Below are 57,671 nucleotides of genomic sequence, written 5' to 3' on the forward strand. Positions count from 1 at the left end.
CTTCGTCGCACGGCAATCGACTCCGGCGAGGGGATGTCGGCCTTGGTCGCAGAGGCGTGGAATGCCCGCCCTCTTCGCCATAGCCGGACCCTGTTCGCGGCAATCGGCCGCCAGGAGATTCCATCATGGCACTCACCCGTTACCGTCACAGCTTGGTTGCCTTCGGCCTGCTCGGCGCCCTGATTATCGCCGAGCAGGCGCGCGCGGCCGCCTTCGAGCTGCCGACGAGCGTGGGCGGGACAGCTGCGCCTGCCGCCGCTGCGCCCACGACCCGGCAGCCGCTTGAAGTTCTACCCTCGGGGCATCCGGTCGTACAGGTGAGTATCGATGGCGCGGAACCTAAGCGCTTCGTCATCGACACCGCCGCAAGCAGCACGACGATCATGCCGAAGCTGCGGGCAGAGATGCCCGGCCTTGTCGCCAAGCTTTCGGACACTCCGCTCAATGGAGCCGCAGGAAGAAGCGATGTCGAAACGACAGTCGTCAGGCAGGTTGCAGTCGCCGGGCACGTGTTCAACTCTCCCGAGCTCATGCTTCTACCCCCCGGGCCGACCGACCATCTCGGCGTCGACGGGATATTGGGCGCGGATATCATCGCCGACTTTACGGTCGAGCTGGATATGCCCGGTGGCCTTTGGCGGATGACGCCGAAACTTGAAGCCGGGATGCTCGAGGGACTTTCCGCGTCGGTGCCCTTCGTCCTCGACGATATGCGCGCACCGCGCCTGACGATCCGTCTCAACGGCGTCGAAGTCCCCGCCATTCTCGACACCGGCGCGCGCGGGACGATCATCAATTGGGCGGCGGCGAAGGCGATCGGGCTCACCCCCGACAGCCCCGGTCTCGCCAAGGCGTCGGACATCAAGGGCGCGACCAACCATGCCATGCCGAGCGTCGAAGCGCCGATCGACGCGCTCATGATCGGCGATGCGATGGTTGCGGGCCGCAAGGTGCGCGTCGCCGACCTTTCGATCTTCAAGGTGCTGGGGTTCGCCCCCGAACAGCCCGCGGTGATCCTCGGGATCGATATGTTCGCCGACCGGCGCTTCGTCATCGATCACCCGGGACTGCGGCTCCACGTCTCGCCGCCGATTTTGCCGGCACCCTAACACCCCTGACGATCGGGAGAAGGCCATCATGAAAAAGACACTGACTCGCGGAGCCGCGCTCGGCGCGCTCGCCATCGCCGCGACCGCCGCCTTCGCGCAGCAGGCGCCCAAACCGAAGATCGAGGCCGTCTATTGGCTGTCGGCCGAAACCGTTTCGGGCATGGCGACTGGCCAGCCCGCGGGCGTCGAGAAGAATCTCTCGCTCCAACTCGGCTCTACGCGGAGCAGCACAGCTCCCAGCGCGGAGCATCTGCCGCCGCAGGGGCTGCGCGCCGGCGAGCGCCTGCCGCTCGTCTCGCCGGGCAAGGGTGTGCCCAAAACCGACGCCAACCCCGATTACCGGCCCGGAACGCCGGACAAGCCCAAAGGACGTATCGAGCTATACTGGGGCTGCGGCGAGGTCGCTCCCTCGGGACAGCCGGTGGTCATCGACCTTGCGACGATGAAGCCCAGCGCCGCGTCGCCCTTCGGCGCGATTCCCAATGTGAAGGCAATGGTGCCGCCGTCGGCGGGGCGCCACGCGACCTATGGCGAATGGCCGGGCGGCAAGAATGGCACGCGTGTGCCAAGTGGTGCCTCGCTCGTCGGCGATCATGTCGTGCAGGGCAATTATTCGCCTGAATTGCGCTTCTCCGTTGCCAGTGGAAGCGATTTCCTCGCACCTCTTGCGCCGAAAAGCGCCGAGTTGGCTTCGGGCGCGGTCAGTGTGAGCTGGCCCGCGCTCGCCAATGCCCGCGGCTACATCATGACTGTGACGGGCGCGCGCGAGGACGGCACGATCGTGATGTGGACGTCGAGCGCGGTGCGCATGCCGGGCATGGCGCTGCCCGACTATCTCGAACAATCCGACATCGCGCGGCTCGTCCAGCAACGCATCCTCCTCGCGCCCGCGACGAGTGAATGCATTGTCCCTTCGGCAGTGGGCAAAGCGTCGGAATCGGCGATGCTGATGATGACCGCCTACGGACCCGAGGCCAATTACGGATCGCCGCGCGAAGCGCCGCTGGGCTGGGGCGTCAAGCTGCGCACCAAGGCGACGCATATGGGCATGCTCGGTGTCGACTTCGCGTCGCTGATGGGGGGCGGCGACACCGATAGCGCCGTACCCGCGGCCGACGCCAAACCTAAAAAGAAGCGCGGTCTGCTGCGCGGCGTCATCGGCGGCGCGCTGGGCCTGCCCGGCTGAGCCTCGAAACATCAAGAAAGTTCGATCGATGAAATTTTCCTTCCTGAAACTCGTCCTTCTCGGCCTGCTTGCTGTGGCACCCACCGCTCCCGCAGCGCATGCCGCGGCGGGCGACAGCCGGGCACCGAAGAAATTGATGGAGCGTTGGGCGGCAGCAACGCCGTATCCCGGGGCTGGTCTGCCCGGCTGGTATTCGAAAACGCCCGACGTCCACGTCCATCAGCCCCGTAATCTCGCGAAGATCCCGATCGCCGAGATCGACCTGCTGCGCCGGCGCGCGATGGTCGCCTTCAATGCGCTGATGCAGCAACCCTCGCTCCGCGATGTGCGCGGCACCAGCCTGCACGCCGACATCAACATCTCCGTCGTGCCAACGCTCGATGGCGTGCGGCTGGTCGGCGCGACCTTCACGATCCGGGCCAAAAGCGTGATCGATGGCGACCCCGATACGATCCAACGCGACGGACGTTATCTAACCCCCTCGGAAGAGGGCGCGGTCCTTAGCGTCTTCCTCAATCCCTATGACATGATGGCGCGCCGCCAGGTGCAGGCCGAGGGCGTCCAGCACAGAAGTTTTCAGGTGCGTACCGGGTCCGCCTTCGGTGTGTATGTCGCCGACCGCCTCCCCGATTATGACCCCAATTCGGAATATGCCTGGGGTCCACGGCCGCTCGCGCTGCAACTGCAGCACGACCGAAGCTGGTATCAGCCGGGCGCCGCGGGCGTCCATCCGCTGCTCGTACACATGTCGAGCTATTCGCACGAAAATGACGACCTGCGCAGCGACCGGCTGAGCCCCGAGCGCCCCGCCGCGCGTCTCGCCGCGGCGATGTTCATGACCGATTGGGAAGATGTGCAACGCCGCATGAAGGAGATAAATTGATGAGCCGCTTGATCCTCACGACGCTCGGGCTCGCGCTTGCCGCCGCACCGGCCACGTCCTTGGCCCAGCGCACCGACGACAATGCGACGACCAGCGCCGAGGATGCTTTCGGTACCTCGATCGGCGGCGAGCAGATCGGCATCTATAACCCGAACTATGTCCGGGGCTTTTCGGCCGCGGAGGCGGGGAACATCCGTCTCGACGGGCTGTACATTGACCAGCAAGCGGCCTTTTCCGATCGGCTGATCGGAGGCTTGCAGATGCGCGTCGGCCTGTCGGCGCAAGGATATCCCTTTCCCGCGCCCACCGGCATCGCCGAATATGAGCTGCGCAAACCCGGTGCGAAACGGCTGCTCAGCGTCAGCGGGCGCCTTGGGCCGTTCGGATCGAAGGTTCTCGAACTCGACGCGCAAGTGCCGGTCACCGACCGGCTGTCGATCGGCGCGGGCTATGGACTGGTGTCCGACCGCAATCACACCGGCGGTGCGGCCGAATTTCGCACGGCTGCGCTGATTGCACGGTGGGAACCGGTCGACGGCGTCGAAATCATGCCTTTTTGGAGCCGCGTCGGGATCGCCGACGAGGAACTCCCGCCATTGCTGCTGACCGCTGGAGACTTTCTGCCGCCGCGGCTCGAGCGCGTGAAGCGAATCGGACAGAAATGGGCGGCCAACGACGGCGAAACGATCACCGCGGGTCTGGCCACCACGTTGAAAAGCGGAGGCTGGACGCTGAAGGCCGGCGCATTTCGTTCGATCCTCGATCTTGACCGCTCGCACACCCAGCTGTTTCTTAATGTTCGACCTGACGGGACCGCCGATGAGGTTGTCATCGCGGAACCCGGGCGCCGTTCGGCCTCGACGAGCGGCGAGGTGCGGCTGTCGCGCCGCTTCGCCGACGGGCCGCGGCTCCACACGCTCCACTTTTCGATCAAGGGTCGCGACCGGGCACGCGTCTATGGCGGCAGCAGTGAAATCTTTGTCGGCAACCATCCGATCGAAGATCCCGTCGACTTCCCCGAGCCCGTTTCAAATTTTGGTCCGCAGACGCGCGATACCGTCCGGCAGTGGACCGCGGGCATCGCCTATGAGGGACGCTGGAAGGACGTCGGCGAAGTGAGCATCGGCGTGCAGAAGACCGACTATAGCAAGCGCGTGTTCGGCCCCGACCTGCCCGTGATCACGACGAAGGATGCGCCGCTGCTGCTGAATGCGACCGCCGCCCTCTACGCTTCGCCGTCGCTCGCCTTTTACGGCAGCTACACCGAAGGACTGGAGGAGAGCCCCGTCGCCCCCGGTCATGCGGTCAACCGCGACGAAGCGCCGCCGGCAATCCGAACGCGCCAGGTCGACGCCGGCCTTCGCTGGTCGATCGTCCCCGGGATCCGTCTGGTCGCGGGGGTGTTCGAAGTAACCAAGCCTTTCTATTCGCTCGACGATGCAAGGCTGTTCCGCCAACTCGGCGACGTGCGCCATCGCGGCGCCGAATTCTCGCTTTCGGGCCAGATCGCTCCGGGCCTGACCGCAATCGCCGGGACGGCGCTGATCGACGCCAGGCTGTCGGGCGACGCCGTCGATAGCGGGCTGGTCGGCCGGAAACCGCTCGCGAGCTTCGGCCGGCTTTCGACCGCGGTGCTCGATTATCGGCCGACCTTTGCGCCTGCGCTCTCTGTCGATCTCGTCGTCGAAAGCACGTCGGACCGGGTTGCGAGTGCCGACGGCAAACTCGTTATCCCGGCGCGAGCCATAGCGTCGGTCGGCGGCCGCTACCGGTTCAGGCTCGGCAAGGCGCCGGCAACCCTGCGCGTGCAGGTTGCGAACATCGGCAACAAATATGGCTGGGCGAACGGGTCGTCGGGTATCTACCTCTACAACCTTCCGCGCCGGCTGACCGCCACCCTGACGACCGATCTCGGCTGACGTCATCAACTCGTGAAATTTTCGGAGACCAACATGCAACGCATTTTGTGCGCAGCCTTCGCCGCAACCGCTCTTCTGATATCTGCGCACAACGCATATGCGCAGGGGTTTCTGAAGCGCCTAGCCGATCGCGCCGTCGAGAAGGTGGAGGAGAATGCCGAAAAGCTCGCCGGCGATGTGATCAATGGATCGGCCAGACCGCGCCAGGATAAGAGCTCGAATGACGAGGCACCTGTCCCCGTTGAAACTTCGCAGGAGCCGGCATCAGCGCAGGTACCTCCTGCCGCGTCAGCCCCAAAGGCACGTTACATCGACGGCCTCAAGACGCCACCTGACGTCGAGGCGAAGAAGGCCGAGTATAACAAGTTCGGCGAAGTGAGCTGCGACGACTGCGAAGGCGGCATTGAGCTTGATGGCCGACCCACCTTTCCGTTCGACGAGTTCAGTGGACGATATAATGAGCGCGCCAAGCGCGCGGGCAACTGGCCTATTGGCTATGTTCACCGTTGGCAGGGTCGCGCCTCCAAGGGGACGTTGACCTTGATGTCTGAAGAGCGGGTCGACGGCTTTCAGTGCCGCCGGCTTGAATATCGGCTGGAGCGGGGCGGGTCCTCTGTCAGTCGGCCCGGGCTGATTTGCCTTGGACTGGCGAACAGCTCGTCGGATGTCGAAAACTGGCACGAGATATACTGAGCCGCCGGCGTCGACGCCGGGTTGAGGCGCGCGAGAAAATCGCCTGCAAAATGAGGTTATTTATGAAGAATTTGGCCATTCTTACCGTCTTAACAGCGATAGCCGCGACTTCGGTGCTCCATGCTGAGGCAATTCCGGCAAGCGCCGCAGGTGTCTGGACGCAATTCAGCAGCGGCAAAGAGCTGGTACTTGTGCCGCGCATCAAACTCCAACCCAACGTCGGCGTGTCCTATGGCACCAGCCTGGGCGGCACCGCTGGCTATGGTTCGTCTACGCGCACAACGATCGTGACCGAGCCAGTTCAGATGCAGGTATCGCGTTCCATGACGCTGGAAGTCGAGCAAGACGGCCGTTTTAAGTGGAGGATCGTCAAACGCCACGCCGAAACGGAAAGCTGCTCGATGACGACGACGCAAATGAAGCAGGGGCGTCTCACTCACGAGGGCGGCAAGGCCAGTTTCGCCGTCGAGGATGGCACCGAGAGCTTTGTATCGAGCTGTGGCCGGGAAGGCAGTTCCCAACTTGCACGAACGTCGGAGCAGTATGTCGTCCAGCTCAGCGGTGGCCGACTGGTGTTGCAAAGCGGCGCGACCCGCTGGACCTTTCTGAGGAGCTAAATGCGGATCATCTTATGTCCGCTTATACCCACACTCGTCTGGAAGCTGCCTGTCCGAACTCGGCCAATGTTGCTCAGTTGAATGGCGTCTGCCCGCTCGGCGAGTAGAGGATCGAGAAGGTAATGAAGTGCATCGCTTCGCGCATGGATTTGAATTCCGCGCGAATGGTCCACGTGTCGATACGCTCGGTCCAGGGAAGATATCCCAGCATTTCCGCAGCGCCGTGGCTCGTCATTTCCAGCAGGAGTTCGAACGGGCCGTCGAGCTTGAAGGGCGTGGAGGCCGGCGCCGCAAACGCTTCCTTGGCGGCCGCCTTGAGTCCTTTGCAAACTTGGCGGGGCGGCAAGGATTCCTGGGACAATTGGCCAAAGGAATGCTTCGTCGCGAACAATGCCGCGTCCGGTGCATAGCGCTTGGCGTCCTCGATCGTATACTGATCGCCCGAGACGAGAAGGACGGGCTTGCCGAATTCGCCTGCCAGCGCCGCGTTGAAATATCCCTCGGAGGCGATCTCTCCGTTCAGGCGAATGGAACGGAAGGCCGCGCTGGAGAAACTGTGATTGAAGATGGCGTCGGCGGTCCCCGCCGCCGCATGATAGCCGATAAACGCGCAGGCATCGGTCGCGGGATCGTCGATCATCTGCATTTGAAGCAAGGGGCGCGGCCACGATCGGATCAGGCGGATATTGTCGAGCAGCAGGTCGGGATCGATATTCTGGGCGTTGCTGTGCGAATCCGTCGCGATGACCTCATCATAGCCCGCCTCGAATGCGGCTTCGGCAACGGCATTGAGCTCGTTCGTCATCCATTTGCGCGCCGCCTGCCACTCCCAGCCCTGCGGCGTGAGAGCGGCGCGCGATGCTACGCCCGCAATGCCTTCCATGTCGACCGACAACAAGATCCTTCGCATCATGCTTCTCCTGATGGGCGCGCATAGCTGGCTCGCCCGGGCAAATTATTCTGCCGCGCGGTGGCGAACCTCTGCGATCGTCCGCGCGAGCGGTTTCGGCGCCAGCCCAAAGCAAAGCAGGCTGATGGCAATGCCGAGCATCCCGGCCGACGAAAGCGAAATGAGGACGCCGCGGTCGCCGGTGAGCAGCCCGGACAGGGCGCCGACGAACAGCGGCGAAGCGGCGTGTCCTATCGCCAGCACGATGCCGACGAAGGATAATATTCTGGAGCGAAGCGCGTCAGGCGACAGGTCCTGGACGATGCCGGGCATAAGTGCTGCGACGCCGATCAGCATTGTGAGCTGGCAAGCCGCGGTGACGAACATCGCCCATGAAGACGTCACGAACGGGAGAAGCAGGCTCGGAACGATCGCGAACAGCAGAAAGGCCTTGGCTATGCGCAGCGGGCGCTGGACGGGGTCGCCGCCCATAAATTTGAGCGTGACCCCGGGCAAGGTGACCCCCACGACAGAGGCGACCGCCATGGCGGTGCCCATCTGGACGCCCGCTGTCTCGGGCGGCAGTCCGAAAGCCCGGAAGGCCGCAAGCGGCAACCAGCCATAGGCCGCGGAAAGCGGCAAGCAGTAGCCAAAAATCCCCCCGAAGATGCAGGCGAAAGTCGTTCGGTGCGCCCGAATAAACGGCAGCATCGTCACGCCAGCGCTTGCCTCGGCGGTTCCCGTCGCCTCCTTGGCTCTCGCGGTCGACTGACCGACGGGGAGCGTTGCCACGAGCAGAATGAAGATTGGGGCCGGCAGGGCGACGATCAGGATCGCCGCGCGCCAGGCTTCGAGGGAGGCCAGAGGGGCGGGAAGGGCGCTCGCATTTGCCGTCAGCCATCCGATCGCGCCGCCGCCAAGCATGACGCCGACCGCGCCGCCCAAAATCGTTGCCGCAAAATAGATGAAGTTTGCCGTACTGCGATGCCGCGTGCGAAAGATATCGGGGATCATGGCAAAGATGATCGGCATCAGCCCCGCTTCGCCGACGGCGATGCCGATGGTGGCGATGAAAAGGCCCATGAAGCTTGTCTGATAGGCGCACGCCGCAGTCGACAGCGACCAGATGATGATCCCGGCAACGAGGATGAGCCGCCGGCCGTACCGATCGGCGAGCCAGCCCATCGGATAGCTCGCAGCCGACGCGAAGATCGCCATGCCGAGGCCTTGCAGCGCTCCGAGCTGAAGATCGCTGAGTTGCAAAGATTGTTGAAGCGATGGGAAGACCAGATTCAAAATCTGCCGGTCGACGAAGGCGAAGATCGTCGTCAGGATCAGAATGGCGAGAGCGTACCACGCGCGGATCGGGGTCGGTGCGGCAGCGTCCTCTTCGGGCAGATCGGCGCCTGACATGGTCGGTCGCATGGCTAGGCCTCCATCATGGCTGAAATGCGAAACCGACGCCGCGGCCGATCGCCGGCCAGACCGAGAGCCCGTGATCCTGCTTCTCAAAAAGAGCGTAGTCGCCGACTTGCAAGGTCCGATGGTCGAGCGCGCTGAGCCGCTCGACCATCGCGCGGCCGTTCTCCACCATATTGGCGTAACGGAAAAGCGCGCGGGTCTGCTCGATGTCTGCGCCGGGTGGCATCTGGCTTGGTTCGTTCTCGTTCGCACCCATGGTTATAAGCAGACGGCGTGCTTCATCGAGGGATGGCGAAGACCGCGCAAAATTGCGTTCGTAATCGAGTAGCGCACGGTCCGCCCACCAGATCGACGGACTCGCTGCGATGTAGCTCTTGAACAATTTTGGCCGGGTAAAGAGCGAGTAGAGAATTGCGAGGCCGCCAAGCGAATGGCCGAAGAAGGCCGACGACGCCATGTCGACCGGAGCGATGCTCGCCACCATCGGCAGGATGTCGCGCTCGATCGTATCGAGGAAAGCGTCGAGACCGCCGCTTGCGGACGGGTCGGCGGGAATATTGGGGAAGCTGTGGCGCGGCGGCACCGGCAAGGTTAGGTCATAGCGGCGTTCGCGGCTGATTGCTGCGACCATCCCCGGAAGCCGTGCTTCTGCGTCCGAAAGTGGGCCACGCTCCGCAAGTGAGGCTGCGGCGAATTCGGGCGTCTCGGGATAACCCAGGCCGACGACCAGCACGTCGGGTGCGTTGAAGTTCCACCGCACCGCCTCGCAGGCGCTGGCGAAATAGCGGTTGCCGTCAAGAAGGAAGAGCGGGCGGTAGCCGCCAACCGGTGGCGGAATGAGCGGCAAACCGAGGAAGAGCGCGTAGGACCGGCCATTGATCGATGATTCGATCGTGATGGTCCGGCTGTTCGGGATCGCGAAGTCTGCGGGCAGTTCGTCCGGCGACATGTGCATCAGACCAGCTCCGGCTCGCGCACGAAATTGATGATCGCGTCGGTAAAGTCGGCCGGCGCGTCGGCCGCCATCAAATGGCTGCTGTCCTCGAATATCCGGAGGACCGAGTTGCCGATCAACGCGTGAAGCTCTTCCGAAAATTCGGGCGCGCAGATGAAGTCGTGGCGACCGGCCAGGATAAGCGTTGGCGCGGTGATATTGCGAAGCTCGCCGCGCAGATCGAAGCTTTGCATGAAGCCGCCCGGGCCGAACGCTCGCCGGGAAATTTCGTGGCTGTAGATCGCACGGCCGCTGCTGCCGACGGGTGAGGCAGGATCGTGCGCGCGGCTGTAGAGCGGGCCCATGACGCGGAAATAGGCTTCGACCTTGGCATCCGTGTCGAGGGTCGCCGACGTAAGCCTATCGAACATCTGCACCTGCTCTTCCGAACCCCGCGCCGCGACGATCGCCCGGGCGCGGTCGATGAGCCCCTTGTGCGCCGCAGTCGCGAACAGCACGAGCCGGGACACGGAATCCGGATAACGTGCGGCGTGCGCCATGGCGACCATGCCGCCGTAGCTGCCGCCGATACTGACGATCGGACCAAGGCCCAGATGCCGGCGCAGCGCCTCCATGTCCTCGACGGTCTCGTCGAGCGTGCAGCGTTCGAGCGGCTCGCGATCGGATCTGCCATGCCCGCGCTGGTCGAAGAAGACGAGCTGCATATGATCCCTGAGCGCCGCGCTGCCGCCCCGCGCGCCGACATGGTCGATGCCAGGCCCGCCGTGAACGAGAAACGCCGCAGGCCTCTCGATCATCCTGTCGCCGCTGCGAACGAGACCCGCCCCATCGATGTCAAAGTAGATGCGGGTCCCGCGGATATCAGCAAACATATCGTCTCTTTTCCAAATCGATCTATCGATCGCCGGCAGCCGATTAGCGGAAGTCCACATCGACACTCAGGCCGATCGTCCGCGGTTGCAGAACAGTCGCACCATTGGGCGTGAGCCACGAGGTAAAGTCGTATTTGTTGGTCAGGTTACGGACGAACAGATTGATGTCGACCGGTCCGGTGCTGACGCCTGCCGTGAGATTGAGGGTGCTGTAGTTTCCGAGCCGGCGATTGCGCGGCGACTGCGGGAAATATTGATCACGCGCACCGGTGTATCGCCAGGCAAGGCCGAGCCGGGCCCGCGTGTCATCGCCAAGGTCAAAATCATAATCCGCGGTGAGGGAGCCGGCCCATTTCGGAGTGAGCGGCAGGCGATCGCCTGCACGTCCGGCAACCTCGGGCGCATCGTCCTTGAGTTCGGTGTCGGTGTAAGCGAAAGATCCCCCAAATGTAAGCCCGATCGCGGGGCGGACATTCAACGTGCCTTGCAGCCCCTTGCTGATCGCCTTGCCGCCATTGGCGATATAGGAGAGATTGGTGGGCGTCGCGCCCTGCAATTGGATATCGCGCCAATCGATGTAATAGGCCGACAGGTTGAGCATCACCTTGCGGTCGAAAAGATCGGATTTGAGGCCGATTTCATAATTTGTCAGCGTGTCGGGTTCGTAGCTTTGCGGGATGCCCGGCACGATAAAGTTGGGACCGCCAGGACGATAGCCCGACGAAATCCGTCCATAGAGCATCGCATCCTTGGTCACATGATAGCTTGTCGACAAGGTATAGGTCACCGAGCTGTCGGACGACGTGCGGGCGGGAAGATTGAGCGGCGCGCCCACGAGAAGCCCGTTTGCCGTCTGGCTCACGCGCTGACTGTTGCGGCTATACCGGATGCCGCCGCCGATATCCCAGGCGTCGGTGATATTGTAGGTCGTGTTCGCAAACAGCGCCCACTCGCGATACCGGCTCGGAATGGTGCCATCGAGCAGCGGGCTGAGACCCGCCGGCTGCGTGTCGCTGTTCGGCAGAAAGGCAAGGCCGAGCTGCTTGAACTGCGTCCGCTCGCGCGTGAAGAAGCCTCCTACAAGCCAATGCAGCAGGTCGGTCTGCGGCGACGCGAGACGCACTTCTTCGGTAAACTTCTTCACCTTGATGTCGTTGGCAAAGGTCGCATCGACGCCGAAAATGGGGCGGAAGGTCAGCGATGAGTCAGTGCGGAAGCGCGACCGCAGATCGCTCAGCGACGTGATCGATGTCAGGGTCGCAAAGCCGAAATCATAGTCGGCGGTGATCGACCCGAGCCCGGTTTCGCTTTCGAACCCTTCGGGCCGGTTCTTTGACGCGGTATATTTGCCAAACAGCGGCGTGCCGGCCGCGTTCACATTGATCAGCGCGAGTCCGTCGAACTTCGAGCGATTGTAGAGCCCTGACGCTTTCAGCGTGAAATTATCCGTGGGCTTCCAGTAAATGACGCCCCGGACTGCGTCCTGCGTCCCCTGGTTGACGTCGCGCTTCCCGATCGCAACGTTATCTACATATCCAGGAACGTCCTGATGCGTGCCGCTGATCGAGATCGCAAGCTGGTCGGGGACGACGACAAGATTGGCGGCGCCGCGAACGGTCCAGCCGAGGCTGTGGCCATGATCGACCGTGACAAGCTCGGCGCCTGCCTGATATCGGCTCTCGGTAAGGCTCGGTGTGCGCGTAACATATTTGACCAGCCCGCCCATGCTGCTCGCGCCGTAGAGCGTGCCTTGCGGGCCCTCGAGCACCTCGACGCGCTCAAGATCATAGGGAAACAGGTCCAGGCCCGCAGAGTTTCCCGCTGCAAAGGCGCCGCTCGACCCGATCGGCACATCGTCGATGTAGGTCGCGACAGTCGAACTCGCTTGAGTCCCCGTCGTTATGCCGCGCAGAGTGAGGCCATAGGCGCCGGGAACGCCGTAAAGCGAGTCGACCTGAAGCGCCGGCACCGCGACGGCAATGTCCTGGATACGGGTCGCGCCCGCTTCAGCGAGCGCCTCCCCGGATACGGCGGTCACGGCAAGGGGCACATCTTGCGCGCGCTGCTCGGACTTTTGCGCCGTCACGACGATCTCGCCCGCGCTCTCTGCTTCGCTCGCTGGGGTCTGCGCCCATGCTGGCGTGGCGGCGGTGGCGGCCGTGAGCATAAAAAATGCAGCGCGTTTCATCCTCGGCATGACATTACCCCTCCATGCGCCCGGTGGGCGACTCAATTCCTAAATAAAGCGTGCGCTCGTTTTATTTGATTGGCAAGCGGAATCGTGTATGGCTCGATTTTGCAAGTGAAAACGGGGAGTTTTATGCCGAAGCGGAGCGAAGCCTATATGTCGGGGCAGCGGGATCTCGTTGCCCGCGCGGCTTATGAAGTCATGCTCGAAAAAGGCCTTCACGACGCCTCGCTGCGGGACATTTGCACACGTGCAGGGGTTTCGATCGGGGCGTTTTACAATTTGTTTCCGACGAAGGCCGACGCGATCGTGGCGTCGAGATTGCTGAACCTGGCGGTTCAGCCGAAGCTTCCGGCAGTCAAATCCTGGGACGACTATGTCGCCTACCTCGTAGGGCAATATTGCAATCGCGATCCCAAGAGCCTGCAACGCCAACGCCTCGCCTTGCAGTTCGCGGCGGAAATTCTTCAGCTCAAGAGTAACCCGGCGGGTCTCAGCGAAATCTACGATGCCCAGCGCAAGCAACTGACGGTGTACCTAGCCGGCCTGCACGCGAACGGGGAGATAAGCCTGCCGTTCGGTCTGGAACAAACCGTCGAAATCCATGCGCTGCTCGCGCTGGGCGCGAGTTATCGCCTTGCAAACGACCTTGATCTCGGCGTCGAGGACGCCGCGGCCCTTCTGGCCGCCGGTCTGGCCGGCACGGCGGGGCTGACCGCCGGATGAGCGCAACCGTGACCATTTCAAATCGGCAGTTCGGGCGCGTTCCGCTTCCTGCAGAATTTCTTGCGCGAATATCTGCCCGTTTCGGCAATGGTTTTACGCAAAGCCGCCCCATCCTCGAGCAGCACGGGTCAAACGAATCGCACTTTGGGCAATCGGTTCCCGACGCAGTGGTATTTGCCCAATCGACCGCAGATGTGGTCGCGCTCGTCAATCTCTGTGCCGAATATGGAGTCCCGATTACGCCCTACGGCGCTGGCACCTCGATGGAGGGCAATGCACTTGCGATCAACGGCGGCATCTCGCTCGACATGAGCCAGATGGACAAGGTGATCGCGGTCAATGCCGAGGATTTCGACTGTGTCGTCCAGCCGGGCGTGCGCCGCGAAGAACTCAATGTGCATCTACGCGACCAAGGGCTGTTCTTCCCGATCGACCCCGGCGCCAACGCGACGATCGGCGGCATGGCGTCGACCCGCGCGTCGGGCACCAACGCGGTGCGCTATGGCACGATGAAAGACGCGGTGCTCAGCCTCGAAATCGTGACGCCGCAGGGCAAAGTCATCCGCACCGCGCGCCGCGCGCGCAAATCGGCGGCGGATTATGATCTGACCCGGCTCTATGTGGGTTCCGAAGGCACGCTCGGCATCATCACCGAAGTGACGCTGCGCCTGCATCCGGTTCCCGAGACGATCTCGGCGGCGGTGTGCAGCTTCGACACGCTGGGCGGCGCGGTCGATACTGTTGTCCAGTCGATCCAGTGCGCCGTGCCGCTCGCGCGCGTCGAGATCCTCGACAAGAAACAGATGGTCGCGGTCAACCGTTGGTCGAAGCTCGACTATCCCGAGGCGCCGACGCTCTTCTTCGAATTCCACGGCAGCGCCGCCAACGTCGCCGAACAGGTCGAGACGGTCAAAACGCTCGCCGAGGCAAATGGCGGCAGCGCGTTCAGCTGGTCGAACCTGCCCGAGGAGCGCACCAAGCTGTGGCGCGCGCGGCACGAAGCTTATTATGCCGCGGTCAACATGCGCGCGGGCGCGATCGGCTGGGCGACCGACGTCTGCGTGCCGATCAGCCGGCTCGCCGAATGTATCGCCGAAACGCATGTCGATCTCGACGCATCGAGCGTCCCCGCGACGATCCTGGGTCATGTCGGCGACGGCAATTTCCATGTGATCTTCTCGATCGATCCCGACGCGCCCGACGAAATGGCGGAAGTCGAGGCGATCAACGCGCGGCTCGTCGAACGCGCGCTCGCGATGGACGGGACGTGCACCGGCGAGCACGGCATCGGCATCGGCAAGCAGGCACGGCTGGTTGCCGAACTGGGCGATGCGGTCGAACAGATGCGGATGATCAAGCGCGCGCTCGATCCGCAGAATATCCTCAATCCCGGCAAGATTTTCGCGATGATCTAGACGCCCCAGATGGCCTGTCGGGTAAGCGAGCTAGCGGTCATTTAGTTCAGGAACCTCTTTGCGGTCTCGAGCTGCGACGGACACGGGCAACCTCGCAAATGCGCTCAAGTGGTGAATGTCGCGGCTAGTAATTTCGTCGACCCGGCGGCGGCCCATCAGCGCCATGCCGCGTTCGATTTCACTGCGGAACAGTTTCAGAACGCGTTCGACGCCAAGCTGCCCTCCCGCTGCGAGGCCGTAGAGGTACGGCCTTCCGATCGAGCACCCGTTCGCTCCGAGCGCCAAGGCCTTCAGCACGTGAGTTCCACGCCGGATACCGCCGTCAATGATCAACTGGGCGCGATCTTGGACGCGGTCCCGTATCGCCGGTAAATAATCTATCGGGGCGCCGGTGCCGTCTAGCTGCCGTCCGCCGTGGTTTGACACCATGATCGCGTCGGCTCCGCAATCGACCGCTGCTTCGCAGTCGGCGGGTAACATCGCGCCTTTGACAACGAGCTTTCCTTGCCAGCGGGCGCGCAACCACTCCAGGTCCCGCCAGCTGGCCGAGCGATCGAATTGGCCGTTCACATAGTCTATGACGTTGGTGCCAGAGGCGTCCAGATCGCCGACATGCTGAACGATGTTCGCAAGTTCGAACGACCGGTTGCGAAGCGCTCCCAATGCCCAGCGAGGATGCGCTGCGAAACTGAGCAGGCTGTCCAATGTGAAGCGAGGCGGCATGACCATTCCCGAGCGCAGGTCTCGTTCGCGGTTGCCGGCAACATTCGTATCGGTGGTGAGCGCAATGGCAGAATAACCGTACGTCTTTGCACGCTCGAGCAAGGCTTCGGTCAAGCCGCGGTCCCGGAAAAGATATAATTGGAAATATCGGCTTACGCCGCTTCTCGCGATCGCTTCCATCGAAGTCGTTGCCATCGTGGAGAGGCCATAGGGGACGCCCGCTGCGCCAGCCGCGCGTGCGACCGACAACTCGCCGGATGCATGAAATAGCTGCGACATTCCGGTCGGCGAAAGCATGAGGGGCATCGCCGCCGGCATGCCAATCAGGTCGCAAGTCGTATCAGTCGAGGTGACGTCGACAAGCGTGCTTTGCGCCAGCGCCCAGTCATTGAAAGCGCCGCTGTTGCGGGCCATGGTGATCTCGTCGTCAGCGCCGCCGTCAAGATAGTGCCAGATCGGTCCCGGCAGGGCTCCTTGGGCAAGCTTGCGCATGTCTTCGATGTTGTAGACGCGTTCGAGGCGCCTAGTGATGCTCATGGGTTCGCGCCCGCTGCGAATTCCTTGCCCTGCTCAGTCGGCCGTCCAACCATTTTGCCCCCAAACTTTCATAAGCGCTTCGTAGTGAAGCCACTTGGAGTTTCCATAAATGAAAGTGGGAAAACAAGCAATGGTCAAGCCAGAATTTCGAGTTATGTTGATAATATATGCGCTCAAATTCGCGCGGCGGATCAGCCGGTTCGGGTGCGGAATATCCCGATGGAAAGTTGGAAACCTATTGGTTCTCAGCCCGCCTTGCGCATGGGTGACGTCGCTTGGTCCGAATCCGGGTTGGCGGTATCAGGCTCCACCACGCGCAGCGAGCTATAGTCGCGGCCGGCGGAAGCGGCCGGTTCGGCACGTGGGCACAGAATGCCGAGGATTCGGCAGCGCTTGTCGCCGACCCTTATATGCGCATGCTTCATTTCGGCATCGAAGTAGATGGACGAGCCTGCAGTGAGGCGGACGGGGGCGTAAATTTCTGTATGGAACTCAACTTCCCCTTCAAGCACGTAGTTGAATTCTTCTCCGCTATGACTTGTGAACGGGCCGTAGTCCGCGACGTCGTCTAGTAAAATTTCGGCGATGAGCGGCTGAAATCTCTTGTTGAGAAGGTCCGAGGCCAGAAACCACTCCAGATATCCCCCTGCATCGATCAGCGTTCCTTCGTCCGGATGGGTGACACTGCGCCGCATACCGAAAGAAAGGGGCGAAGGCGGAGCGACGGCAATTCCTTCGCCTCCCAGAAATTCTGCGAGGTCTGCATCGAGCGCCCGGCAAATGCTGTCCAACCGCTCGAAGCTCGTTGAAAGCTTGCCATTCTCGATCTTGGACATGGTGGACAAGGCCACTCCGATCCGGTCGGCCAGCTGCGCAAGTGAGAGGCCTGCTGCGACGCGCTTCTCGCGGATGGCGGCACCGACTTTCAGGCGACTGCTCGCCAAGGCACTTTTTTGTCCCGTCTTCTCTCGCATTTCTCGACCTTGTACAATTTTCGATCTTCGACCGAAATGCCGGTCGGCCTTACCTTAACGGCTATACGCTTCGTTGTCATGAGATTGCCGCAGGAACGGCTGTAGTGCCGCTCCTGCGATCTCGGGCTTAGAATTTGCCTGAAAGGCTGACGCCGAAAGTCCGCGGCTGGAGAACCGTCACGCGCGCCGGGCCGCCGAGCGATGATGTTGCCATATAAGCAGATACGGCGCCGCGGACGTCAAACAGGTTACGGACGAACAACTGCACCTTGGCGGGACCCACTGTCGCGCCGGCCCGCAGATCGATCGTGACATAGTCGCCCAGATCATATTGTGGGAGGTTCGGGTTTCCATCGAACCCGGCGTTGCGATCTGAGACAAATCGCAGCGTAGCGCCGAAGGTCGGGCTCAGGCCCTCGCCAGTGCCCAGATAGTCCGCGTTGATCGCCGCGGTGAATTTGGGCACCGTCGGCAAACGATCTCCCTTCTGCCCGCCAAGGTCCGGCGAGTCGGCCGCGAGGCGGGCGTCCTGGTAGGCGAAGGCCCCCGTCACGTTCACGCTCCTCGCCGGACGAGCCGTCAGCGTCAACTCGGCGCCATCGATCTTCGCCCCGCCGGTATTCACATAGCTGTTGAGGCCGTTACGCAGGCCGGAGATCAGCATGTCGTCCCAGTCGATATGATATCCCGCGAAGTCGAGGGCGAATGTCCGATCCGCTGTTTCGCCGCGGAACCCGGCCTCGTAGCTCGTTAGGCTATCGGATTTGAACGTAGGCGGTCCCAAGGGCGCGCCGGTTATCGGATCAAATGTCACGATGTTGGGACCCCCCGGGCGATACCCGGTCGCAAAGCGGACGTAAGCCGTCGCGTGCGAGCTAAAGCGATAACGAGCGTTAGCGAGGTAGGTCGTCACGCTCTCGTTCGATCGCAGCGTCGGTGCCGAGGGTGCGAGAATTCCGGTCGCATTTTGAGTATAGCTTTGTCGATTGTGGGCGTAGCGAAGCCCCCCGGTCACGTCGAGCTTGTCGGAAAGATGCACGGTGACATTCCCGAAGGCCGCGTATTCCTTGTACGTGCTTGGAAGTAAGGCGGTGAGCAGGTCGACGGGGAACAGGGATCCATCGGCGTTGTACCCAATCAGGCTGCTCGGTGCGACGCTCTTTTCATCGGTATAAAAGCCGCCGACAATCCATTCGATCGTGCCGCTCTGCGACGATGCGAGCCGAACCTCCTGCGTGAACTTATCGGTCGAGATACCTCCATCGACGGCCGTTGACGCGACAGGCAGGCCGAACGCGCCGAGTAATGGAACATAGAGTGCCGACGCATCGATCCGGAAGCGCACATCATTGGTCTGATAGCTTGTGATCGATGTGAGCGTCGCGGCCCCGAAATCGTAATTGAGCGTGCCGCTCACGATGCGGAAACGCTGATCGAACGGCTCGCGAAGAATCCTTTGCTGCTCAAGGTCCCCCGTGATCCACTGGCCGTCGCGTGTGTAGTCGACCTGGGCATTTCCTTCGCGGTGAATATCTTGCGCGAACCCGCTCAGGCGAACGGAAAGCCGATCGGTCGGCTGCAGCAGGACGTCGAGCCGGCCACCATAGATGTTCGCGCGCCCGACATTGTCTTCGCCGCGTCCGACATCGTCGATAAATCCGCCGTCGCGCGAATAATAGCCGCCCGCGCGCACGGCGACTTTATCGGTGACGAGCGGCGCGCTGACAGCCGCCGCCACATTGTAGCTCGTGCCACCCTGCTCAGTGAACGAAACGCCGGCTTGGGCGCTGCCCTCAAATCCGCTCAGACTGGGTGCACGTGTCACATATTTGAGAAGGCCGCCCATTGAACTCGATCCGTACAGCGTTCCTTGCGGACCCCGAAGCACTTCAATCCGTTCGAGGTCGAAGAGTCCGGCATCGAGCGCCACGCCGGCGTTGATCGAGAAGACAGTGCTGCCACCATAGGGGACATCATCGACGTAAACGCCCACTGTGGACGCGACGTCGGCGCCCGAAGTGACGCCTCGCAGCGTGATCTGGTTGCGTCCCGCGCCGCCGTTGGAGCTGACCGTCATTGCGGGGACTGTGTTGGCGTAGTCGCGCAGCTGGGTCGCATTGAGCCGCTCAAGATCGTCCGAAGTTACTGCGGTGATCGACTGAGGCACATCGATAAGCCGCTCGGACCGGCGGGTCGCCGTCACGACGATTTCTGACGACCCCGAATTTTCAGCTGCCGGCTGACCGTCTGACTGCGCCCAAGCGGGCAATGGTGCCGCGACAAGCAACGTGGCGGAACCAGCATATAATGCAGCTCGAATGTTCATATAACCTCCCCAAGATCGGCCGGTTCCGGCGGCGGACGCCTTCACCATGCCTGGCCCGATTTTCCATTTTCCGCAGAGACTTTCCAAATCAGCAAGCAGGGAAAAGCATTTTCCTTTCCTTGTCAACTGAGAATCCGGCGGCGAGCCATTTTTACCGGCTACGAAGGGAAATATGATTTGACGCCAGTGTTTCTTGGTTTCATCTATGGAAATATAGACGGGCGGGACAATGATCGAGCCCGCCTCGGGAGAAAGCCATGGCAACGTCGTTTCGTTTGGATCATGCATTGGCGAGTGAAGCGGGTCTGTCTGCGTCGGTGCTCGCCGAATTCAATGCCTATCTGGATGGATCGGTCGCGCGCGCCGAGGCGCCAGGTTATGTGGTCATGCTCCTTCGAGGCGACCGGCTCGTCCATTGCCACGTGACCGGCTTTGCGGACTGGGAAAGTCGCGCACCTCTTCAGCCCGACTCGATTTTCACGCTTTACTCGATGAGCAAGCCCTTCGCCGCCGTCGCGATGATGCTCCTTCACGAAGAGGGTAAATGGCAGCTCGATGATCCCGTTTCCAAATATCTTCCGGAATTTTCAGATATCGCAGCCCTCCCGGGGAGCAAGGCGAGCCGGGTCCCGACGATAAGGGAAACATTTACCCACACCGCGGGCTTCGTCCTCGGCGCGACGCCGGAGGAGCGGATGGCTTCGGTGGAACTGATCTCGTGGCACAAGGCACGCTCCTTGACCGAGCTGATCGGCCGGTATGCGAGGATGCCGCTCGGCTATGAGCCGGGGTCGGCCTACGAATATGGCGTGGCGACCGACTTGCAGGCGGAAATCGTCGAGCGGCTGACCGGCGAGCGCCTCGATCTGTTCCTCAAGCGGCGCGTCTTCGATCCACTGGGCATGGTCGATACGGGCTTCCATCTGAGCTATGAACAGGGTCGGCGGCTCGCACGCGGTCACCGCCTCGATCCCGAAAGCGGGCAGCTTCGTCCCGCCAGACCGGACGAGCAGATCGAATCGATTTTTCCGATGGGCGGCACGTCGTTCAAATCCACGGCGCATGATTTTGCGCTGTTCTGCCGGATGTTGCTGAACCGGGGGGCGCTCGGGGAAGTCCGGATCCTCGCTGCCGAGAGCGTCGACCTGATGCTCGCCAATCACTTGAGCGACGCGTTCATGGAGACTGTCTACCCAATTCTTCATTATCGCATCGGTCAAGGGAACGGCCATGCTCTGAACGGAATGGTCTGCGTCGATCCCGAGCGGGCGGGCCGCCCTGTCGGCAAGGGTACATATGAGTGGGGCGGGGCGTTCGGTGCCTGGTTCTGGATCGATCCCGAACACGACATTGCCTGTATCGGGATGACCAATCGTGGCCGGCTCGGGGAAGAGCGACCGCCGGAAGTCATCGCCCAGGAGACTGTCTATCGAGCGCTGAGAGTCGGCGGCGCTCACGGCGTGTGACCGGCCGTCTGGCTGCTCGGTGGCTGCGCACCTCAGGATTATCAGGAGACCGCGATGCAACCGGTGGGCCAAGTGACGACAATGAGTGAGGCTGATGCCGCATCGCCCGCAAAGCCGTGGGACCGTTACAGTCCGCGCGAGCGCAATTTGCTGCTCGTCGTGCTTTTTCTGGTCGGCACCTCAAACTTCGTCGATCGCAACATCATCGGCGTGCTTCTCGAGCCGATAAAAGCCGAATTCGGAGCGTCGGACACGATGCTTGGGCTGTTATCGGGTCTTTCATTCGCGGTCTTCTACGCCACACTCGGCTTGCCCGTCGCGCGCTGGGCAGATCGGGGCGACAGGCGCTTCATCATCACCTTGTCGCTGACCGTCTGGAGCGTGATGACCGCGCTCTGCGGTATGGCACAGAGCTTTTGGCAGCTCGCCCTCGCGCGCGTCGGGGTGGGTGCCGGCGAGGCGGGAGCCATTCCTCCCGCGCAAAGCCTCATCGCCGATTATTTCCCGCCCGATCGCCGCGCCCGGGCGATCGGCATCTTCATGCTTTCCTCGATGGCGGGATATATTCTCGGCATGGCCGGGGGCGGCTGGATCGCGCAAAATTGCGGGTGGCGCACCGCGTTTCTTGCCGTGGGTTTGCCCGGCCTCGCGCTTGCAATATTGGCCCGATGGATTCTTAAGGAGCCGAGGCATCTGCCGCAGTTCCGCGTCGACCCGACCGCACAGGAGAGCATAAGCGATACGTGCAGGGCTCTCTTCGCCAAGGCGGCCTACTGCAATATCGTCTGGGCAATGATCATCTATTATCTGATGGCCTATGGCGCGCTGATTTTCACGGTGCCCTTTGTGATCCGTGTGCACAATCTCACGGTCGCGGAGGCGGGCGCCATATTCGGAGGGGTTTCCGCCGTGGGGGCCGTGCTCGGCAGCATCTTCGGTGGCAGCCTTGCCGACCGGCTCGCCAAGCGGGATATGGCAGTGTTTGCGTGGTTGCCCGGCTGGGGATTGATCGCCGCGCTGCCGCTCTATGAGGCGGCTCTCCTCGCACCAAGCGTAACCGCAATGGCTGCCATCCTTTTGGTCGCCAGCACATTGCTGGCGGGGGTGGTGCCGCCGATCTTCGCCGCGCTGCTCAGCGTGTGCGGCTCCTCGCGCCGCGCGATGGCGGTGGCGATCGTGTTTTTCTTCGCCAATCTGGTTGGACTGGGCGCCGGGCCGGTCGTCGCAGGGGCGCTGAGCGATTATTTCGCGCTCGCATACGGACCGGCCGACGGACTGCGCTATGCGATGATGATCATGATGTGCGCATTTCTGCCAAGCGGCTTTTTCATGCTGCGAGCCGCGCGCACGATGCGTGCAGACGCTGAAGATTGAACAGAAATTCAAGAGGTGAGTGATGCAGACCCTTTTCCGTAATGCCCTGATCTTCGACGGAGTGTCGCGCGATCTTCGCGAAGGGCATGTGCTGGTCGAAGATGGACTTATAGCCGAGGTGAGCGAGCAGCCGATAAAGGTTGATGCGGACCGGGTCGTCGAGGCAGATGGCCGGACCCTGATGCCGGGGCTGATCGATCTTCATGTCCACATCTGGGCCGCGGACATGAATGTCGCGAGGCTGTCGCAGATGCCGACCGAATATTACTCGCTTTATGCGGCGCAATTTCTTCAATCGACGCTCGATCGGGGCTTCACGACCTTGCGCGACGCCGGCGGAACCGACGCCGGGTTCGCGATGGCGATCGAAAAAGGCTTTATCAAGAGCCCGCGCTTCTATCATAGCGGGCGCTATATCTCGCAGACCGGCGGCCATGGGGATTTTCGTGAGGGTCACGAGCAGCATTTTTCCGACTGCATGTGCTGTCCACCTCGGCATGAGCGCTTTACCGCGATCGCCGACGGCGCGGATGCCGTTCGCAAAGCCGTTCGTGAGGAATTCCGGCGCGGCGCGCGGGCGATCAAGATCATGGCTTCAGGCGGCGTCGCAAGCCCGACCGATCCGCTAGACAAGCTGCAGTTCACCGATGCGGAAATCCTTGCCGCGGTGGACGAAGCGGCGATGCGCGGATCCTATATTTTCGCGCATTGTCATCCCGATATCGCGATCCGCCGTTGTTCTGAGCTCGGCGTCCGATGCATCGAGCATGTCTCGATGGTCTCACCGGAGACTGCGGCGATCATGGCCAGGAACGGCACCTATGGCGTTCCGACGCTCGCGGTGGTGCACGCCTTCTACGAGGACGGCGCGAAGTTCGGACTGCCGGCGGCCAGTATCGGCAAGATGCAGAACCTGCTGGAAGCCATGACCGAAGGCCTGGTCCACATGAAGAACGCTGGCGTGAAAATTGGGTTCGGTACCGATCTGCTTGCCGAACATAATGATCGCCAGGGGATCGAATTCGCCCTGCGCGCCAAGGTGCTTGATCCATACGACATTCTTATTTCTGCAACGTCGGTGGCCGCCGAGATCATCATGGAAGAGGGGCGGTTGGGGGTGGTGGCGCCAGGCGCCTATGCCGACATCCTCTTGGTCGACGGAAATCCGATGCGCGACGTCACGATTCTGGGACAGGATGGACGAAATTTTCCCGTCATCATGAAGGCGGGCGAGTTTCACAAAATGGCGCTGTGAAGGTGACCATGCCGGCCAATCGGGAAAGATTGCAAATGGTTGATGCCGAACGATCGAGTGCGCTTTCGTTGGTCGGAGTGCAGAAGGTCTGGGACGAACTTGCGCGCTCGCCCTTCGTACAGCGTGACCTGGGTGTCCCGATCGATCGCCTGCCCGACATCAGCGAGGAGGCGGTCAGCGCGCGCAGCACTCGTGCGGCAGAAGCGATCGCATTGCTCGATCGCGTCAATACTTCCAGCCTGTCGCGCGACATGGAGACAAACCACGAAGTCGCCAGGGCGCTCGCCAACAGAATGAGCCGGGAAGGGGAGCGATACTGGCTGGCGTTCGACCCGCTTGGTGTCGGTTTCTTCGCGCTCTTCGCGCCGACTGCCTATGGCGGCGGATTCCTCCTGGGGAATGTTGCCGGCATGCTGGCAAAGCAGAGGTTCGACGCGTCGGGCGATCTCGATCGGTATCTCGGCCTGGTGGAGGACTACGCCCGGATCATCGACCAGATGCGTGAGCGTACGATCGGTCAGGCCCGGCGCGGTATCCGGATGCCACGCGTCCAGCTCGTTCAATCAATCGAGCTCATTGCGCGGTTTCGCGCGGGTATCAAAAGCTTGGTTCCGGCCGTGTCTCGACTGGCTGCAGCCGGCGGGTCCCTTGCGTTCGACAAGATCGCAGATCGCGTCGCCCGGTCGGTCGATCCCGCTCTGGGGCGCCTCGCCGCCACCCTCGAAGACAGTGACTACCGCGCCTCCGCTCCCGAGGCTGTGGGTATCGGACAATATCCGGGCGGGGCAGCGCTGTATCGTGAGCTGGTTAGCGAACATACGACGATGGAGGTGTCGCCCGAGGAGGTGCATGCCGAAGGACTGCGCCGTATGGACATGGTTCGGGACGAGATGGCGGCGCTACTCAAGCAGGTCGGATACTCGGGTTCACCGCAAGATTATCGGATGGATATCGAGAGAAATCCGTTATGGCGGGCCAACACGCCGGCCGAGATCGAAGCGGTCTTTCGGCGCTATATCGCGCGGATCGAGCCCCATATCGAGCGCATGTTTCGGTTTCGTCCGCAAGCTCCGCACGACGTCGCCGCGCTTCCCGAAGCCCTCGCAGCTTCCATGACATTCGGCTACTATGATGCGCCGGGTCCCGGGCAGCCCGCCGGCCGGTATCTGTTCAATGCGGGCAATCTCGCTGGTGGACCGCTCGCGAATATAGCATCGCTAAATTACCACGAGCTGGTTCCCGGGCATCATTTTCACATTGCGTCGCAGCGGGAGAATGAGGCGCTCCACCCAATCCGTGCGAATGCGCTGTTCAATGCTTTCAACGAGGGCTGGGCCGAATATGCCGCGACCCTGGCAGGCGAGATCGGCATGTACGAGGCGCCCGAGGAGCGGTTCGGTCGCTTGATGATGGACGCCTTCCTGAACTGTCGACTGGTGGTCGATACCGGCATGAACGCGCTCGGCTGGAGCCTCGATCGGGCCCGCACTTATATGCGCGACAATGCGTTCATGCCTGAGGCCGAGATCGGATCCGAAAGCGTCCGTTACTCCTGTGACATCCCCGCGCAGTCGCTCGCCTACAAACTTGGCGAACAATTTCTGATGGATCAGCGCGAGGCCATGCGAACGGCGCTTGGCGAGCGTTTCGACATTCGGGATTTCCACGACGCGGTACTGAAACCCGGCGCTTTGCCACTGCCGCTGACCGCGAAGAATGTCGATACTGCCATTGGCGAGGTTCTGGCCAGAAGCTGAGCGTTCCAAGATACCTGACGCGACGGTGCGAAGGCGCAACCTTCGCTCGCGACTTTCCACTTGTCCATTATCGAAAGATGGATCGAGGATAGGTCTAGAAATTGGGAGTTTCTTTCCCATATTTTGGCTCCATTCTCTAGAATCCGCTTGACGCCGAGAAGTTTTCTCGTTTTCATAGGTGGAAAGTAGCCTTTTATCTTGAGCGGTCGGGAGAGTGATATGCCTCGTTTCAAATTTACGCCCGCGCTCGCCAATGAAGCAGGGTTTTCAGCTGATGTCTTGGCGGAGCTGGACAGCTACTTCGATGCGATGGTCGCGAATGGCGACATGCCGGGGCAGGTCATGCTGCTTGCGCGGGGCGACAAGCTCGTGCGTGCGCATGTCACCGGCTTTGCCGATTGCGAAACCAGGCGGCCCATGTCACCGGACGCCGTTTTCCCGCTCTATTCGATGAGTAAGCCTCTCACGGCTGTCGCCATGTTGTTGCTCCATGAGGAGGGCAAATGGGATCTGGACGATCGTCTGGCCAAATATCTTCCCGAGTTCGAGGGCGTGGAGGCACTTGGCGACAGCGGAGCGACCCGGGGCCCTACGTTGCGCGAAACCTTTACGCACACCGCCGGGTTGAGCATCGGCAAAACGCCTGAGCAAATGGCCGCAAACGCAGCCAAGCTCGATTTCGCAAGCCGGCGGTCGCTCAGCGATCTGGTCGGAAAGATCGCGACGATGCCGCTGGGTTATGAGCCAGGATCGGCGTGGGAATATAGCGTTGCAACAGATCTGCAGGCCGAGATCGTCGAACGCCTGTCCGGAGAGCGTGTCGATCTGTTTCTGAAGCGACGTCTCTTCGATCCGCTCGGGATGAATGACACGAGTTTCGTCCTCGATGACAGGCAATCGAAGAGGCTGGTATCGGGTCATGTCTACGACCCCGAAGCGGGAAGGCTGAGGCACGCAGCGCCGGCGGAGCGTTTCGAGTCCATTTTCCCGATGGGCGGGACATCGTACAAGACCACCGCTCTCGATTTCGCCCGGTTCGCCCGTATGCTGCTCAACCGCGGCTCGCTCGGCGACATTCAGGTGCTGAAGCCTGAGAGCGTCGATCTGATGCTGCAGAACCACCTCTCCGATGCATTTTGCGAGAACCGGTATCCGGTGCTGCATTATACGATCGGCCAAGGCAATGGGCATGGGCTCAACGGAATGGTCTGCGTCGACCCCGAGCGTGCCGGACGGCCCGTCGGCCGCGGAACTTACGAATGGGGCGGGGCCTTCGGCACATGGTTCTGGATCGACCCCGAGAACGACATTCTCTGCGTCGGAATGGGCAATTGCGCACGCAGCCCGACGAATATGCGGCCACCTGAAATCGTTGCGCAGGAGCTGGTTTATCGCGCAGCGCTGACGAGCTGATCGGTGCCGGACGTGGCTGGAACATCCGAACCGTCAGAAGCCATAAGTGCCTGCGACACTCAGCGCTCAGGTTCCAAGCGCACGGTGGTCATTGGCTGTGGAATTATCGGACTGACCACCGGGCTCGAGCTGTTGCGTCGGGGCGAACAGGTCCTGCTTGTCGATGGAGCCGAGCAAGAAGGGGTAGGGACCAGCTTTGCCAACGGCGGGCTTTTAACGCCGTCCATGCCGGATCCCTGGAATGCGCCGGGCATTCATCGTCATCTTCTGGAATATCTGGTCAGCTCGTCTTCGGCGCTGAAATTGCGGCTGAAAGCCCTGCCATCGCTCGCGCTATGGGGACCGAAATTTCTGCTGAATTCGCGTCAGGCTCCCTATCAGGCTGCGACACGAGCGAACTTCAGCCTTGCAGATTATTCGCTTTCGGTAATGCGCGAGTTGCGCAGCGAATATGACCTGGCGTTCGACGCGCTGGACCATGGCACGCTGAAGATATTCCGATCAGAGGAGGCATGGGCGGCTGCGCTGTCGGTCAGCCAGTCCCTCAAGCCGCTCGGACTTGTGGCGGATCCCGTCGAAACCGGCGCGCTGTCACGGATCGAGCCTTGTCTCACGCCGATTGCGGGCAAACTCGCCGGAGGGATATTCTATCCTTCCGATGGTTCCGGAGACGCGCATATCTTTTGCCGGGCGATCGCTCGCACGATCAGGAACCTGGGAGGATCCTTCCGGTTCGGCACGCCGGTGCGAACCATCGAGGTCGTGGACGGTCAGGTCCGTGGCATATGGGTTGGCAAGGAATTGGTTGAGGCCGAAGGAGTGGTCATTGCAACAGGGGTCGCCAGTCCGGCCCTCGCTGCGCGTTTCGGGACCAAACTCGCGATCAAACCCGTCAAAGGCTATTCAGTGACCTATGATATCGGCTCGGCGAATTGCAGGCCGCGCGTCCCGGTTATCGATGACGCCTTTCACGCAGCAATAACTCCGCTCGGGTCACGATTGCGCGCGGCAGGAACTGCGGAATTCGCAGGCCATGATCTGCGCCTCGATCTCAGGCGGCTCGACAATCTGTCATTGCTTTTTTCCGAGGTTTATCCCGAACTGGCGAGCGCGGCCACGCTTGCGACCGCGAAACCCTGGGCGGGATTGCGACCGGTCGCGGCGGACGGCTTGCCTTATATTGGCGCCACTCCGGTCGAAGGCCTGTGGATCAACAGCGGTCACGGCCATCTGGGTTGGACCCTGGCGGCGGGGGGCGCGCGGATGCTGGTCGATTTGATGGCGGGTGTGAAACCGGCGATTGACGCGGCGCCTTTCGCGCCGTCGCGATAAGGGAGAGCCTCCTGCTTCTCCCCAATGATGAGGAATATTTAATGACCATCGCCCGTTTCGGTACCGGACCCCGCATGAGCCAGGCCGTCGTCCATAAGGATGTCGTCTATCTGGCTGGGCAAGTCGGGGCGCCGGGGGCGTCCGTCGCGGAGCAGACGCAGTCGGTTCTCGACCAAATCGATACGCTGTTGCATCAAGCCGGCAGCAGCAGGCGACACTTGCTGTCGGTGACGATCTGGCTGTCTGACATGGCTGATTTTGCCGAAATGAATGCGGTGTGGGATGCCTGGGTCACCGACATCGATCCTCCCGCGCGCGCGACAGGCGAAAGCCGGTTGGCGACTCCCGATTACAAGGTCGAGATCATCGTGATAGCTGCCAAAGCCTGAGGCCGGAAAGGGCGCGAATGACGAGCAAGCTTCCACCCCTGCGGATCTTCGTTGCAGGCCTTATGCACGAGACGAACGGCTTTTCGCCGATACCGACCAGCATGGACAGTTTCGAAGCCGATCTGGCCTATATTCCGCCTCGTGACAGGATGCGCGACCTCGCGCTGAACTTTGCTGGTTATGGTGATGCCGTTCGTGCCATTCGGGAGGCCGGAAACGAAGCAATCGAAGGGCCGTGCTTCTGGGCTCAACCCTCCGGGCCGATCTCGGCGAGTGTCTATGCAAAGTTGAAGCAAATCCTTCTCGATGCGCTGTCTGACGCGGGGCGTGTCGATGCGGTTCTATTGGTTCTTCATGGCGCGATGATCGCCGAAGGCGTTTTGGACTGCGAGGCGGATTTGCTGGCAGAAGTTCGCGCAGCGGCCGGCCCGGACATGCCAATTGGCGGCCTTCTCGACCTGCATGGCAATGTGAGCGCAGCCATGATCGAAAGCGGCGCGCTTCTTGCCGGAGTGAAGGAATATCCGCATATCGATTACCCCGAGCGCGCGCGTGAACTTCAGGACATGCTCGTCGAACTGGTGGGCGGGGCTCGCTTGACGATGACCCTTCGGACGATCCCCTGGTTGAGCCTTCAAGGCACGGTCGAACAACCGATGCGCGGGTTTGTGGACCGCATGATCGAGGCCGAAGGCGCGGACGGGATCCGGTCGGTCACGCTGATGCACGGATTTCCGTGGGCTGATTGGGCGCACGCCGGTGCCTCGGTGCTTGTGGTATCGCAGGAGACAGATGCGGCGGCCGCATCCGCGCTCGCGGAAGACTTGGCCGAGGCCTTCACTCTTATCGCCGACGGCGCACCTGTCGAGCGCTTGTGTATAGCTGACGCGATAGACACGGCGCTTTCTGCGCCGGGCGAGGGGCCCGTTGTCATCGCGGACAGCTCGGACAATCCGGGGGGCGGGGCGGCATGCGACAGCACCTTCCTGCTGCGCGAGCTGATTGATCGTGGCTGCGAGGATGCGGCGGTGGGAATGATCTGGGATCCCCAGACGGCTCAAACCGCTGCGGACGCAGGTGTAGGTTCGAAACTGTGCCTGCGTATCGGCGGTAAGGTTGGGCCGATGTCCGGCGATCCTGTCGATCTGGAATGCGAAGTGTTGGCAGTTCGAGACGATGTAAAGCAGCGGATGTTCTCGGCGGAGCCCAATGTGCCGATCGGGCTGTCGGCAGCCTTGCGCGCCGGGGGCGTCGAGATTGTCGTAAATTCGATCCGTCAGCAGGTATTCGACCCCGACTGCTTTCTCCAGCTGGGGATTGAACTTGCGTCCAAGAAACTTGTGGTCGTCAAGTCGAGCCAGCATTTTCGTGCGCTCTTCGATCCGATCGCGCAAAGTACGGTTTATTGCGACGCGCCGGGCTCGCTAAGCCTGGACTTTGCGAAATTGCCGTATCGGAACGTCAGGCTTGCGCGTTCGCGCGCCGGTTTCATAAGCGATGAGCCGGTTACAACAGTACAGCGGCCGATTGCCGCACCGCATTGAAGCCGACCGCCCGGAGCTGGCGTCGCGTTCGCCAAAATTCACTACAGCACTCTATGTTTGCGGCGGAGAAAAAGGCGTGACTCATAGATATTCCGCTCTGTCACTGCTGCGTGAGGGGCTCGCCGGACAGACGGGTTGGGATCCGGCCTGGCACGACGCAGTTCCTAAAGAGCGCTATGACGCCATCGTCATCGGTGGCGGCGGACACGGCCTCGCAACCGCCTATTACCTCGCCAAAAACCATGGGATCACCAATGTCGCGCTAATCGAGCGTGGCTGGATCGGCGGCGGAAACACCGGCCGCAACACGACGATCATCCGGTCCAACTATTTCTTCCCGGAGACGGCCCGTTTCTTCGAGTTCTCTCTAAAACTTTACGAGGCACTTTCGAAAGATCTCAACTACAATATCATGTTCTCGCAGCGCGGCATGTGGATGCTCGGGCACGACCGGCACGGCATGGAAATGCTTCGGCGCTCGGCGAACGCGATGCGGCTCAATGGCATCGACGCCGAGCTCCACGATGAGGCCACGGTCCGCGCCACGATCCCCGGGCTCAACACGTCGCCGCGCTTTCCCATCCTCGGCGGATTGAACCAGCCGCGGGCAGGGTCGGCACGGCATGACGCGGTCGCCTGGGGCTATGCGCGCGCGGCTTCGACGCTCGGCGTCGACATCATCCAGAATTGCGAGGTTGAATCGTTCCTCATCGAGAATGGCTATATGCGCGGCGTGCAGACCAATCGCGGGATGATCCGCAGCGAAACCGTCGGTATGGCAGTAGCGGGTCATTCGACCACCCTTGCCGCCAAGGCCGGCGTCCGGCTACCGATCAGTTCTTACGCGCTTCAGGCTTTCGTGTCCGAACCGGTCAAACCGTGCCTCGACACGGTCCTCCTGTCGCCGGCGACGGGAACCTACCTTAGCCAGTCGGACAAGGGCGAACTCGTCATCGGCGCCGGGCTCGACCTCTATCTCTCCTATGCGCAGCGGGGCAACCTGCCTTGGATGGAGCGCGCAGCCGCAGGCGTGATCGAATTGTTTCCCGCCTTCTCGCGCATGCGGTTCCTCCGGCAGTGGGCGGGGATCTGCGACATCGTGCATGATTCCACGCCGATTATCGGCGCCACCGACCTTGGCGGCTTCTATGTGAATTGCGGCTGGGGGACGGGCGGCTTCAAGGCCATTCCGGCAGGCGGCTGGTGCCTCGCCCATGCGATGGCGACCGGCACCTCGCACCCGCTCGCCAAGGCGTTCGGTCTCGACCGCTTCCGGACCGGCGCTCTGATCGACGAAGCCTCGGCCTCCGGCATCGCGCACTGAGAGGATAATCCATGCTGCTGATCGACTGTCCCTATTGCGGCCCGCGCGCCGAAACCGAATTCCGTTGCGGTGGCGAAAGCCATATTGCGCGCCCCGGCCCACATGCTGAGGTCAGCGTCGATGCCTGGGCCGATTATCTCTTCTATCGCACCAATCCCAAGGGCGAGCACCGCGAGCGCTGGCTCCATGCCGCGGGGTGCGGCCAATGGTTCAACATTCTGCGCGATACGGTGACGCACCGGATCGGCGGCGTCTATCTCATGGGCGAGCCCGGACCTCCGGAGACGGCGCAATGACGGGGCTGCGATCCTCCCGAGCGAACGCGATCGATACCGCCAAGTCGATTTCCTTCACCTTTGAGGGCAAGCGCTACCGCGGTCACCCGGGCGACACGCTCGCCTCGGCGCTCCTTGCCAACGGCGTCGGGGTAGTCGGGCGGAGCTTCAAATATCACCGACCCCGCGGTCTGCTTGCGGCGGGACCCGAAGAGCCGAACGCGATCGTCCAGCTTGAAGAGGGTGCCGTCAGCATTCCCAATCTGAAGGCAACCCAGATCGAGCTCTACGAAGGTCTCGTCGCGGCGCCCGTCAATGCCTGGCCCAGCCTCGCGTTCGACCTGATGGCCGTGAACGGACTGTTCAAGCGGTTCATTCCCGCCGCCTTCTACTACAAGACCTTCATTTGGCCTTCGTGGCACCTGTTCGAGCCCTCGATCCGCAAGGCCGCAGGTCTCGGCGAGGCGCCAACGGGCGCGGACCCCGACAGCTACGAACATCGTTATGCCCATGTCGATACGCTGATTATCGGGTCGGGCGCCGCTGGACTAGCCGCAGCGGAAGCCGCCGCGGCGCTCCCCGGCAACGACCGCGTCGCGCTCGTCGAGGCCGACTTCGAGTTCGGCGGAGGGCTCCTTTCGGATGCCGGACCAGTCGAAGGTCTCGCACCGCTCGCCTGGCGCAACGCGGCGCTCGAACGCCTCCGCGCGATGCCGAACATGTTGCTGCTCAACCGGACGATGGCATTCGGCTTCTATGATCACGGGCTGGTAGCTTTGAGCGAACGGCTCACCGATCATCTGCCGCCGGCGGAGCGATCCGGCCCCCGGCAACGCCTGTGGAAGGTGCGCTGCCGCAAGGTCATCCTTGCGACGGGTGCTTTCGAGCGCCCCATTCCCTTTGCAGGAAACGACCTGCCGGGCGTTATGCTCGCGTCTGCCGCGCAGACCTATGCACGCCGCTACGGCGCCGTACCCGGCCGCCGCATCATCCTGTGCACCAATAACGATGGCGCCTATCAGGCGGCGTTCGCCCTTCTCGACGCCGGCTGCAAGGTCGAAGCGATCGTCGACACGCGCAGCGCAGCCGGCGTCGCAGCCCGCAAGGCGGCGGATCGCGGCATCGAGGTCATTCTGGGTGGCGCGCCGCATGCGGCGAAGGGCCGCAAGTCCGTTCGCGGCCTGAAGGTCGCGCTCGGCCGGGGCGGGTTTATCGGTCTCAAATGCGATGCGATCCTGACCTCGGACGGCTGGAATCCGGCCGTGCATCTGCACTCGCAGTCGGGCGGGTCGCTTCGCTACGACGATGCGCTGAAGGCCTTCCTTCCCTCCGCGATGGCCCAGGACGCCATCAGCGTCGGCGCGGCGGCGGGGATATTCGATCGTGCAAGCGCCATTCCGGCAGCAAGAGCTGCGGCTCGGGGCGAAACGGTTCCGCAGCCTCCGGCAGAGCCGGTCGGCCCGACGCCGCGCCTTGCCGACGGCGACGCCGGCGCGCGCACCGCCTGGCTGGATTTCCAGAATGATGTGACCGTGGGGGACGTCCAGCTCGCCGCCCGCGAGAATTTCCGTTCGGTCGAGCATCTAAAGCGCTACACGACGCTCGGGATGGCGTCCGACCAAGGCAAGACTTCGAACGTCTCGGGTATTCACGTGCTGTCCGGCCTTCTGGACAAGCCGGCACCGATGATCGGCACGACCAAGTTCCGTCCGCCGTTCGACCCTGTGACGATCGGCGCTTTCGCAGGAAGCCGGGTCGGAGCCGATCTGGGGCCGCTCGCGCAACTGCCCTCGCACGCGGCGCAACTCACGCTCGGGGCCAAGATGGAGCAATATGGCGCTTGGCTGCGTCCAGCCTTTCTGCCCAAGGCAGGCGAATGCGAACAGCAGGCAATCGCGCGCGAGGTCACGGCCGTTCGCCGGACGGCCGGACTGTTCGACGCCTCCCCGCTCGGCAAGATCGAGGTCAAGGGTCCCGACGCCGCCGAATTCCTGCAGCGCATGTACGTCGGGGGCATGCGGACGCTGAAGGTCGGCCAATGCCGTTACGGCCTGATGCTGAGCGAGCATGGCATCGTCTATGACGACGGCGTCCTCGCACGCAGGGGCGAGAATCATTTCCTCGTGGGCACGACGAGCGGGCATGCGGCGGCCGTGACCGAGACTTTCCACGAATGGCTGCAGTGTGAATGGCCCCACCTGCGCGTCCTTGTCGAGAATGTCACGACCGGTTGGGCCGTGATGAATATCGCCGGACCCGATGCCCGCACCATTCTCGCCGCGATCGGAACCGACGTCGACCTTTCGGCTGACGCCTTCCCACACATGCACTATCGCTCCGGTACCATCGCCGGCGTGCCGACCCGGATCCAGCGCGTGAGTTTCACCGGCGAACTCTCCTACGAGGTCGCGGTGCCGACGCGTTATGGCGCGGCGCTTTGGGACGCCTTCATGGAGACGGGCCGCCCGCACGACATCACGCCGTTCGGTGTCGAAGCGCTGATGGCGATGCGCATCGAGAAGGGCTTTCTTCATGTAGGCTCGGACACCGACGGGACGACCTATCCGCAGGATCTCGGTTTCGGCAGTGCCATCGCCAACAAGAAGGACGACTTCGTCGGCCGCAGGTCGATCATGCGCGCCGACGGCCTGCGCGACGACCGCCGCCAGCTCGTCGGGCTCGAGGTCGCCGACGGCGGGCCGGCGCTCCCCGTGGGTGCGCATGTGCTGCCGCGTGAGGCCGTGGTCGCGGAGGGCACCCAAGGCTGGGTGACATCCTCCGTGCAGTCGCCGACCCTCGGGCGTCCGCTGGCCATGGCTCTCATCGAGCGAGGAACCGAGCGAATGGGCGAGATCGTGAAAATCTGGGATCTGGGTAGCTGGCGAGAGGCACGGATTGCCAATCCGCGCTTCTATGATCCGGCAGGAGAGCGTCTCCATGGATGAGACGTCAAAAAACCCCGCACTACGGCTCGCGGATCCAGCGGTGGAAGACGTCCGCGACGACGGCTTCAGCCTGCGCGTCGACCGGGATCTCGGCATCGCCAAGCTGCGTATGGTTCCAGCAGACAGCGATGCGAGTTTTCTCTCGGTTGCAGGCTTTGCGCCCCCCGGCACCGGACGCGAGATTGTGTGCGGAGCGCTCGCCTTTGCTTGGCTCGCCCCCGGCGAATGGCTGATCACCGGCACGCCGGCGGCCGTCGCCACCTGGCTTGAAGATGCGAACGACATCGGCGGCGATGATATACTGGCCATCGACTTCACCCATGCGCGGGTCGCCTTCGAACTGGTCGGCAGCAATGCCCGATCGGCGCTGGCCGCCCACTGTCCGCTCGACCTTTGGCCCGAGGCTTTTCCGGTCGGGGCGGTTGCGCGTACGCTGATCGGCGACACCGTCATGTTCATTGCACGCCTCGAAGACGAGGCCCGCGCCCCCCGTTTCCGCATTATCGTCGACCAGACGGTGGCGCCCTATGTCCGCCGCCTCTTCGCCAGCGCGGACCAGCTTTAGGAGTTCAACTCGTGAACGGTAATTTCGTATTGCGCTTCCGTTCGCCCGATCGCCCCGGAATCCTCGCAGAGGTCGCGCCGCTGCTCGCAGCCCAAGGCTGCGACATTCGTTCGGCGGAGGTTTATGGCGACGACGAAACGAACCGCTTCTTTTGCCGAATGGAATTGACTAGCCCGATTGGCAGCGATGCGCTCGCGCAGGTGATCGAGCCCGCGGCGAGCGTACTGAAGCTCGACTGGCAGCTTGAGGATCTCGGACGCAAGCAGCGCGTGCTGATCGCGGTGTCGAAGTTCGGACACTGCCTCGTCGATCTTGTCCACAAGCAGGAAATCGGACAGCTCCCTATCGAGATCGTCGGGGTGGTGTCCAATCACGAAACGATGCGCGAATTCACCGAGTGGCATGGTCTTGCATACCATCATCTGCCGATGATCGAAGGCAAGCAGGCGCAGGAGGCTCGGTTCCTGTCGGTAATCGAGGACACGCGCGCCGAGCTTATGGTGCTCGCCCGCTACATGCAGATTCTCTCGGACAGCTTTTCAGAGGCGCTCGCAGGACGGTGCATCAACATCCATCACAGCTTCCTGCCAAGCTTCAAAGGCGCAAAGCCCTATCATCAAGCCCACGCCCGCGGCGTGAAGCTTATCGGGGCGACCGCCCACTTCGTCACTCCGGACCTCGACGAGGGACCGATCATCGAGCAGGACGTGCGCCGCGTCAGCCATGCTACCTCGCCCGACGAGATGGTCGCAATCGGCCGCGAGATCGAGGCATCGGTGCTGAGCCGAGCAGTTCGCTGGCATGCCGAACACCGCATCTTCCTCAACGGCAGCAGATCCGTCGTTCTGTAACGCTGCCCCCGGCTAAGCCCGGCTGAGCTGCAGCAGCGTGCCGCCGAGGTCGCTTTCTTCGCTGGGCGAGAGGGAGACTAGCGATGCCAAAATTCGCGCGCTGTAGGCAGTATCACTGCGCACAGCAGGCAGCGAGGCTCATCTCGCCCGACTTTCAGGTCAATCGATCGCAAATGCCCAGTTGGTTGCAAAAAGGCTCGCCGCAGCTCACGAAAAACTCGCGCATTATGCCGGTATCCTCCGAGTATAAGGACAGAATATTATCGGATTTCAAATTCTTATAATAAGTCGCAGCGATCTGCCGCCCCAGCCAGCCGGTGCGGATTCCCAGCCAAAATCGGGATCAAATATCTGATATCTATGACTAATTAATCTTGGCCAGTCGCCAGGGTGCTGCTGATTGTGCGTCAGAGTGTGCCAATGAGCTGGCCGGAAAGGTCAGATATGGCTTCTCTCCAGAATTATCGGCGCGGCCACCCCCACGGCGCATGTCTGCTCTTTACGATCGCCGCCCCAAAGCGGCCAGTCTGCAAGCGGCCAGAGTCGGCGGTCTCGGCGACTGGCGTGACGGCTGGTGCCTCCAATGGCAGTAATGGGGTGGATTGCTAAACGACCGGTTTTGAAGAATCATCGCCTGATACTGGAGGCGTCTTGAGGTAGCTAATGGCAAGTCGGCAAAAGGTTACTCGTGCCTTCCTCTGGCTCGCCGTCCTTGCCGGGGGGCCGCTACTGGGTGCGAAATTATTCGATCTACTGGTCTTGGCGGGTGCGTGGGCCGCGTCTCCGCCCGCGTCGCTTGCCATGATGCCCTATGGCAAAGCATGGCCCGTCGATACCGGCGCCTTCTTTATCCCGCTTTCCGCCGCAATGCTGATCGCAGGGTTCGGTACACTTACTGCCGGATGGCGCACCCCATGGCACTACCGCTGGATGCTATGTCTCCCCTCGATCGGCATCTTGCTCCTGCTTATACTGACCGTGGTGGCGTTCTGGCCGATGAACGCAGCATTATATTATCATGGTGTTCATTCGCCGAAGGACACGATTACTGACGCTCAATCGATTGTCATGACCAAGCAATGGATCGCCTTGGATTGGTTGCGCGTCGCAGGCGCAGCCGTCGCCTTCGTTGCACCGTTGCGAGCGCTGACATTACCTTGGCCTGAGGAGCTCGCACCACAAGACCCACTCATTGTGCGAACAATGCTGGCTATTACCTTGGCCGGCGTGGGAGCGTTTGCCATATGGTTCGTGTCAAACTTGTGACAAAGCTGTCGTCGCAAGCTGTGACAGTCCACCTCGCGCGTAGAACGTCTGCTTCCCTCGGGTGACCGTCTTGAGGCTGCCAGTTCTAAACCGGCCATTAAGGCTTGTGGTGCCTCGCGATTTCCTCACTCGTCAGCCGAAGAAATCGTGCCGCATTATTGTAGAAAATGTTTCTCTTCTGCTGGTCGTCCAGGAAGGGAGCGTCTTCGATTACGCGAACCGACGCGTCGATGACGCCAGGCCAGATCATTTGGTCCGAGCCGAACATGATCCGATCGCCATATCCCGCTTCGACGAGCTCGCGCAGGAAGCCATAAAAGGCAGGGGGGGGCTCCGTGTAGACGATCGAGCCGATGTCGACATAGACCTGCGGGTAGCTGAACAGGAGCGCGCGCGTCCGTTCGGCCATGGGATAACCGGCGTGCATTACAGACACGCGCAATTTTGGATGCTGGATCAGTACAGGTTCGAGCAGCAAGGGATCGCCGAGCGCAGCGCGATATTTGCCTTTGGCGTAGGGTTGACCGGGCTCACCGGGGCCAAGATGGATCGCGACCGGAACATCCAGCTCTTCTGCGAACTCCCATAGCGGCTCCAAGCGCGGATCGTCGGGCGAGACACCTTCATATTGCGCCATGATCTCGCCGATGACGCGAAATTTTCCTTTTGCGTAGAGGGCACGTAGCTGGTCGATCGACCGCACGCCGATATGATCCGATCCCCTTGTTCCCGGTAGCCGGTAGTCGACGGCTTTTATGATCCGCATTGGTGCGGCGTCGGCCCACGTGCCCACCATTTCCGGCTCGCCGCTGACGACGCCGATGATGTTCAGCCGCTCGATCGCAGCGATCGTGTCGCGCATGACCTGTTCGTTCGTGGTTGCGGGGAGAACCGGATTCGAACAAGGCGGTCCATCGAACGTCATGCCCTCGTAGACGCCTTTCGAGTTGTCCGACCTCGGCATGACTTCGAATGGCGTGCACATTGGCGGCGGATTTGCACCGGCATAGTCCGCGGCGCGGGCATGAAGATGCATGTCGATGATCGGCTCTCTGTCCGCCTTGGCCAGAGCTGGGGCTGGTAACAGTCCGGCAATCAAAAGAAGCAGGCGCATCGGTACGTCCCTTACTGGCGTCATCCTCGGCTTCGCCAAGATGAAGCACGCGAGGCGGTCCTCTGTCGACCGTTACATCGACAGGAATGGGCGGCCGGGAGCGTCCGTTACGAGAAATCGCTGACAGAAAGCAGACTGGCCCATACCGGCCAAACGGCGCCGCAAGAAACGCAGTTCGTTCGATGACGGCGAAATGCCGTCGCGCTATATCTGGAAAATCGGAGGCGGCGAGCAGCGAAGCTTATAGCGCACCGTTACACAGCGGCATCAAAACAGCGTTGCGACTGGGCGAGCAACACGTGTGCATGCCAATTCAAACCATGATTTCGCGTATCCGGTGCGCGAGCGCGTCCATCGCAAAAGGCTTGGTAATGAGCGCCATGTTAGGCGCGAGCCTCCCGCTTCCGATGACAGCATTCTCCGCATAGCCCGTGATGAAAAGAATTTTCAGGCTAGGGCAAAGGCTGAGAGCGGCATCGGCTATCTGCCGTCCGTTCATGCCGCCGGGAAGACCGACGTCGGTGATCAGGAGATCGATGGCCTCCTTCTCCCGCAGAATCCGCATCGCGCTCGGCCCGTCGAACGCCTCGAGAACCTGATAGCCCAATTCCTCGGCCACTTCGGCGACGAGCATGCGGATCGTCGGCTCGTCGTCGACGACCAGCACATTGCCGCGTGCCGGCCCGGCGCCATCGATCGACGTTGGCGCGGGCGGATCGGGATCGACCGTGTCGGGCTCCTCAGCGCTCATGTAGCGTGGGAGATAAACGCACATGGTCGTTCCCATCCCGACCTCGCTGTAGATACGAACCTGTCCCCCCGATTGACGCGCAAACCCGTAAATCATCGACAGGCCGAGGCCTGTTCCTTCGCCAAGCGGCTTGGTCGTAAAGAAGGGATCGAAAGCGCGCGCGGCGACCTCGTCGGTCATGCCCGTCCCGGTGTCGGTCACGCAGAGAGACACATATTGGCCGGGTTCGAGATCGCGCTCCCTTGCGCCTCGTCCGTCGAGCCATTTGTTGGCCGTCTCGATCGTGATCCGTCCGCCTTCGGGCATCGCGTCGCGCGCGTTGATGCACAGGTTAAGAATGGCATTCTCGAGCTGGTTGGTGTCCACCAGCGTTGTCCACAATCCCGCCTTGCCGACTGTCTCCACCGTGATCGAGGGACCCACCGTTCGGCGCACCAATTCCTCGATGTCGAAGATCAGCCGGTTCACGTCGCACGGCTTGGGATCGAGCGTCTGACGGCGCGAGAAGGCGAGTAGGCGGTGCGTGAGCGCAGCGGCGCGCCGGACCGCGCCCTGCGCGGCGACAGAATATTTGTCGATTTCGGCGACGCGCCCCTGAGCGATGCGGATCTGCATCATTTCGAGCGACCCCGAAATGCCGGTCAGCAGATTATTGAAGTCATGCGCGATGCCGCCTGTGAGCTGGCCGACAGCTTCCATTTTCTGAGACTGCCGGAGCGCCTCTTCGGCACGGTCACGCTCTGCTGCGGTCTCTTTGACCTCTTCGACCAGCCGCATGCGCTCCTGTTGAAGCTGGCGCTCTACCGCTTTGCGCGCCGATACATCGAGCATTGCGCCCACCATCCGGATCGGCGCGCCATCCTCACCGCGAATGACATAGCCCCTGTCGAGGACGTCGGCGTAGCTGCCGTCCGCACGGCGAAAGCGATACTCGTCAGTCCAGTCGCTCGCGCCTCCGTCGATCACATGATGGATACTCGCATCGATCCGCGCGCGGTCTTCAGCGTGGATCTGCCCAAGCCACCATTCGCCGGTGGGCACGACGTCGTCGGGACCGTGGCCGTAAGCGCTTTCGAGAGCGGCGTTCCACGTCACATGATTGGTCCGAAAATCCCAGTCCCAGATCGCATCGTTCGTCGCGCGTCCGGCGAGACGAAGGCGCTCCTCGACCTCGCGCAGCTTTGCGCTGGCCTCGCGGTCGCGCGTGACGTCCTGCACGGTGCCGATGAGCCGAACAGGCTCTCGGCCGTCGAAAAAGGCGAGGCCTTGGGCACGGATGTGACGAAGAACCCCGTCTTCGATGCCGACCGTGCGATACTCGACATCGAACCGGTGACTTCCATCGGGATCGAGAGCCGCAGCGACGGCGCGGTTCGCGCGCTCGCGATCATCGGGGTGAAGGCCGGCGAGAAATGCGCTTTCGTAGCTGACCGGAACTCCCGGTGACATCCCGAAGAGCGCACGGCACCGGTCATCCCAGGATAGACTCATCTCGCGCGGGCGGTAGTCGTAACGACCAAGCTCGGCGGCGCGTGTCGCGAGCTCGAGTTCCTCGCGACTGGCCTTGAGCGCCGCGTCGCTGCGCGCACGATCGACCGCCTCGCGAATGCGAAGCGCGACATCTTCGACGAGCGCGATTTCGCCCGTCGTCCATGCGTGCGGCGCGTCCTTTTCTACGTAAAGCACCGATTCCAGCACGCCTTCGCGTGTCATGGGACAGAGAATCTGTGCCACAATGTCGTGCCGCGAATGGTCAGCGGATTTGTGCCCCGTCGTGACTACGGTGTCACCTTGGGCGAGCTCGCCGTTCGTCGCCCCCTGCAATCGTGAAACCTCGCCGCTGCGCGACGCGCCGTCTTTCGTCCATTCAGAGGCGATTCTCATGCCGGCCTCGCCGGCGTTCGAAGCGAAGCCGCACCGTGTCGCGCCGAGATGAGTGCCGAGCCGCGTGGCCGCTGCCGCGAGGATCGCCACGGGGTCCGCGAGATCGCGCAGCTCTGTAAGCAGAGCGAGTTGAAATGCCTGACGCTCGAGCAATTCCTCGCGGCTTAGCTGATCGGATCGTGGCATGCGTCTCCCGTTCGCATGGGACGATCCGCCACCGTGGCCGACCCTTGACAATTTCCCCGCGGATGAACGTTATAGGGACGATTTCGTTCCGGTAAGAGCCACGCCACTTTGCAACAAAATCCGCACGGGGGCGTATGGGGTATCACGATGAGCCGCCCGCTAAGCGGGCGAAATGGAGGCTGTTGACCGCGTGACAGATCATGAGGAGCTCGACGCCGGAGCGAGCGGGACCGAACCTTCGGCTGGGGCCACTCTTGGCGATCATCGACGCGAAACCACGCTGACCCATTCTGGCCTCGACGAGCGAAGCAATATCTTCTTCGCCGCAATCGAGATGACCAGGATGCCGATGATCCTGACCGATCCGAACATTGCCGATAATCCGATCGTCTTTGCGAACAAGGCCTTCCTCGATCTGACCGGCTATGAAGAGACCGAGGTTCTCGGGCGGAACTGCCGTTTCCTGCAAGGGCCGCAAACCGATCGCGAGCTTGTCGCGGACCTCCGGTCTGCCGTCGCGAACCGCCAGTCGATCGCCCTCGAGATATTGAACTACAAGCGCGATGGGACGCCGTTCTGGAATGCGGTCTTTATCGGACCGGTCTATGACACTGGCGGAAAGCTTCTGCATTTCTTCGCAAGCCAGCTCGATGTGACGCGGCGGCGAGAGAGCGAACAGGCGTCGCAGCAGGCCCAAAAGATGGAGGCAATCGGTCAGCTCACCGCCGGGCTCGCGCATGATTTCAACAATCTGCTTCAGGTCGTGAACGGTAATCTCGAATTGCTCGGGACCCGGATCGAGGATGAGAAACAACGAAGCTATCTAGCGCGTGCGCGCGGGGCAGCGGAGCGCGGCGCCAAACTCACGGGCCAGCTCCTCGCGTTTGCGCGCAAGACGAGGTTGACGCCCAGGGCTGTCGATGTGAACGATTGCATCAACGGCTTCGCCGACATGCTTGAGGCTTCGCTCGGCGGCCGTATCGAACTGCACCTGTCGCTCCGGCGCGGCCTTCCAAAGGCGGTCGTCGATCCCGAGCAGCTCGAAATGGCGATCCTCAATATTGCGCTAAACGCGCGCGACGCGATGCCGGGAGGCGGCGTCCTGACGATTGCAACGGCGAAGGTTCATCTGAACGGCGATGCACCGGCCCGGGGACTCTCTCCGGGTGACTATATCTCGGTCGAGCTCGTCGACGAGGGCGAAGGCATGGCGCAGCATGTGATCGCGCGGGCGGTGGAGCCGTTTTTCACGACCAAGGCTACCGGGAAGGGGACAGGGCTGGGCCTTGCGATGGCGAGCGGCTTCGTTCTGCAATCGCGGGGGCGGCTCGAAATCGAAAGCGAGGTCGGCAAGGGAACCACCGTACGCATTCTTTTCCCCGTCTCGACATCTGACGATGCCGAACTGCCGGTTGCGGGTCCAAAAAAGTCAGTCGAACGCGGCGAGGCCCATATTCTCTTGGTCGAAGACGATGCCGAAGTCCGCGCGCTGGCGCGCGAAAATCTCGAGGATGCTGGTTATCGCGTAACGGTCGCCGAGAATGGTGACGCGGGTCTCGTAGCGCTTGAGCATCTGCTTGCCACAGACATGGTGGATCTTGTGTTCACCGACCTGGTGATGCCCGGAAACCTGGATGGCATTGCGCTCGCGGAAGCAGTCCGGCGGCTCGCGCCCCAAGTGCCGGTGTTGATGACAACGGGCTATAACGAGGACTTAGTCGTCGAAGGACCACTTCGCAGCGAGCGTGACGTGCTGGGCAAACCCTATCGCCGGGCCGACCTGCTCGATCGCATCGCACAGGCGCTGGCGCACAGGGATGAAAATTCTGCTCGGCGACGCCCGTCTGACTTCGGTGCTGCCGAGGAATGATCGTTTCAATCGCCCGGTGGGTAAACGGCCTGTTGCACTTCAGAAACCAAGCCCCCGGTCTCGGTCAATGCCTCAACGGCTGACGTTGCGACCTCGCACCCAAGCGCACTTGCAGTGTCGCACCTATAAATCGTCCCGACCGCGGGACCGTCGCTGACCACTCTCGCCATGGAGGCCGGAGCTGCAATCTGCCGCAACCCACCTAATGGCAGCTCTTTGCATTCTGATGCCATCAGCAGACTGTCTCCGGTCGGCCACAACGAACGATTTGCCGAAAAAGAACACCCGCCCGATCGAAATCGGACGGGCGTAAGATAAAGAGCTGAGTTTCCTGAAAGGAAGAGCTCTCTTGGGTCGCATGGCGCGCCTAGCTTCGCTGGTAGACCTGATATTGTACCGCGACGCCAAAAAGGGAGCAGCTCTCGCGCCTCAGGGCTTGACCGCAACCGGAAGACGGAATGGTGCGCCAAGCCTGTTGAAGGCGTTCATCGCCGCAATCGCGATCGTCAGGTCCACGAGGTCTTTCGGCTCGAATGCCTCGGCTGCTGCTGAATAGGCCTCGTCGGAAGCGTGGGTCTCGCTGACACGCGTGACTTCCTCCGCCCAGGCCAAAGCCGCGCGATATTGGTCTGGGAACAGATGCGGGACTTCATGCCACACCGGAAGCAGCGCGATCTTGTCGATCGGCATGGTCTTGAGAAGGTCCCGGGTATGCAGATCGATGCAGTGAGCGCATCCGTTGATCTGCGAGACGCGGAGGAAGACGAGGTGAATCAGTTCTTCAGGCAGGGCCGTGCTGGTGGTGACATAATGGTGCACACCGTAGAGCGCCTTCGCTCCAGCGGGAGCCACTTCGGACCAATTCAACCGGTTCATCTGATCTTCCCTTCTTCCTGAGCCAAAATCGGCGTCACCATGCCTGACGAGCGGGATTCTTCCGCTGTGACATCCCGCGCAAAAAATGCCGGTGGACCGAATGCTGTCGAATGGGATCGGAAGAAAGGTCCGAGATTGATCTAGCGCAGTGTACCGATCAGGCCGCGCCAAGAAACGATGGGCCACGGCATTGTCGTACTGCGACGGAATGTCCGCATATCTGGAATTGGAGTTGAAAGCCGCCCGACCCAATCGGCCATTCCAATCGCCAACCGGCAAGCGCCAAAAAAGACGCCCGCGCGGCCGAAACCGTGCGGGCGTCAGATGAAGATCTCGGTTTCCTGAAAGGACGAGGTCTCCTGGGTCGCACGGCGCAGATAATGTCGAGGGCCGGGTAATTATTGTACCGCTGCGCCAAAAGAGCTGCCCTGGCGCGCATTGGACGTCGACCACCGGTTGCTTCAGATAGGAACCGTTCGGTAGGCAATCGGCCGCTCATGCGGTTTGTTCAGCCGGTGTTCGGCTGCGCGCCGCTACGTCCGGTGCCTGATTGAAGGAGACGGGTCATGAAAGAATATATCGCCGCTGCGGTCCTCGCTGCGCTCGCCGTTCCCGCCGGCCCGGCGCTGGCGGATCCGCCGCCCTGGGCGCCGGCGCACGGCAAGCGCGCCAAGGATCGTGGCCTCTATGACGGATATGGGCGCTATTACGAGCCTCGCCGCATTTCGCACAATGATCGCATTTGGCGCAGCAAGGATGGCCGCTACCACTGCCGCCGCGAGAATGGCACGACCGGATTGATCATTGGCGCCGCCGTCGGTGCGCTCGTCGGGCGCGAACTCGATGGCGGGCGTGATCGCACGGTCGGCACGATCATCGGCGCAGCCGGCGGCGGGCTGCTCGGGCGGGCTATCGATCGCGGTGAACTGAAATGCCGCTGATGTAAAAGGACGGCGCGAGAGGGACCAGTCTGCTCGCGCCGTCCCCTTGGACACCGCACGCAGTGGGGGTGCGGGCGGTGACGAAAAATCTATTCGACGGTCTGATCCCGCAGGCGACGTGCCTTCGTCACGCGCAGCCCGGCTATGCCCGCCCGGTCGATAGTGCGGCGCCACGATTCCAGTTCTTCGCCGCTGAGGCGGTATCTTGCACAGGCGTCGGCCAGCCCGATCAGTCCGCCATCGATTGCGGCAAGCAACTCCGCCTTGCGGCGCGCGACCCAATAATCTGCCGTCGGTGATGGCAGATCGTCGATTGTCAACGGTCCGACCGGTCCGGCGACCGACGTCGGCCTTGTCGTGAATTCGAGCACTGCGAACTCTCCAGTCGCTCGGCTGTTGCCTTTGTGTGCCCCCCGCAAACGAGAATGCGGTTTTGAGGTTACCAAATAGTTAAAAGCGGGTTGGCAGCGTCCAGCCGATCGCCTGCACTTGGATGAGGTTTCGAGTCAATTGAACGGCGGAGTCGGAAGAGCAGTGGGCAATTCCTGCCTAGATGGCCGCTATTGCGAGGCGGCGCAAAATGCGGCAGCCTCTATTCGGCAAGAGGGGGAAACAAATGAGAAATGCGAGTATATTGGCGTTGGCGCTCGTGGCAGCACCTGCTCAGGCTCAGACGGTGCCGGATCTGCCGGCGAACCCGGTCAAGGCGATCGACGGCGAGTGGTATGGTGTCGACCACAAGATCAAGCTGTCGGTCGCAAATGGCGTGGTGACGATTGTGGAGAATGAGACTGCTGATCTCCACCTCAAAAAGATCACTGCGCCCGCGGGAACCGTTATCGCTCGCATCACCGGCGTGGAATCCACGGGCCCCAAATCGGCGCGGTTCGTCGGCCAATGTCTCGAATTGATCGACACATCGCGTTCGGACACCATAGCCTGTCCTGGGCACGCTTTCGTGCAGTCGGCAGCCTATGGCGGCAAGCCTGGATTGATGATCAATTTCTGGACCGCCGCTTTCCTTCGCAAGGACAATATTCCCGAATATCAATGGCAATATCGGAAGTGATTGACGAAGGAGCCGGGCCTAATTGCTGCGCCGCAAAACGAAGCCGCTGACGTGGATCCGACCTGATAGTTGTCCGGTTCTCGACGCAGAACAGGCGCGGACCAGCGTGCTCCGATGAAGGGTTTCCGATTTGTGTTTCGCCGGTCGGGATGCGAGAACCGGGCGCGGGCAAGCGAGCCAGCGCAGCGCGAAGATGGGGGTTTGGTGATGAAATTGGATGCGCCGCGGCCGCGCGGGCAAGGGGCTAACCCAATCAGGATTAAGGCGAAGCGCGTTTCGCATTGCCGGGATATCATCGCTGCGTTTCTGCTTGCGGCCGCCGGTCCCTCCGCGGCAATCGGCGCTTCCGTGCCGCCAGCCGGTGACGGCAGCCAGGCCGACAGGGATGCTGCTGTCGCTCGAATTGCAGCGCAAGCGATCGACGCAGGTCACCCCGCCGAAGCGGCGGGCATTCTCGAAACGCTGGTGGCTCCGCGCCATCACATGCTCGCGATTTTGCCCGATTGGCATCGCGATCTGGCGCGCGCTTACGCCGCGCTCGGCCTGATCGACGGCGCCGCAGGACAGTATCGGCTCGCCTTGGCCGTCGCGCCCGACAACGAAGCGGTCTCTCTTGGCGACGAGCTTGCGGCGATCCTTGCCAAGGAAGGGAGCGCAGACATCGTGCCGGACACGCTGGGGCCGAACGGCGCCAAATATTTCGATCTCCATTGGGTGGACCGCGGCAACGGGACGCTCGATTTCGCGGCCGCCTTCATGCTGCCGCAGGACGATGCCGACGGCGCGGCGTTTACGACGGCGACCTATCGTGCCGACTGCCTTACGCTCAAGTCGCAGCTGCTCGGGGGCGCCGCCTTCTCGAGTTCAGGCGCGAAGCTGCGGTCGTTCGGCGAGGGTGAGGCCGCGAAGCCGGCTAACGACCTTGCAGACCATAGTCTGAGAATGATCTGCCGTCGCGATCCGGCGCAGCAGGTGAAGCATGTGGCCGCAATCGACGGCCGCACGCTGCTCGCGCGCTACCGCGCGCAACGCGCGCAGCGGACCGCTTGGGCGCCATCCGGCAGCGAGAGCGGCGCCCACGAGGCCGTCTGCCGCGCGCATGTGGAAATGTTCGTCGGCCAGCTCGCCGCCGAGGGACAGGTATCGGGGCCGAGCTGGCAGGTGCGCGACTGGTGGAACATCCGGACGGAGGATTTCTCCGAGGAACGCCGCGCCGCGGCCACGTCGGCGGTCACGGCGCTCGCTCGCGCCGATCCGGGCGCCGCACGCGCTTTCCAGCAGGCCTGCGTGCAAGAAGCGCTGACGGGCGGAGCCGTACCCGGAATGTAGCCGTCCGCCGCTGCCGAGCTTGCACATATCGGTCATACGAGCACTGCGGGTGTTCGAAAAAGTGCTTTGGCGTCCGACGCGGCGATCGCGAGGCCGGTGAGGTGCAGCGATCTTGCTTGCGTCCTTCGCGCGCCGCGGTAGGTCGGTCAGGGGTCGCGCTAGGGCAGGGGGCGTGCAATTGATCCGGTATAAATCATGGTTGCTCTTCGGGGCGCTTGCCTTGGCCGCGCCCGAGGTTTCCGCCAAGCTGTCCGTCGACCCCGTTCCGGCGAGTGCCGAGCTGAACGATGCGCTCGCCGCCAAACGCTATGACGAAGCGATGACTTTGGCACGCCGCGAGCATGAAGCTTGCGTCGCGGGCAAAGGGTCCGATCCTTGCGTCGGACTGCTCGCCTTGCAAAGCGATGCGCTGACCGCCTGGGCGGTCGATCATGGTGATTTCGATCGCGACGAAAAGGGCGAAGGTATGGCCCTTCGCACCGCGCGCCTCATCCACGCCCAAGTGAACAGGCTAAAGGGCTTCGATGGGCCGATCTTCGCGTCGGCGTTCGGCAATCTCGGCGAAATGCTGACGCTCTACGGCCGACCGGTAGAAGGCGAGCAGTATTTGCGGGACGGGCTGCGATACAACATTGTGCGCGCAATGGAGTTCCGGGGAACCGAGCGGCTCTCCGATGCGGCGCTCCGCACGTCACTCCTGCGGTTGACCCGCAACCTTGCGCTGCAGGGTCGCAATGAGGAGGCGCGCGGTTATCTCGCGGCCGCCGACAGCCTGCTCTCGACGTTGGGAATGATGGGCTCCCTGGAAGCCAAACGCGCGCTCCCCGATTTTCTGGCGGTTGCGGCGCTGGTGCCGGGCGAAGCGGCCGGTGGCGCTGCGGATTATGTCGAGGCGGCGGTCGGGTATGAATGGGAACGCGAGCACAACGGCCAGGGATGGGACCCCGATGACTGGGCGGCAGTCCGGGGCCGCCTCGCCCGCGACGAGATCGCTTTTCTCGCGCGAAGCGGGGACATGGCAAAGGCGGTCGCGCGCTTCGATGCCGAGCCGGACCTGCTCCGCGGCGGGCGAGGCGCGTCGCGTCTCGAATTTCTGACCCGGCTAGGCGCTGCGCTTGTCGCACAGGGGCGCGCAAACGAAGGCGCCCCGATTCTCGCCGAGGCAATGCCGGTCGTCGATACGACCTGGGACAGGAGCGACGACCGGCGCATCGATGCGCATGCGGCGCGCGGCGCCGCCATCCTCGCGCTCGATCCGACGCAGCGCGCCGATGCCGCGGCCGAATATCGGCGGGCTGTCTCAGGCGCGGTGGCGCGGGTCGAGGCGGCCGACACAACCGAGGGGCTTGTTCGCGCCGTCCGGCGCTACCGTCCCGTCTTTGAGGGACTGCTCGGCGCCCTTCCTCCCGAAGCGGCGAGCTCGCTCACGCGCGGAGAAGCGTTCGAGGCGGCCCAATGGTCGTCGATCGGCGAGACCGCGGCGACACTCGCCAAGGTTTCGGCACGCACATCGCGCAGCAACGGCCCGGTCGCGGAAAAGGAGCGGTTCCGCGAGGAGGTGCGCGCGAGCGTTGCGTCGCTCAACCGCGAGATCGCGCAATGGCTATCGGTTCCCGGCAGCCCCGATACCGATCGCGAGTTGCTCGGAAAATTCTATTTGCGCGACGTTGATGCCGTGATGGACGAGATGTCGACGGAGGAGATCGCCGCGATCGACCCCGCCTATGATCAGCTCGTCAAGCCTCGGCCGATCGCCGCCGAACGAGTGCAGGCGCTGCTCGACAAGGACGAAGCCGTTCTTTTCTTCCTTTCTGACGAGCGCGGCACGTCGGTCTTCGTTCTGACGCGCTCGGGATTTACATGGCATCGGTCGGCCCTGACCCGCGATGCCTTGGCGAAGAGCGTTGAGCGGCTGCGTGGTCAGATCAAGCGCGACCTTCGCGAGCGCTGGGCCGGGAGCGTCGACAATTTCGACGAGCAGCTTGCGCGCAATCTGTATCAGGAGCTCATTGCGCCCATCGAAACGTCCCTCGGCGGCGCAACACGTCTGATGACCGTGACGCCAGGTCCGCTGAGCAGCCTGCCGTTGACCTTGCTCGTCATAGCCGGCGCCGACACGCAGAAGCCGCAATTTCTGATCGATCGTTACGAGATTTCGACGCTGCCGTCGGTTTCAAGCCTTTACTCGTTGCGTTGCCTGCTTCGGCCTGCGGGTGATCGCCCGGCCGGTTGCGGCCCTGGACCCGGACGCAATCGTCCGCCATCGCAGACGATCCTGTTCGCTGCGGGCGATCCGGCGCTCAAGGGTCATCCGGGCGACGACCGCGGTATCGTGGAATATTCGGAACTGTTCCAGCGTGGCATAGCGGACCCGGCCCGGATCATGGCGATGCCTTCGCTTCCAGGTACGCGCCGCGAGATCGAGGGCGTGCGATCGATGTTCGATCCCGGACAGACCATTGCTCTTATGGGCTCCGCGGCGACCGAGGGATCGGTCAAGTCGAATCCCGGTCTGGCCGATGCACGCTATGTCCTTTTTTCGACGCACGGTCTGCTGGCGAGCGAGACGGGGCTCGATGGCGAGCCGGGTCTCGTCTTCACGCCGCCATTAGCGGGGGCGCAGTCCGACAGGGACGATGGTCTTCTCACCGCCTCGGAAGCCGCGCAACTGAAGCTCGCAGCGGATATCGTCGTACTGTCGGCGTGCAACACGGCAAGTTCGAACGGCAGCGCCGAAGCGGACGGGCTGTCGGGCTTGGCGCAGTCTTTCTTTTATGCTGGCGCGGGTTCGCTTCTGGTGTCGCACTGGCCGCTCGACGATGAGGCCGGGGCCGAAATCGTCACGCATCTCTTTGCAGGCATCGAAAAGCATCCCGGCGCTCCGGGGGCTGCGTTCCGGCAGGCGATACTGGCGCTTCGCGCAAAAGACGATACCTCGTCTCCGGCGGTTTGGGCGCCGCTCGTGTTTGTCGGGACCACCGACCGGGGCGTGCGGTAGCGGGAGTTCGGGTGCTCGCAGTGCGTTATGAGTTCAGGTCGCCCTCCAAACGTCCGCTGAGAGCAAATTTGGTCTTGAATCCGCCCGTCTGCTACCGGCCAGGTCAAGCGTCGGCGCTGGCTCGCAGCGAACAGGTGGCTGAATGGGATGGCAAGCGGATGCAACAGTCGGCTGCTCAAGAGCGAGTTAGTCTCGTTCCAGAAAAATAGCCTCCGGTATCTCTTGGGCCGGCCACAGAGCGCCATAACTAATCATATTCATCAGAGCGATCTGGTCTTGGTCGAAATGGAACGAGTAATAAGCGTGGACCGTGACTAACGGATTGCACTCATTCTCGGGCGTGGCGTCAATCCCTCGTGCGCGCGCGATCACCAGATCGCCCACTGGCGTGGCTTCCAGCAGTTGGAACGGTTGCGGAGCGGGCCACCGAAAACTGGCCCGTCGCATGCTCTCGGTCGAGCGCTCGATTTCTTCGAACGACCCCGCTTGACCGATCTTCTCAAAAAACCTTTCGACGAGTCTCAAACGTTTTTCTTGCGCCTGCCTATCAAATACAGGGTCTGGGCGAGGCGATGATATCTGACAAGACATTGCCGTTCCCGGCATAAACGTGGCGCACGCCACCGCTGTGATTGCCTTCCGCCTCCCGATCATCGGTCGCTCCCCAAACATATAGTGGAGGATACATACAAAGCCGGTGTCCGCAATCGGTCGCTTCCGGTCGTGGCTATCCGGCGCGCCGCGGATGTCCGCCTCTCTCGGTCTCCCGCCAAAACCGGACCGTTCTTAAATGGCCACAAGCGGTTAACGCGCCAAAGAGCGCTTGCTGATTGTCTCGTAGCATGTGCGGGCCAAGGCAGCAGGATAGGAGGTCGGACGGCTCGCGCGATCGACCTGCTCAGCCAGGATAAGGTGATTCCCTCAATAGTCGGGCAAGATGCGTGGCATTAGCGGCCACCATTTTGGCGGTCTCGGTTACTTTGCTGGGGCGATGCTGAAGATCCTTGAAATCGACTGAACCCATCGCCTCACCGACCCAGTAGCAGGCGGCCACGGCGGGAATCGTCCATCCCACATCGTTCAGCGCCTGAAAGATTTGCGACGAAGCATTATGCGCGCCGTCTTCATTGCCGACGATCGCGGCAACAGCCACTTTCGAAAAGCTTGGCATCCGTCCCTTGTCGTCGGTCTCCGACAGGAAGGCATCCATTCGTTCCATCACAAGCTTGGCGACGCTTGATGCCTGACCCATCCAGATCGGTGTGCCGAAGATGAGAATATCGGAGGCGAGGATCGCCTCGCGAATTTTCGGCCATTCGTCGCCAGCACCCTCGTTCGAGGTGACACCCCATTTGATGCTGTGCGCGGCGATACGGATGGGCTTGCCGACACGGACGCCTTCCGCCTCGAAATGTTCGGTAAGCACCGCGAGCATGGCATCGGTCGAGCTCTTGCGGCCACGGGCCGACAGCGAGCAATTGATCGCGGTAGCGGTAATCGGGGGCATATCGTCTCCTTTACCCCGCCGGGGTGAAGCGCGCGCCGGTCGCGGTTGGTTCCGATGTCATACTGGCGGCGTACTCGGAATGACGATGAGCGTCCGCTCTCGACGCGCCTTGGGCGAGTTCCGACAGGGAATTCATGTTGAAAATATCGGTGCCGCCGAGCGCGGGCAGTAAGAAGGGGCCGCCAAAGCGGCCCCTTCCTGTCGGCTTGCCGGGTCAATCGAGCTTGGGACTGACGACGCCCGAGCTGTAGCGCAGATTGTTCTGCACATGTTTGACGCCCGTGACGTCGTCGGCGACATCTTCGGCGCGGCGCTTCGACCGGCGATCCTCGACCGTGCCGGAGAGCGTGACTTCGCCATCTGCGACGCTGACCTCGATCTCGGAGGCGTCGATCCAGACATCCTCGGTAAGACGGTCGTTCACGTCCTCGCGGATGCGCTCGTCGGAGCGGATATAGCTTTTGGGACCGCGGCCGCGGTGATCGAGTTCCCGGCGACGGCGCGCGTCGCGATCGCCGAACCAGGAAAGCACTTCGTCGCCGGCGCGGTCGAGGAAGCCGCGTTCGCCCGGGTCATAATCGGGGCTGCGCGTCCGCGGATATTGGCCGTAAGGCGAATAGCCCTCGACCGGGAGATAGCCGAACTCGCTCGGCCAATAGTTACCGCCGCGCGAACGATCCTCGCCTCGGGCTTCGCCGGCAGCATCGTAATAGGCGTCGCGGCGGGGCGTGCGGTCGTAACGGGGCCAATCGGAGCGCTCAGCGCGGCGGACCGGCCGGCGATAGTCGCCCGCGCGCTCATCCTCCCAATTATCGCGGCGATATTCCTGCTCGCGATAGGCGCGGCGCGGGCGGCGCTGCTCGCGCTCGTCTTCCTCGATCGCCACATAAGCGCGCGACGCATCCTCTGCGCGGCCGCGGTTGTAGCGACCCGGCGATGCGCCGATGTCGGGGCTGCTGTTGTCGCTATAATCCCAGAGCGGGGTGCGGTCGTCGAACCTGTCCATGATCCATCTCCATTTGTTGAGGGTGGCGGGCAGGTTGCCGGGAAGGGAGGCCCCCCCCCGTCCCGCCGAACCGACGCATGGAGTGGGGGCAAGTTCCCGATCTGGGCGCAATATGTCGCGCTGCGACGTCAACGCATCGACGAATGTGACCCGATCTCTCCAATGGGCGGCAGGCGTCGCCGGCGCTGCCGAATTCTCATGTAGACTCAAATCTGGAAAGGATCATACCCAGTGGGCCGCGCGTGCTTTGCGTCCGGCGAACTGGCTGCTGGGGAACCGGATCTCTCCAACGCATCTTTCCAAAGCCTTCCCAGCTCGACGTCGATCCAGTCGGCTGCAAACGGATCGAGGCCAGAGCCGGGATAAAGGCAAAACTCGCCGAAAAGCGGTTGGCAGTCGATTTCGTAAAAATCGACCCGAACGAAGGCTAGGTTCCCGGCAAGCGTCTCTGCAGCTTGCAGCATCGCCCCGAGGGAGGAGGGTCTGGAAGGTCGATCGGCGGCAGGCACGAGCTGCCGCCAGTTGCGGTCATTCAATATCCAGCGGTGACGGACACCGCGCCCCAAATGTACCTGGACGTGCGTCGCGACACCGCCAAAGACGTAGATCTTGTAGTCGATGGGGAGAGGACGTGCGCCGCCGAGCAACGGCTCGGCGAAAACGCCACGCGGCACTTTGCGATATGCCCATTCGTCGAGCCAGCGGCCGTACTCCCGGCGCTGCCACCGGCGCGCGGCTCGCTGGACCTGCTTCCAGCGTTCGCAATCCGGAAACGTCTCCAGGATTTGATACTGGTTACACCCATGACGCGCCTTGACGATTGATGGGAGGGCGAACGGAATGAAGCGCGGCAGCATCTGGCCCTGCCAGAGCGTCGGTACGATCCAGTTTGCACCGAGTTGCTCCGAGGCCAAGCGTTTTGCCTCAAGTTTATCCAGCAGCGTCGTTTGCAACGGTGACCGATCATTCAATTTGCGGAGCTGGACGAGCTCGGTGAAGCGCGTCGGATTGAGCAAGTCGGGCAGGCGTCGATGACGCAAGGCGTAGAGAAGGGCAATCCGGTGCGCGGCTATCGAGGAGCCGACATTGCCCACTTTCGCCGGGTCTTCCGAGGCGCGCGAGAGTTTCATGCCATGTCGGTCTCACGGCTGAGCGACGTGTGGCCGCTATCGCGGAAGCTCGGCCGATCCAGGTTTATATCGCGGCAAAGCTGCATGCGGATACGAACGACCCGGCACAGAAAACGCTCCCGGCAATATCATCGACCAACCTCCGATCACCTAGGCAGCGCTCAGGCGCTCGGGTGCGACCAACCGGTGAGGAACGCGTGATCGCGCGCGCCGCTGCGGATCGCGTGCAGCATCGCACGTCTCAACCTAGGATCTTCATGAACGGGCAAAGGAAGATTGCTACCGGTCAGCCTATTCGAGCGAAGTGGGGGAAGTGGGGAGGGGAAGACCCCGGCGTGACTATACCCAAACAGAAAAAATGCTGACCGTGTATCCGATGATTTGATTGGAGCATCCGCTTGCCTCAAACATTAGGCGCGTAGCACACTCCGACGGCCAAGCTGAGCGATATGTCGTTGAGTCGGATATGCGCGCCGATATTCGGACAACGTTGGGGAGCGGCGCGGACGACGATTGAATGCGTACGCCGACGGCAATTCGACTGAGACGTGGGATCGAACAGCCGCGGCGATACGCGAAGCGATGCACATGGCGGCGGCAGACCGAACGATCACCGTCGAAGCCCGTGCGCCGTTCAAATGCAGTTGGCGAAGAAAGGTTGCAAAGATGAGGCGGAAGGTCGCCGCCATTCTGGAAAACTGTCGAAGCCGCCCTCGACGCGATCGCGGCCTCAGGCATCGGTGCGGCCATTGTCGATATCGGAGGACGAAGAGCAGCGCGCGCTGGCAAGGGCGGGAACGACGATAGCCGCGGCGCATTGGTCATGGGACAGCAAAGGAGCTTTCCGATGACCAAGGACAATATACTCGCCGGCTGCAGAATACTGATCATGGCGACAGATGGCTTCGAACAATCCGAACTCGAAGTGCCGCTTCAGCGTCTGGAGGACGCGGGCGCGGAGGTCGAAATCGCATCGATCGACGATGACGATATCACCGGCTGGGACGAAGACGATTGGGGCGACGAGGTCGAAGTCGATCTCAAGATCGCCGACGTCGACACCGACCGTTATGACGCGCTCGTCCTGCCGGGCGGCCAGATCAATCCCGACTTGCTGCGGGTTGAGGACAAGGCGATCTCGATCATTCGGGCCTTCGCAGGTGCTGGCAAGCCGGTTGCCGCGATTTGCCATGCGCCGTGGCTTCTTGTGGAAGCCGGGCTCGCATCGGGCAAGCGAATGACGAGCTACAAGTCGATCCGCACCGATGTTGCCAATGCCGGCGCGCAGGTGGTCGAAGAGAGCGTCGTGGTCGACGGCAATATCATCACCAGTCGCTGTCCCGACGACCTGCCCGACTTTTGCGATGCGATCGTCGCAGCGGTGGCCGACCGCAGGGCGCGGGCGTAGCTGTGCCGAGCTCAATACGGGACTGTTGAGTTGTGAAAAGGCGATCGCGTGCGGGCACAGCGATTCTTGCGGTAAGCTGTTGAAAGCGGCGGGAACTCGCTGCTTTATGGCGCGTCGTTTCCAAGCCTGCCGCCTAGGCAGTTTGGAAAGGGGATGACCCACATGGGACAGAACAAACAGCAGGGCGGACAAGCCGATCGCAATCCGAACGAGAACCCCGGCCAGCAGGAACAGCAGGATCTGCAGCGTCGCCAGCCCGGTCAGGACAATGACCAGGACCAGGGCAACCAGGCCGGCCGCGACGACGAGAATCGTCAGAACCGCTGACGTCGGAAAGAAGAGTGACGCCGAGGCGTCCTCTCGGGGCAGGGCCGCACTTCGATGCGGCCCGGCCTTTTCTATTCCCCGGTTGCGCCCATTCCAGGTGCAACCTTCCTAGCACTTTGGCATTCTCCCTTCATCGATCGCGGACAGCGGAATGGGAAGGAGAGGCCCGTGCGAACGATTGAGATATGGCCCGACGAAATCGAGGGCGGCGACACCGAGCGAGAGGGTGTCTTCTACGCGACTATGCGCTTCATCGACAGGGAAGCCGAAACAGCCGTCGTGATCTATCTGCAACCCGAGATCGAGCGAGGCATGATCGCCGATCTTTACGGCTGGGCGCAAAGCCGCGGCATGACCGGCCGAACGAACTAAATAGGAAGCATGGGTTGGCAAGCGGTCGCCCGCCTGGATCGGAGCGCCCCTTGGCGGCCACCTTTTCAATGCGGAGAAGTCGTTCGATGCAAGTCAGTCAGCACGGCGTTCCAGAATGCGATCTCTTCGTCATTGCCCCGGTCGCGCGACCATTGCACCTGCCTGGAGACGATGAAGTCGGCCTGTTTGCCATGCCGCAGCTTGATCTCCGACACACAATTTCGAATGTTATGATCTCCGAACGGCATTGCCGATCTCCTTGACGCTCCGCATAGAAACAGGGCAGGTGAGGGCGGCGGTTTCCCGCCGCCCTCGATATGTCAGAAGTCCATCGCCGGCATCGGCGCGGCCTTCTCCTCCTTCGGCAGCTCGGCGACGAGCGCCTCGGTGGTGATCAGCAGCGACGCGACCGACGCGGCATCCTGCAGCGCGGTGCGTACGACCTTGGCGGGGTCGATCACGCCTGCCTTGACGAGGTCCTGATACTCGCCAGTGGCGGCGTTGAAGCCCCAGCTATACTCCTCGCTTTCGAGGAGCTTGCCGACGATCCACGCGCCGTCCTCGCCGGCATTGTCGGCGATCTGACGCGCCGGGGCGCGGAGCGCGCGGCGGACGATGTCGATGCCTGACTGCTGGTCGTCGTTCGCGGCTTTCAGGCCTTCGAGCGCTTTCAGCGACCGGAGCAGCGCGATGCCGCCGCCCGGAAGAATGCCTTCTTCCACGGCCGCGCGCGTCGCATGGAGCGCGTCGTCGACACGGTCCTTCTTCTCCTTGACCTCGACCTCGGTCGCGCCGCCGACACGGATCACCGCGACACCGCCCGCGAGCTTGGCGAGCCGCTCCTGCAGCTTCTCGCGGTCGTAATCGCTGGTGGTCGTCTCGATCTGCTGGCGGATCTGCGCGACGCGGCCGTCGATATCCGACTTCGCGCCGACGCCGTCGACGATCGTCGTATTATCCTTGTCGATGACGACCTTCTTCGCGCGCCCGAGCATGTTGATCGTGACGCTCTCGAGCTTGATCCCGAGTTCCTCGCTGACGACATTGCCGCCGGTGAGCACGGCGATATCCTCGAGCATCGCCTTGCGGCGATCGCCAAAGCCCGGCGCTTTCACCGCCGCGACCTTGAGCCCGCCGCGCAGGCGATTGACGACGAGGGTTGCGAGCGCGTCGCCCTCAACATCCTCGGCGATGATGAGCAATGGCCGGCCCGACTGGACGACGCTCTCGAGGAGCGGCAGCATCGCCTGCAGGTTCGAGAGCTTCTTCTCGTGGATCAGAATGTACGGATCGTCGAGCTCGACCTTCAGCTTCTCGGCATTGGTGATGAAGTAGGGCGAGAGATAGCCGCGATCGAACTGCATGCCCTCGACCGTTTCGAGCTCGGTCGCGAGGCTCTTCGCTTCCTCGACGGTGATCACGCCCTCGTTGCCGACCTTTTCCATCGCCTCGGCGAGGATCTTGCCGACCTCTCCGTCGCCGTTCGCCGAGATGGTCGCGACCTGCGCGATCTCGCTGTTCGCCTCGACTTTCTTGGCGTGCGCCTTAAGATCCTCGACGACCGTGGTCACCGCAAGATCGATGCCGCGCTTGACGTCCATCGGGTTCATCCCCGCGGCAACCGCCTTCGAGCCTTCGCGGACGATCGCCTGCGCAAGCACGGTCGCGGTGGTCGTGCCGTCGCCGGCCTTGTCGTTCTGCTTGCTCGCGACC

At 62.3% G+C, this 57,671-nt stretch carries 48 protein-coding genes (1 of these 48 only partly in view); 30 read left to right on the forward strand and 18 right to left on the reverse strand.

Features of this window, described 5'->3' with window-relative positions; translation table 11 throughout:
* Positions 1-125 precede the first annotated feature (125 nt).
* The 6 genes from BWQ93_RS02230 to BWQ93_RS02255 all read left to right on the forward strand — a co-directional run bounded on the left by BWQ93_RS02230 (position 126) and on the right by BWQ93_RS02255 (position 6,407).
* Positions 126-1,109, forward strand: a complete 984-nt coding sequence (locus tag BWQ93_RS02230; protein WP_083720522.1) for an aspartyl protease family protein — start codon at positions 126-128, stop codon at positions 1,107-1,109.
* A 28-nt stretch (positions 1,110-1,137) separates the two neighbouring features.
* Complete coding sequence (locus BWQ93_RS02235; RefSeq protein ID WP_077029101.1) at positions 1,138-2,295, forward strand: hypothetical protein; 1,158 nt, start codon at positions 1,138-1,140, stop codon at positions 2,293-2,295.
* A gap of 28 nt (positions 2,296-2,323) precedes the next feature.
* Complete coding sequence (locus BWQ93_RS02240) at positions 2,324-3,178, forward strand: hypothetical protein (protein WP_077029102.1); 855 nt, start codon at positions 2,324-2,326, stop codon at positions 3,176-3,178.
* The gene (locus tag BWQ93_RS02245; RefSeq protein ID WP_077029103.1) at positions 3,178-5,097 is read left to right on the forward strand and encodes a TonB-dependent receptor domain-containing protein; all 1,920 of its coding nucleotides are present in this window, start codon (positions 3,178-3,180) and stop codon (positions 5,095-5,097) included. The genes BWQ93_RS02240 and BWQ93_RS02245 overlap by 1 nt, the downstream gene beginning before the upstream one ends.
* Before the next feature lie 33 nt (positions 5,098-5,130).
* Positions 5,131-5,790 carry a hypothetical protein gene (locus tag BWQ93_RS02250; protein WP_077029104.1) on the forward strand — a complete coding sequence of 220 codons (660 nt, stop codon included), beginning with the start codon at positions 5,131-5,133 and terminating at the stop codon, positions 5,788-5,790.
* Between the two features lie 62 nt (positions 5,791-5,852).
* Entirely contained in the window at positions 5,853-6,407 is a 555-nt protein-coding gene (locus BWQ93_RS02255) for a hypothetical protein (protein ID WP_156878099.1), read from the forward strand.
* A 73-nt stretch (positions 6,408-6,480) separates the two neighbouring features.
* Here BWQ93_RS02255 and BWQ93_RS02260 read toward each other — a convergent pair whose 3' ends face one another.
* From BWQ93_RS02260 to BWQ93_RS02280, 5 genes are read right to left on the reverse strand one after another with little or no spacing between them, the layout of a single operon-like run.
* Positions 6,481-7,320: a M55 family metallopeptidase gene (locus BWQ93_RS02260; RefSeq protein ID WP_083720524.1), complete on the reverse strand. Its 840-nt coding sequence runs from the start codon at positions 7,318-7,320 to the stop codon at positions 6,481-6,483.
* Between the two features lie 42 nt (positions 7,321-7,362).
* Entirely contained in the window at positions 7,363-8,721 is a 1,359-nt protein-coding gene (locus tag BWQ93_RS02265; protein ID WP_083720526.1) for an MFS transporter, read from the reverse strand.
* 13 nt (positions 8,722-8,734) lie between these two features.
* Positions 8,735-9,673 carry an alpha/beta hydrolase gene (locus tag BWQ93_RS02270; RefSeq protein ID WP_077029108.1) on the reverse strand — a complete coding sequence of 313 codons (939 nt, stop codon included), beginning with the start codon at positions 9,671-9,673 and terminating at the stop codon, positions 8,735-8,737.
* Positions 9,673-10,545 (reverse strand): alpha/beta fold hydrolase, encoded by an 873-nt coding sequence (locus BWQ93_RS02275; RefSeq protein WP_077029109.1) that lies wholly within the window; start codon positions 10,543-10,545, stop codon positions 9,673-9,675. The genes BWQ93_RS02270 and BWQ93_RS02275 overlap by 1 nt, the downstream gene beginning before the upstream one ends.
* Before the next feature lie 43 nt (positions 10,546-10,588).
* Positions 10,589-12,733, reverse strand: a complete 2,145-nt coding sequence (locus BWQ93_RS02280) for a TonB-dependent receptor (RefSeq protein WP_198040454.1) — start codon at positions 12,731-12,733, stop codon at positions 10,589-10,591.
* A 132-nt stretch (positions 12,734-12,865) separates the two neighbouring features.
* Between BWQ93_RS02280 and BWQ93_RS02285 the strand changes: the two genes are divergently transcribed.
* Both BWQ93_RS02285 and BWQ93_RS02290 read left to right on the forward strand, forming a co-directional pair.
* Complete coding sequence (locus BWQ93_RS02285; RefSeq protein ID WP_077029111.1) at positions 12,866-13,459, forward strand: TetR/AcrR family transcriptional regulator; 594 nt, start codon at positions 12,866-12,868, stop codon at positions 13,457-13,459.
* Positions 13,456-14,874 carry an FAD-binding oxidoreductase gene (locus BWQ93_RS02290; protein ID WP_077029112.1) on the forward strand — a complete coding sequence of 473 codons (1,419 nt, stop codon included), beginning with the start codon at positions 13,456-13,458 and terminating at the stop codon, positions 14,872-14,874. The genes BWQ93_RS02285 and BWQ93_RS02290 overlap by 4 nt, the downstream gene beginning before the upstream one ends.
* A 30-nt stretch (positions 14,875-14,904) precedes the next feature.
* Here the strand turns inward: BWQ93_RS02290 and BWQ93_RS02295 are convergent, their stop codons facing one another.
* The 3 genes from BWQ93_RS02295 to BWQ93_RS02305 form a co-directional block, all read right to left on the reverse strand.
* Entirely contained in the window at positions 14,905-16,134 is a 1,230-nt protein-coding gene (locus BWQ93_RS02295; protein WP_077029113.1) for an alpha-hydroxy acid oxidase, read from the reverse strand.
* Positions 16,135-16,379: 245 nt separating this feature from the next.
* The gene (locus BWQ93_RS02300; protein WP_077029114.1) at positions 16,380-17,108 is read right to left on the reverse strand and encodes a helix-turn-helix domain-containing protein; all 729 of its coding nucleotides are present in this window, start codon (positions 17,106-17,108) and stop codon (positions 16,380-16,382) included.
* A gap of 127 nt (positions 17,109-17,235) precedes the next feature.
* A complete protein-coding gene (locus BWQ93_RS02305) occupies positions 17,236-19,722 on the reverse strand; it encodes a TonB-dependent receptor (protein WP_083720530.1) in 2,487 nt (828 codons plus the stop codon).
* On the opposite strand from BWQ93_RS02305, the gene BWQ93_RS02310 reads away from it, so the two are divergent.
* The 14 genes from BWQ93_RS02310 (at position 19,692) to BWQ93_RS02375 (ending at position 37,190) form a co-directional block, all read left to right on the forward strand.
* Positions 19,692-20,900: a serine hydrolase domain-containing protein gene (locus tag BWQ93_RS02310; protein ID WP_083721110.1), complete on the forward strand. Its 1,209-nt coding sequence runs from the start codon at positions 19,692-19,694 to the stop codon at positions 20,898-20,900. The genes BWQ93_RS02305 and BWQ93_RS02310 overlap by 31 nt on opposite strands.
* 54 nt (positions 20,901-20,954) lie before the next feature.
* A complete protein-coding gene (locus BWQ93_RS02315) occupies positions 20,955-22,274 on the forward strand; it encodes a spinster family MFS transporter (protein ID WP_083720532.1) in 1,320 nt (439 codons plus the stop codon).
* A 22-nt stretch (positions 22,275-22,296) separates the two neighbouring features.
* Positions 22,297-23,529, forward strand: a complete 1,233-nt coding sequence (locus BWQ93_RS02320) for a metal-dependent hydrolase family protein (protein ID WP_077029118.1) — start codon at positions 22,297-22,299, stop codon at positions 23,527-23,529.
* Between the two features lie 35 nt (positions 23,530-23,564).
* On the forward strand, positions 23,565-25,286 hold the full coding sequence (locus tag BWQ93_RS02325; RefSeq protein ID WP_077029119.1) for a DUF885 domain-containing protein: 1,722 nt from the start codon (positions 23,565-23,567) through the stop codon (positions 25,284-25,286).
* A 219-nt stretch (positions 25,287-25,505) separates the two neighbouring features.
* A complete protein-coding gene (locus BWQ93_RS02330; RefSeq protein WP_083720535.1) occupies positions 25,506-26,699 on the forward strand; it encodes a serine hydrolase domain-containing protein in 1,194 nt (397 codons plus the stop codon).
* Positions 26,700-26,702: 3 nt separating this feature from the next.
* Complete coding sequence (locus BWQ93_RS02335; protein WP_083720537.1) at positions 26,703-28,031, forward strand: FAD-dependent oxidoreductase; 1,329 nt, start codon at positions 26,703-26,705, stop codon at positions 28,029-28,031.
* Positions 28,032-28,072: 41 nt separating this feature from the next.
* Entirely contained in the window at positions 28,073-28,420 is a 348-nt protein-coding gene (locus tag BWQ93_RS02340) for a RidA family protein (RefSeq protein WP_077029122.1), read from the forward strand.
* Positions 28,421-28,437: 17 nt separating this feature from the next.
* Positions 28,438-29,964, forward strand: a complete 1,527-nt coding sequence (locus tag BWQ93_RS02345; RefSeq protein WP_077029123.1) for a M81 family metallopeptidase — start codon at positions 28,438-28,440, stop codon at positions 29,962-29,964.
* Between the two features lie 76 nt (positions 29,965-30,040).
* A complete protein-coding gene (locus BWQ93_RS02350) occupies positions 30,041-31,288 on the forward strand; it encodes a sarcosine oxidase subunit beta family protein (protein WP_077029124.1) in 1,248 nt (415 codons plus the stop codon).
* A gap of 11 nt (positions 31,289-31,299) precedes the next feature.
* The gene (locus BWQ93_RS02355) at positions 31,300-31,584 is read left to right on the forward strand and encodes a sarcosine oxidase subunit delta (RefSeq protein WP_077029125.1); all 285 of its coding nucleotides are present in this window, start codon (positions 31,300-31,302) and stop codon (positions 31,582-31,584) included.
* Positions 31,581-34,508, forward strand: a complete 2,928-nt coding sequence (locus tag BWQ93_RS02360) for a sarcosine oxidase subunit alpha family protein (protein WP_077029126.1) — start codon at positions 31,581-31,583, stop codon at positions 34,506-34,508. Before BWQ93_RS02355 ends, BWQ93_RS02360 begins: the two co-directional genes overlap by 4 nt.
* Positions 34,477-35,073 (forward strand): sarcosine oxidase subunit gamma, encoded by a 597-nt coding sequence (locus BWQ93_RS02365; protein WP_083720540.1) that lies wholly within the window; start codon positions 34,477-34,479, stop codon positions 35,071-35,073. The genes BWQ93_RS02360 and BWQ93_RS02365 overlap by 32 nt, the downstream gene beginning before the upstream one ends.
* A gap of 11 nt (positions 35,074-35,084) precedes the next feature.
* Positions 35,085-35,924 carry a formyltetrahydrofolate deformylase gene (gene purU / locus BWQ93_RS02370; protein WP_077029128.1) on the forward strand — a complete coding sequence of 280 codons (840 nt, stop codon included), beginning with the start codon at positions 35,085-35,087 and terminating at the stop codon, positions 35,922-35,924.
* Between the two features lie 663 nt (positions 35,925-36,587).
* Positions 36,588-37,190: a DUF1772 domain-containing protein gene (locus tag BWQ93_RS02375; RefSeq protein ID WP_077029129.1), complete on the forward strand. Its 603-nt coding sequence runs from the start codon at positions 36,588-36,590 to the stop codon at positions 37,188-37,190.
* A 97-nt stretch (positions 37,191-37,287) separates the two neighbouring features.
* Here BWQ93_RS02375 and BWQ93_RS02380 read toward each other — a convergent pair whose 3' ends face one another.
* Together BWQ93_RS02380 and BWQ93_RS02385 are read right to left on the reverse strand one after the other, a co-directional pair.
* Positions 37,288-38,304 (reverse strand): amidohydrolase family protein, encoded by a 1,017-nt coding sequence (locus BWQ93_RS02380; protein ID WP_156878104.1) that lies wholly within the window; start codon positions 38,302-38,304, stop codon positions 37,288-37,290.
* A gap of 313 nt (positions 38,305-38,617) precedes the next feature.
* Complete coding sequence (locus tag BWQ93_RS02385) at positions 38,618-41,125, reverse strand: hybrid sensor histidine kinase/response regulator (RefSeq protein WP_077029131.1); 2,508 nt, start codon at positions 41,123-41,125, stop codon at positions 38,618-38,620.
* 172 nt (positions 41,126-41,297) lie between these two features.
* On the opposite strand from BWQ93_RS02385, the gene BWQ93_RS02390 reads away from it, so the two are divergent.
* Positions 41,298-42,995, forward strand: coding sequence for a histidine kinase famiy protein (locus BWQ93_RS02390; RefSeq protein ID WP_077029132.1), 1,698 nt, complete (start codon positions 41,298-41,300; stop codon positions 42,993-42,995).
* A gap of 429 nt (positions 42,996-43,424) precedes the next feature.
* Here the strand turns inward: BWQ93_RS02390 and BWQ93_RS02395 are convergent, their stop codons facing one another.
* Positions 43,425-43,871 (reverse strand): carboxymuconolactone decarboxylase family protein, encoded by a 447-nt coding sequence (locus BWQ93_RS02395; protein ID WP_056350192.1) that lies wholly within the window; start codon positions 43,869-43,871, stop codon positions 43,425-43,427.
* Positions 43,872-44,437: 566 nt separating this feature from the next.
* Between BWQ93_RS02395 and BWQ93_RS02400 the strand changes: the two genes are divergently transcribed.
* On the forward strand, positions 44,438-44,812 hold the full coding sequence (locus BWQ93_RS02400; protein ID WP_056350194.1) for a glycine zipper 2TM domain-containing protein: 375 nt from the start codon (positions 44,438-44,440) through the stop codon (positions 44,810-44,812).
* Positions 44,813-44,901: 89 nt separating this feature from the next.
* Here BWQ93_RS02400 and sciP read toward each other — a convergent pair whose 3' ends face one another.
* Positions 44,902-45,183, reverse strand: coding sequence for a CtrA inhibitor SciP (gene sciP / locus BWQ93_RS02405; RefSeq protein ID WP_077029133.1), 282 nt, complete (start codon positions 45,181-45,183; stop codon positions 44,902-44,904).
* A gap of 182 nt (positions 45,184-45,365) precedes the next feature.
* Between sciP and BWQ93_RS02410 the strand changes: the two genes are divergently transcribed.
* From BWQ93_RS02410 to BWQ93_RS02420, 3 genes are all read left to right on the forward strand, one after another.
* Positions 45,366-45,881 carry a hypothetical protein gene (locus BWQ93_RS02410; protein ID WP_198040455.1) on the forward strand — a complete coding sequence of 172 codons (516 nt, stop codon included), beginning with the start codon at positions 45,366-45,368 and terminating at the stop codon, positions 45,879-45,881.
* 207 nt (positions 45,882-46,088) lie between these two features.
* Positions 46,089-47,210 (forward strand): hypothetical protein, encoded by a 1,122-nt coding sequence (locus tag BWQ93_RS21205; RefSeq protein ID WP_232314708.1) that lies wholly within the window; start codon positions 46,089-46,091, stop codon positions 47,208-47,210.
* 172 nt (positions 47,211-47,382) lie between these two features.
* Positions 47,383-50,208: a CHAT domain-containing protein gene (locus BWQ93_RS02420; protein WP_156878106.1), complete on the forward strand. Its 2,826-nt coding sequence runs from the start codon at positions 47,383-47,385 to the stop codon at positions 50,206-50,208.
* A gap of 186 nt (positions 50,209-50,394) precedes the next feature.
* On the opposite strand, the gene BWQ93_RS02425 is transcribed toward BWQ93_RS02420, so the two are convergent.
* The 4 genes from BWQ93_RS02425 to BWQ93_RS02440 all read right to left on the reverse strand — a co-directional run bounded on the left by BWQ93_RS02425 (position 50,395) and on the right by BWQ93_RS02440 (position 53,851).
* A complete protein-coding gene (locus BWQ93_RS02425; protein ID WP_077029137.1) occupies positions 50,395-50,733 on the reverse strand; it encodes a hypothetical protein in 339 nt (112 codons plus the stop codon).
* Positions 50,734-51,106: 373 nt separating this feature from the next.
* On the reverse strand, positions 51,107-51,715 hold the full coding sequence (locus BWQ93_RS02430) for a flavodoxin family protein (RefSeq protein ID WP_077029138.1): 609 nt from the start codon (positions 51,713-51,715) through the stop codon (positions 51,107-51,109).
* 214 nt (positions 51,716-51,929) lie between these two features.
* A complete protein-coding gene (locus BWQ93_RS21485; RefSeq protein WP_083720544.1) occupies positions 51,930-52,721 on the reverse strand; it encodes a BON domain-containing protein in 792 nt (263 codons plus the stop codon).
* A 206-nt stretch (positions 52,722-52,927) separates the two neighbouring features.
* Positions 52,928-53,851, reverse strand: coding sequence for an ATP-grasp fold amidoligase family protein (locus BWQ93_RS02440; protein WP_083720546.1), 924 nt, complete (start codon positions 53,849-53,851; stop codon positions 52,928-52,930).
* Between the two features lie 847 nt (positions 53,852-54,698).
* On the opposite strand from BWQ93_RS02440, the gene BWQ93_RS02445 reads away from it, so the two are divergent.
* The 3 genes from BWQ93_RS02445 to BWQ93_RS02450 all read left to right on the forward strand — a co-directional run bounded on the left by BWQ93_RS02445 (position 54,699) and on the right by BWQ93_RS02450 (position 55,958).
* Entirely contained in the window at positions 54,699-55,259 is a 561-nt protein-coding gene (locus tag BWQ93_RS02445; RefSeq protein WP_077029139.1) for a type 1 glutamine amidotransferase domain-containing protein, read from the forward strand.
* A gap of 162 nt (positions 55,260-55,421) precedes the next feature.
* Positions 55,422-55,586, forward strand: a complete 165-nt coding sequence (locus BWQ93_RS21025; RefSeq protein ID WP_198040456.1) for a hypothetical protein — start codon at positions 55,422-55,424, stop codon at positions 55,584-55,586.
* Positions 55,587-55,754: 168 nt separating this feature from the next.
* Positions 55,755-55,958: a hypothetical protein gene (locus BWQ93_RS02450; protein WP_054727962.1), complete on the forward strand. Its 204-nt coding sequence runs from the start codon at positions 55,755-55,757 to the stop codon at positions 55,956-55,958.
* Positions 55,959-56,023: 65 nt separating this feature from the next.
* Here BWQ93_RS02450 and BWQ93_RS20620 read toward each other — a convergent pair whose 3' ends face one another.
* The gene (locus BWQ93_RS20620) at positions 56,024-56,206 is read right to left on the reverse strand and encodes a hypothetical protein (protein ID WP_156878107.1); all 183 of its coding nucleotides are present in this window, start codon (positions 56,204-56,206) and stop codon (positions 56,024-56,026) included.
* A gap of 72 nt (positions 56,207-56,278) precedes the next feature.
* Positions 56,279-57,671, reverse strand: partial view of a chaperonin GroEL gene (gene groL, locus BWQ93_RS02455; protein ID WP_077029140.1) — the 3' portion only. The gene runs 227 nt beyond the window's last position; only the last 1,393 of its 1,620 coding nucleotides appear in the window; its start codon lies off the right edge, out of view — the gene reads right to left on this strand; the stop codon is at positions 56,279-56,281.

Source organism: Sphingopyxis sp. QXT-31 (assembly GCF_001984035.1).
In the GTDB taxonomy this organism is placed as follows: domain Bacteria; phylum Pseudomonadota; class Alphaproteobacteria; order Sphingomonadales; family Sphingomonadaceae; genus Sphingopyxis.

Bases quoted from the DNA above. Each gene is read 5' to 3' on its own strand.
- BWQ93_RS02320 (WP_077029118.1), top strand. From the start codon at position 22,297: ATGCAGACCCTTTTCCGTAATGCCCTGATCTTCGACGGAGTGTCGCGC.
- BWQ93_RS02255 (WP_156878099.1), top strand. From the start codon at position 5,853: ATGAAGAATTTGGCCATTCTTACCGTCTTAACAGCGATAGCCGCGACT.
- BWQ93_RS02325 (WP_077029119.1), top strand. From the start codon at position 23,565: ATGGTTGATGCCGAACGATCGAGTGCGCTTTCGTTGGTCGGAGTGCAG.
- BWQ93_RS21025 (WP_198040456.1), top strand. From the start codon at position 55,422: ATGGGACAGAACAAACAGCAGGGCGGACAAGCCGATCGCAATCCGAAC.
- BWQ93_RS02445 (WP_077029139.1), top strand. From the start codon at position 54,699: ATGACCAAGGACAATATACTCGCCGGCTGCAGAATACTGATCATGGCG.
- BWQ93_RS02430 (WP_077029138.1), bottom strand. From the start codon at position 51,715: ATGCCCCCGATTACCGCTACCGCGATCAATTGCTCGCTGTCGGCCCGT.
- BWQ93_RS20620 (WP_156878107.1), bottom strand. From the start codon at position 56,206: ATGCCGTTCGGAGATCATAACATTCGAAATTGTGTGTCGGAGATCAAG.
- BWQ93_RS02360 (WP_077029126.1), top strand. From the start codon at position 31,581: ATGACGGGGCTGCGATCCTCCCGAGCGAACGCGATCGATACCGCCAAG.
- BWQ93_RS02245 (WP_077029103.1), top strand. From the start codon at position 3,178: ATGAGCCGCTTGATCCTCACGACGCTCGGGCTCGCGCTTGCCGCCGCA.
- BWQ93_RS02385 (WP_077029131.1), bottom strand. From the start codon at position 41,125: ATGCCACGATCCGATCAGCTAAGCCGCGAGGAATTGCTCGAGCGTCAG.
- BWQ93_RS02375 (WP_077029129.1), top strand. From the start codon at position 36,588: ATGGCAAGTCGGCAAAAGGTTACTCGTGCCTTCCTCTGGCTCGCCGTC.
- BWQ93_RS02315 (WP_083720532.1), top strand. From the start codon at position 20,955: ATGCAACCGGTGGGCCAAGTGACGACAATGAGTGAGGCTGATGCCGCA.
- BWQ93_RS02290 (WP_077029112.1), top strand. From the start codon at position 13,456: ATGAGCGCAACCGTGACCATTTCAAATCGGCAGTTCGGGCGCGTTCCG.
- BWQ93_RS02310 (WP_083721110.1), top strand. From the start codon at position 19,692: ATGGCAACGTCGTTTCGTTTGGATCATGCATTGGCGAGTGAAGCGGGT.
- BWQ93_RS02270 (WP_077029108.1), bottom strand. From the start codon at position 9,673: ATGCACATGTCGCCGGACGAACTGCCCGCAGACTTCGCGATCCCGAAC.
- BWQ93_RS02235 (WP_077029101.1), top strand. From the start codon at position 1,138: ATGAAAAAGACACTGACTCGCGGAGCCGCGCTCGGCGCGCTCGCCATC.
- BWQ93_RS02295 (WP_077029113.1), bottom strand. From the start codon at position 16,134: ATGAGCATCACTAGGCGCCTCGAACGCGTCTACAACATCGAAGACATG.
- BWQ93_RS02355 (WP_077029125.1), top strand. From the start codon at position 31,300: ATGCTGCTGATCGACTGTCCCTATTGCGGCCCGCGCGCCGAAACCGAA.
- BWQ93_RS02275 (WP_077029109.1), bottom strand. From the start codon at position 10,545: ATGTTTGCTGATATCCGCGGGACCCGCATCTACTTTGACATCGATGGG.
- BWQ93_RS02365 (WP_083720540.1), top strand. From the start codon at position 34,477: ATGATCCGGCAGGAGAGCGTCTCCATGGATGAGACGTCAAAAAACCCC.
- BWQ93_RS02280 (WP_198040454.1), bottom strand. From the start codon at position 12,733: ATGAAACGCGCTGCATTTTTTATGCTCACGGCCGCCACCGCCGCCACG.
- BWQ93_RS02390 (WP_077029132.1), top strand. From the start codon at position 41,298: ATGGAGGCTGTTGACCGCGTGACAGATCATGAGGAGCTCGACGCCGGA.
- BWQ93_RS02230 (WP_083720522.1), top strand. From the start codon at position 126: ATGGCACTCACCCGTTACCGTCACAGCTTGGTTGCCTTCGGCCTGCTC.
- BWQ93_RS02330 (WP_083720535.1), top strand. From the start codon at position 25,506: ATGCCTCGTTTCAAATTTACGCCCGCGCTCGCCAATGAAGCAGGGTTT.
- BWQ93_RS02440 (WP_083720546.1), bottom strand. From the start codon at position 53,851: ATGAAACTCTCGCGCGCCTCGGAAGACCCGGCGAAAGTGGGCAATGTC.
- BWQ93_RS02345 (WP_077029123.1), top strand. From the start codon at position 28,438: ATGACGAGCAAGCTTCCACCCCTGCGGATCTTCGTTGCAGGCCTTATG.
- BWQ93_RS02240 (WP_077029102.1), top strand. From the start codon at position 2,324: ATGAAATTTTCCTTCCTGAAACTCGTCCTTCTCGGCCTGCTTGCTGTG.
- BWQ93_RS02250 (WP_077029104.1), top strand. From the start codon at position 5,131: ATGCAACGCATTTTGTGCGCAGCCTTCGCCGCAACCGCTCTTCTGATA.
- BWQ93_RS21485 (WP_083720544.1), bottom strand. From the start codon at position 52,721: ATGGACAGGTTCGACGACCGCACCCCGCTCTGGGATTATAGCGACAAC.
- BWQ93_RS02395 (WP_056350192.1), bottom strand. From the start codon at position 43,871: ATGAACCGGTTGAATTGGTCCGAAGTGGCTCCCGCTGGAGCGAAGGCG.
- BWQ93_RS02285 (WP_077029111.1), top strand. From the start codon at position 12,866: ATGCCGAAGCGGAGCGAAGCCTATATGTCGGGGCAGCGGGATCTCGTT.
- BWQ93_RS02380 (WP_156878104.1), bottom strand. From the start codon at position 38,304: ATGCGCCTGCTTCTTTTGATTGCCGGACTGTTACCAGCCCCAGCTCTG.
- BWQ93_RS02400 (WP_056350194.1), top strand. From the start codon at position 44,438: ATGAAAGAATATATCGCCGCTGCGGTCCTCGCTGCGCTCGCCGTTCCC.
- BWQ93_RS02300 (WP_077029114.1), bottom strand. From the start codon at position 17,108: ATGCGAGAGAAGACGGGACAAAAAAGTGCCTTGGCGAGCAGTCGCCTG.
- BWQ93_RS02265 (WP_083720526.1), bottom strand. From the start codon at position 8,721: ATGCGACCGACCATGTCAGGCGCCGATCTGCCCGAAGAGGACGCTGCC.
- BWQ93_RS02340 (WP_077029122.1), top strand. From the start codon at position 28,073: ATGACCATCGCCCGTTTCGGTACCGGACCCCGCATGAGCCAGGCCGTC.
- BWQ93_RS02305 (WP_083720530.1), bottom strand. From the start codon at position 19,722: ATGCATGATCCAAACGAAACGACGTTGCCATGGCTTTCTCCCGAGGCG.
- BWQ93_RS02260 (WP_083720524.1), bottom strand. From the start codon at position 7,320: ATGATGCGAAGGATCTTGTTGTCGGTCGACATGGAAGGCATTGCGGGC.
- BWQ93_RS02410 (WP_198040455.1), top strand. From the start codon at position 45,366: ATGGCCGCTATTGCGAGGCGGCGCAAAATGCGGCAGCCTCTATTCGGC.
- BWQ93_RS21205 (WP_232314708.1), top strand. From the start codon at position 46,089: ATGAAATTGGATGCGCCGCGGCCGCGCGGGCAAGGGGCTAACCCAATC.